Below are 56,899 nucleotides of genomic sequence, written 5' to 3'. Positions count from 1 at the left end.
TGAAGAGCTGGAACGTGCCGATCACCGAGAAGATCAGCGTGAGCAGCAGCGCGGGGCGCACGGCCGGGATCTTGATGCTCCACGCGGTCCGGACCGGGCCGGCGCCGTCGACGGACGCCGCGTCGTAGAGCTCCGCGGGGATCGCCCGCAGCGCGGCGTAGATGATGATCATGTTGTAGCCGACGAACTCCCACGTGACGATGTTCATGATCGAGAACAGCATCCAGTCGGAGGACAGGAACGGCGGCGCGGAGGCGCCGACCTTCTCGGCGATCTGCGCGGCGGGTCCGAAGTCGGGCCCGTAGAGGTAGCCCCACATGAGCGCGGCGACGACGCCGGGCACCGCGTACGGCACGAAGATGCCGAGCCGGATGAAGCGCTGCAGGTAGAGCACGCCCGCGTCGAGCAGGAGCGCGAACAGCAGCGCCATCCCCAGCATCACGGGCACCTGCACGAGCAGGAACACGGTCATCCGGCCGACGCCGGACAGGAACGACGGGTCCGCCAGGGCGCGGGTGTAGTTCTCGAGCCCGACGAAGGCCGTGCCGCCGACGAGCCGCTCGCGGAACAGGCTCAGGTAGCCCGCGTACACCAGCGGCGTGACGAGGAACAGCACGAAGATCAGCACGAACGGTGCGACGAGCAGGTAGGCGGTCGCGTTCTGCTTGCGGCGCATGGGCGACGCGTGGCGGCGCGGCCGGGGGGCCGCGACGGCGCGGGCGGGCGTGGCGAGGTCGGTCATGGTGTCTCCCGGGGTCGGCGAGGGGCGCCGGCCCCGCGGCGTGCGGAGCGCCGCGGGGCCGGGCCGTCCTCAGTCGGCGACGGTGAAGCCCTGCTGCTCGGCGTAGGTGACGAGCTCGTCCTGCCACGCCTGCATGGCCTCGACGAGGTCGCCCTTCTCCGCGATCGCCTTGCCGACGGTCTCCTCACCGGCGGAGTAGGCGTAGTCCATGAACGGCAGCCAGCCGAAGTCGGCCTCGACCGTCGCGGAGATCTCGGCGAACAGCTTGTTGACCTCCTGGCCGCCGTAGAACTCGGCCTGCTGGTCGGCGAACGCCGGGTCCTCGAGCACCTCGGTCGTGGTCGGGAAGAGGAACTGCTCGGTCGCCATCGTCATGGCCGAGTCCTTGTCGTGGTTGATCCACAGCGCGAGCTGCGACGCCGCGATCGGGTTGTCGGTGCTCGCGAGCACCGCGTCGGACGAGCCGCCCCAGTTGGCCGAGACGTTCGCGCCCTCCTCCCACTGCGGCATCGTCGCGGCCCGCCACAGGCCGGAGGTGTTCTCCGCGGTGCCCTGCAGGAAGACGGGCCCCCACGCGGCGGAGACCCACGACGCGTACTTGCCGTTGGCCAGGCCCTGGTACCAGGCGTCCGTGAAGTCCGGGTCGGTCGACACGGCGTCGGCGGCGACGAGGTCGCCCCAGTACTGCGCGACCTGCGTGGCCTCCTCGGAGGTCAGGTCGATCGTCACGGTCTCCTCGCCGTCGAAGCCGAAAGGGCGCGCGCCCGACTGCCACAGCAGCGCGGTGAACTGGCCCATGTCGTTGCCGGGCAGGTTCGTCAGGTAGACGTTGGGGTCCTTGGCGCGCAGGTCCGTCGCGGCCTGGGCGAACGCGTCCCACGTGGTCGGCACCTCGATGCCGTGCTGCGTGAGGATGTCGTCGCGGTAGAGCAGGCCCATCGGGCCGGAGTCCTGCGGGACGCCCCACACCTTCTCGCCGTCGGTGGACCTCACCTGCTCCCAGACCCACGGCACGTAGTCGTCGCCGATGTCCTGCGGCAGGTAGGGCGTGAGGTCGAGCAGGTTGTCGCCGAGCGCGAACGACTGCAGGTGCTGGAACTCGACCTGCGCGACGTCGGGGGCTCCCTCGCCCGCCTCCAGCGCGCTGCGCAGCTTCTGGTAGTGGTCCGCGCCCTGGCCGACGTTGACGACCTCGACGTCGATCTCCGGGTACTCCGCCTCGAAGAGCGCGACCTCCTTCTCGATGTCCGGGACCCAGGTCCAGAACGTGAGCGTGGTCGGCGTCTGCATCGCCTCGTCGATGTCGGCCTGGCTGACGGGGCCGGTGGCCGTGCCCTCGTCGTCGCCCCCGCCGCCGCTGCAGGCGGTGAGCGCGAGCGCCGCCACCGCGACGCCTGCGGTGAGTCCGGCGGCCTTGCGCCGCCACGTGATCGTCCTCGACATGCTCCACTCCTTCGTAGAGGTCGTGCTGCTCCGGTCGGTGCGTGCGCCCCGCCGCGATCGGGTGCGGGGTGCCCGGGCGGGCCGCGGGGCGGCCCTGGTGCGGGTGGGGGGTCACCGCCTCCCGCGGGGTGCTGCTGTCGTCTCCCGGACCACGAGCTCGACCGGGACGTGCTCGCGGCGGTCCTGCCGCCGCGGGTTCTCGATGGCGTCGACGAGGAGCCGGACGCCGAAGGACGCGAGCTGCGCGAGGTCCTGGCGGATCGTCGTCAGGGCGCGGGTGAGGTAGGCGGCCTCGGGGATGTCGTCGAACCCGACGACGGAGACGTCTCCGGGGACGTCGCGGCCCGCGTCGGCGAACGCGCGCAGCACGCCGATCGCCATGTGGTCGTTGGCGACGAACACCGCGCTCACGTCGGGGTCGGCGGCGAGCCGCTGCCCGAGGGCGTAGCCCGACGGTGCGCTCCAGTCGCCGTGCAGCGGCTCGGGCGCGGGGGCGCCGGCCCGCTCGAGGGCGTCGCGCCAGCCGTCGAGGCGCAGGCCCGCCGAGCGCCAGCCCGCGGGACCGGCGACGTGGTGCACGGTGCGGTGGCCCAGTCCCAGCAGGTGCTCGGTCGCGGCGCGGCCGCCGCCCGACTGGTCCGCGTCGACCATGATCTCGTTGCCCGAGATCCCGTAGCGGCCGGACAGGCTGAGGATCGGCAGGTCGCCGATCTGGCCCGGGTCGAGCTGGAAGACGCCGACGGGCTCGTTGACGGCGACGCCGTCGACCCCCTGGTCGACGAGGCCCTGCAGCGACTCGGTGATGCTCTCCGGGTCCCCTTCGAGCGTGTTGACGACCGACATCGCGTACCCGGCGGACCGGATCGCGTGCTCGATGCCGACCATGAGCGACGCGGGCCCGAAGTCGGTGGAGCCGACGGACAGCACGCCGATGGTGCGGCTGCGGCCCGAGACCAGCTGGCGGGCGGCGCGGTTGGGCCGGTAGCCGAGCTGCGCGGCGGCGGCGCGGACGCGCTCGCGGACCTCGGGGCGCACGTGCGGGTCGCCGTTGATGACGCGGGAGACCGTCTTCTGGGAGACCCCGGCGGCGCGGGCGACGTCCACCGCGACGACTGCGCGCTCCACGGCCACGAGGTGTCTCCTTCGGTCGGCTCTGTCCGATGACTACGTAGTCAAACCGTCGCCTGACTACGTAGTCAAGACACGGGAGGACACGAGTTGGTCTCGGCGACCGATGGCCGCGCTCCCATGTGTCACGGGCCGCCCGTGAGTGGCCACGGGCGGCCCGTCAGCGGTCAGGGAGTGCGGCGGCGGAGCGTCGTCGCACCCACCACGAGCGCCCCGACGATGAACAGCGCGACCACGCCGACGTCGCCGCGGACCTCCGTCCAGCCCGACCCCGCGGCGAGCTTCTGCATCGCGTCGAGCGCGTAGGTCAGCGGGAAGACGCGGGACAGCCACTCGAGCACCTGCGGCATCTCGTCGCGCGGCATGAGCAGGCCGCACGTGATGAGCTGCGGGAAGACGACCGCCGGCATGAGCTGGACGGCCTGGAACTCCGTGCGCGCGAGCGCCGACGCCCCCAGCCCGAGCGCCGAGCCGAGCACGGCGTCGAGCACCGCCACGAGCACGACGAGACCGAGCGGCCCCGCCACGTCCATCCCGCACACCCCGACCGCGAACCCCACGACGACCACGGCCTGCACCGTCGCCAGCACCGCGAACGCGATCGCGTAGCCCACGACGACGTCCGCCCGGCCGATCGGCATCGTCATGAGCCGCTCCAGCGTCCCGGACGTCCGCTCGCGCAGCGTCGCGACGCTCGTCACCAGGAACATCACCAGCAGCGGGAACAGGCCGACGAGCAGCGGGCCGAACTGGTCGAGCACCGGGGTGCCGTCGAACATCCACGCGATGAGGCCGAGCAGCAGGCACGGCAGCAGCAGCACGAGGGCGATCGTCCGGTGGTCGTGGCGCAGCTGGGTCAGGACGCGGGCGGCCGTCGCCGCCGTCAGCCGGGCGCTCATGCCGCGCTCCCGGTACCCGTCGCGTGCCGGCCCGCCGCGCCGGGTCCGCGTCCACCCGGGCCGCCGCCACCACCCGCCTCGGCCTCGTCGACCAGCGCGAGGAACGCGCCCTCGGCGTCCGCGGCACCCGTACGCGCCAGGAGCTCGGGGAGCGTCGCGTCGGCCAGCACCGCGCCCTGGCGCATGAGCACGAGCCGGTCGCAGCGCGCGGCCTCGTCCATGACGTGGCTCGACACGAGCAGGCTCGCGCCGCCGGCCGCGAGGCGGCCGAACAGGTCCCACAGGTCGCGACGCAGCACGGGGTCGAGGCCGACGGTCGGCTCGTCGAGCACCAGCAGCTCGGGGTGGGCCAGCAGCGCGATCGCGAGCGACACGCGGGACCGCTCACCGCCCGAGAGCGTGCCGATGCCCTGCCGCGCGTGCGCTCCGAGGTCGACCTCGTCGATCGCGCGGTCGACCTCCCGCTGCCCGAGGCCGAGGATCGCCGCCGCGTAGCGGAGGTTCTCGGTGACCGTGAGGTCGACGTAGACGCTGGGCGCCTGCGTGACGTAGCCGATCCGGGGGCGCAGCGCGGCCGAGCCGGCGGGCTCGCCGAGCACCCGGACCTCACCGGACGCGACCACCTGGGCTCCGACGACCGTGCGCATCAGGGTCGTCTTGCCGCTGCCGCTCGGTCCGAGCAGCCCGACGACCTGTCCGGCCGGCACCGTGAGGTCGAGCCCGTCGAGCACGGCCTGGCCGCCGCGCACGACCCGCAGGCCGCGGACGGTGATCGCCGGAACGTTATTCCCCATGTGAGGAATAATGCTCCTCGGGACCGCTCAGGGCAAGGACCTCACTGGCTCGACTCGACGAGCACCGCCCGGAACCGGTCGACGACGGCGGCGTCACCGTCCACCTCCAGCACCTCCAGCGTCCCCCGGCCCCACAGCCACCGGTCGAGGTCCCACGCCGTACCCGTCACCGTCGCCGCGGCACCCGCCTCGACGGCCGGGAGGTCGCGCGCGACGAGCTCCCCGGCGTCGAGGTCGTACGTCGCGCCCGTCCGCGGCGACGTGCCCGTGAACCGCCCGAGCGCGACCAGCCACGACCGTCCCGCGTCGCGCGCGACGACCCGCACCCGAGCGGCCGGGTCGGGCGTGAACGACGCCCAGTCCGGCAGGCCGCTCATCATGACCGCGAGCATCTCGTCGACCCCGTCCGCCGCGACCGCGACGTCCGGCGGCGTGACCGGGACGCCCGCCACCTGCTCGGCGTCGACCCGGTGCACGAGCACCTCGTGCGCCTGCCTGCGCAGCACCCACGCCACGTCGCCCCCGTGCGCCGACCACGACCAGCAGCGCTCCGACGGGCCGTGCGCCGCGAGTGCGTCGAGCAGCGTCGCCGAGGCTCCCCGCAGCCCCCCGACGAGCTCCTCCTCGGGCGGTCGCGGCGGCTCGACGACACCCGCCGGCGGGTCCCCGCCGAGGTCGACGACCGCGTCGGGCCCCGCGAGCGCCACGACCTGCGCCCAGAAGCCCTGCACCTCCCCCAGGTGGTGCGCGAGGTCGCCCGCGGACCAGTCCGGGCACGCGGGGACGCGGGCGTCGGGTGGTGCGGCGGCCAGCACGTCCGCGGCACGGGCGGACTCGGTGCGGATCACGTCGGAGAACGGCAGCGCGGCCGACGGCGTCGTCATGGCGCGACCGTAGCGGTCACCTCCCACGAGCGGGTGCCGCACGCCCCGGCGTCCCCCTACCGTGGGGCATGCTCCCCGCACCCGTCCGCCGCCACGGGCCCGCCGTCGCGCTCGCCGCCCTCCTCGGGTCCGCCGGGGTCCTGCACCTGCGCCGCCCCGCGCTGTTCCACCCCCTCGTCCCGCGTGCGCTCGGCGCACCCGGTCCGTGGGTGCTCGGCAGCGGCGTCGCGGAGCTGGCGTGCGCGGCGGCGCTCGTCGCGCCCGCGACGCGGCGGGCGGGCGGGATCGCGTCGGCCGCGCTGCTCGTCGCGGTCTTCCCCGGCAACGTCACCATGGCCGTCCGCTCGCACCCCGGCGCCGGGCACTGGTCGCGCAGCCCGTGGGTCGCGTGGGGGCGGCTGCCGCTGCAGGTGCCGCTCGTCGCCTGGGCCGTCGCCGTCAGCCGGGCCGCGGGACGTCTCGGCGGCCGATGACGACGGTCGCGCCCACCTCGTCGTCCCGCACGACCCACGGCACCAGGCCCGCCGCGGACATCGCCGCGGCCGTGGCCGGCGCCTGCCGCCCGCTCGTCTCGACGAGGAGGTGACCGCCGGGCCGCAACCAGCGCGGCGCGGCTGCGGCGACCCGGCGCTGCACGTCCAGCCCGTCCGGTCCGCCGTCGAGCGCGACGCGGGCCTCGTGGTCGCGCGCCTCGGGCGGCATGAGGCGGACCTCGTCGGTCGGGACGTACGGGGCGTTCGCGGTGAGGACGTCGACCCGGCCCTCCAGGTGCGAGGGCAACGGCGCGTCGACGTCGCCCAGGAGCGCCACGCCGCCCACCGGGTCGAGGTTCCGGCGCGCGACCTGCACCGCCGCAGGGTCCACGTCGACGGCCACCAGGACCGCGTCCACCAGCGACGACACCACCGCGAGCCCCACGGCCCCCGTCCCGCAGCACAGGTCGACGACCACCGCGCCGCGCGCCGGAGCGAGCGCGACCGCCTCGCGCACCAGCACCTCGGTGCGGCGACGCGGCACGAACACCGTCGGGGCGACCGCGACCCGCAGCCCGCAGAACTCCGCCCACCCGAGCACCTGCTCGAGCGGCTCGCCGGCGACGCGGCGCACGACCATCGTCTCGAGGCGGTCCGGGTCGTCCGTCGCACCGAGCAGGAGGGCCGCCTCGTCCTCGGCGAAGACGCATCCCGCGGCGCGCAACCGCGCGGCGAGGGCCACCGGGTCGGGCGACGGCACACCGGGGCTGCGCGCCTCCGGGGACGGCACGCCGGCAGCGCGGTCGTCGGGGGACGGCACGTCAGCGGTCGGCACGTCGGGAACCTACGCCCGCGCGACCCCCGTGCGCGACGGTTTCACGCGCCGCCTGGCAGCGGCCCGTCGAGGTACCGCTGCACGACCGGGCCGACGAGCGCGGCCAGCCGGTCCGCGTCGAGCGACGCCACGGGCTCGACCCGGAGCACGTGCCGCGTGACGAGCACCCCGACCACGTGCGACGCGACGAGCGACACCCGCAGCGCCGGGTCGGGGCCGGGCAGGACCCGCGCGACCTGCGAGAAGACCTCGCGGCCGACGTACCCCATGAGGGCCTGCGACGGCACCTCGCCCGAGCCGAAGCCGGAGAACACGGCCCGGAACGTGACGCCGCCGTCCGAGTCCCACACGCCCAGCACCGTGCGCAGCAGCCGCTCCCCCAGCCCGTCCAGGCCCCCGGCGACGAGGTCCGCCGCGGACTGCGCCGGGTCGACGCCCCGCGGGATCACCCCTGCCGCGAACAGCGCCGCCTTGTCGCCGAAGTAGTGCCGGACGAGCGCCGGGTCGACCCCGGCCCGCCGGGCCACCGACCGCACGCTCGCCGCCTCGTACCCCTTCTCGGCGAACTCCTCGCGGGCCGCGGCCGCGATCGCCCCGCGCGTGTCCTCCCCCGCCGGGCGCCGGCCGCGGGGCCGCACCGCGGCGGCAGGCTCGGGCGGACGCGACGTGGGCACGAGGTCAAGCCTAGGCACGGGGGCAGCGGCACGGGTGGTGCGCCTGCCGGGACCGGCTGCGACGCCCGCGCGGGACGGCGGGGGGCGGAGCGCCGGGAAGCCCGACCTCACCCGGTCACGAGCGCCGGCGGCCCCGTGTCAGACGCGGTCGGCGCCCGCACCGCCGCGGGCGGTCGTCACGAGCGCGTCGCCCGTGAGGCGGTACCCGGTCCAGTCGTCCATCGGGAACGCGCCGAGCGAGCGGTAGAACGCGATCGACGGGGCGTTCCAGTCGAGCACCGCCCAGTCCACCCGGGCGAAGCCGCGCTCGACGGCCGTCGCGGCGAGCCGGCACAGGAGCGCCTGCCCGTAGCCGTGACCGCGCTGGTCGGCGCGGACGTACAGGTCCTCGAGGTAGATGCCGTGGCGGCCGGTCCACGTCGAGAAGCTGAGGAACCACACCGCGATCCCGACCACGGCGCCGTCCCGCTCGACGACGTGCGCGAACACCGCCGGGGTCTCGCCGAACAGCGCGGCGGTCAGGTCCGCCTCGGTCGTCTCGACCGCGTCCGGCTCGCGCTCGTACTCCGCGAGCTCGCGGATGCACGCGAGGATGCCGGGCTCGTCACCGGGCCGGGCCGCGCGCAGCACGGCACCGCCCGCGAGGGTCGTCGTCACGGTCGCCGACGCTACCGCCGGCCCGCCCGTGCGCCCCGCGGGCGTCCGGCCCTCAGACCGCGCACTCGCAGACGAGGTTGTACTCGACGACCTGGTCGCCCTGCGCGGGGTCGGCCCAGGCCTCGGCGTCCTCCCGCGAGGCGAACTTCCGGCCCGCGAGCCGGCCGTTGGCCAGGAGCACGCTGAACTCGATGAGCGTCCGCGGGTCGTCCAGGTCGACCGTCGGGCTGGCCTGCGTCATGCGCGTCCTCCGCTCCTCGGGCGGGCTGGGATCCCGCTCCTCGATGTCAACAGGAGGGGCCCGCGCGGTGTTCCTGTCGTGGCCGTGCGGAGCGGCGACGGGCCGGGCGCGGGTGGACAGCACGGACGGGCCCGACCTCGTGGGTCGGACCCGTCCGTGGGCGTCGGCGGGACGCCGGGACCGGTGCGCGGTGCGGAGCCGCGCGCCGGAGGTCAGAGGCCCTGGGCGAGCCGCCAGTAGGCCTGGTTCCAGCGGACCTGCTCGCGGAAGCCGCGGCGGGTCGTGGACTCGTCGATGACGAGCAGCTCGGTGCGGGCGATCTCGGCGAAGTCCTCGAACACCTCGATGCCGACGGCCGTGGTGAGCACCGTGTGGTGCGCGCCGCCCGCCGTCAGCCACGCCTCGGCGGAGGTGCGGAAGTCGGGGCGGGGCTGCCAGACGGCGCGGGCCACGGGCAGGTTCGGCAGCGCAGCGGTCGGCGGGACGACGTCCACGACGTTCGCGGTGAGGCGGAACCGGTCGCGCATGTCCGCGAGCGAGACGACGACGCCGACGCCCGGGTCGGTGTCGAACACCAGGCGGACCGGGTCCTCCTTGCCGCCGATGCCGAGCGGGTGGATCTCGAGCTTCGGCTTCGACGTCGTGAGCGTCGGGCAGATCTCGAGCATGTGCGCACCGAGGATGCGCTCGTCGCCGGGCGTGAGGTCGTAGGTGTAGTCCTCCATGAGGGAGGCGCCACCGGGCAGGCCCTCGCCCATGACCTTCGCGGCCCGGACCAGGACGGCCGTCTTCCAGTCGCCCTCGGCGCCGAAGCCGTAGCCGTCGGCCATGAGGCGCTGCACCGCGAGGCCGGGGAGCTGCTTGAGCGCACCGAGGTCCTCGAAGTTGGTCGTGAACGCCTTCGCGCCGACCGACTCCAGGAAGGTGCGCAGCGCGATCTCCTGGCGCGCGCCGTACCGGAGCGACTCGTGCCGGTCCCCGCCGCGGCGCAGCTCGGGAACGACGTCGTACAGCTCCTCGTACTCGGCGACGAGCGCGTCGACCGCGGCGTCGTCGACCGCGTCCACCGCGGCGACGAGGTCGTTGACGCCCCACGTGTTGACCGAGACGCCGAACTTCAGCTCGGCCTCCGTCTTGTCACCCTCGGTGACGCCGACGTTGCGCATGTTGTCGCCGAACCGCGCGAGGCGCAGCTCGTGCGTCGCGGCCCAGCCGGCGGCCGCGCGGGCCCACGTGCCGACCGACTGCTGCACGGCCGGGTTCGACGCGTGGCCCACGACCGTCTTGCGGGCCGTGCCCAGGCGCGTCGCCATGTACCCGAACTCACGGTCGCCGTGGGCGGCCTGGTTGAGGTTCATGAAGTCCATGTCGATGGTGTCCCACGGCAGCTCCACGTCGGCCTGCGTGTGCAGGTGCAGGAGCGGCTTGCGCAGGGCGTCGAGGCCGGCGATCCACATCTTCGCCGGGGAGAACGTGTGCATCCAGACGACGACGCCGAGGACCTTGTCGTCGGAGTTCGCGTCGAGCGCGGCACGGCGGATCGCGGCGGAGTCCTTGAGGACCGGCTTCCAGACGACGGTCGCGGGCACGGCGTCGGAGTCCTGCAGGAGGCGCGCCACCTCCTGCGACTGCTCGGCCACCTGGCGCAGCGTCTCCTCGCCGTAGAGGTCCTGGCTCCCGGTGAAGAACCAGATCTCACGGTCGGCGTAGGGCTTGGTCATCGGGCGCTCTCCTGCTCGGTCTCGGTGGTGGTGTCGGTCGCGGCGGGGGCGGCGGTGCCCTGGCCGTACACGTTCTGGTAGCGGTCGTACAGCGAGTCGACGTGCTCCTGCGCGATCGGCAGGGGCTCGCCGAGCTGGCGGGAGATGTGCACGGTGCGCGCGACCTCCTCGACCATGACGGCCGCCTTGACGGCGCCCTTGGCGTCCTTGCCGATCGTGAAGGGCCCGTGGTTGCGCATGAGGACCGCAGGGCTGCGCGACTCGCGCAGCGTCTCGACGATCCCGCGCCCGATGGAGTCGTCGCCGATGAGCGCGAACGGGCCGATCGGGATGTCGCCGCCGAACTCGTCGGCCATCATCGTGAGCACGCACGGCACCGGCTCGGCGCGCGCGGCCCAGGCCGTCGCGTAGGTCGAGTGCGTGTGCACGACGCCGCCGACCTCGCTCATGTGCGTGTACACGTAGGCGTGCGCCGCGGTGTCCGACGAGGGGGCGCGCGTGCCGTCGACCAGGTTGCCGTCGAGGTCGCACACCACCATCGACTCGGGCGTCAGCTCGTCGTACGTCACGCCGGACGGCTTGATGACGAACAGGTCCTTGTCGCTGGGACCGGCCGGGTCGACGACGACGCGCTGCGACACGTTGCCGGCGGTCCAGACGACCAGGCCCCAGCGCGGCAGCTCGGCGTGCAGGCGCGCGACGACCTCGCGCGTGGTCGCGACGGCGGCGCGCACGTCGTCCGGGTAGGCGTCCAGGGCTGTCGTCATGCGGGTCTCGCTCCTGCTTCTCGTCGTGCGGGGTGGGGGTCGCGTGGGGGTGCCGCGGCCGGTCAGACGGCCGTGGTGGCGGCCTTCTCGACCGCGAGGCCGGCGACGTACCGCTCGAGGTACGCCGCGAAGCCGCGCACGTCGTCCGCGTCGGGCTCGACCACGTCGATCGACGCGTCGGCGAACACGCGCTCGGTCAGGTACGTGCCGAGGTCGGTCTCGCCGGCCGCGTCGAGGTAGGCGGCGAGCACCGCGATGCCCCACGCGCCGCCCTCGCTCGCGGTGTCGCCGACCGCGACGGGCGCGTCGACGGCCGCCGCGAGGAGCCGCTGCGCGACGCCCGCCGTGCGGAACAGCCCGCCGTGCGCGAACAGCGCGTCGACCTCGACGCCCTCCTCGGCGAGGATCCGCATGCCGAGGCTCAGCGTGCCGAACGCCCCGTACACCTGCGTGCGGACGAAGTTGGCGAGCGTGAGCCGGCTGTCCGGGGTGCGGACGAACAGCGGGCGTCCCTCGGCGAGGTCCGTGATCGGCTCACCCGACAGGTAGTTGTAGGCCAGCAGGCCGCCGCCGTCGGCGTCGCCCGTCAGCGCCTCGCGCAGCAGCACGCCGAACACCGTGTCGGCGTCGGCGTCGTGGCCGAGGGCGGTGGCGAACTGGTGGAACACGCCCGCCCACGCACCGAGCTCGCTCGCGCCGTTGTTGCAGTGCACCATCGCGACGAGGTCGCCCGCGGGCGTCGTCACGAGGTCGATCTCGGAGTGCACCCGCTCGAGCGCCTTCTCCAGCACGATCATCGCGAAGATGCTCGTCCCGACGCTCACGTTGCCCGTGCGCTGCGCGACCGCGTTGGTCGCGACCATGCCCGTGCCCGCGTCACCCTCGGGCGGGCAGAACGGCACGCCGGCCCGCAGCGTGCCCGACGGGTCGAGCAGCGCGGCACCCTCCTCGGTGAGGCGGCCCGCCTCCTGCCCGGCGACGAGCACCTCGGGCAGCACGTCGGCCAGGCGCAGGCCCGGGCGGCGCTCGGCGACGCGCTCGTCGAACCGGGCGACCATCGTGGCGTCGTAGTCACGCGTGGCCGGGTCGATCGGGAAGACGCCCGACGCGTCGCCGACGCCGAGCACCTTGCGGCCCGTGAGCTTCCAGTGCACGTAGCCGGCGAGCGTCGTGAGGAACGCGACCTGGGGGACGTGCGGCTCGTCGTCGAGGACGGCCTGGTAGAGGTGCGCGATCGACCAGCGCAGCGGGATGTTGTGGCCGAGCAGCTCGGTGAGCTCGGTCGCGGCGCGCTCCGTGCTCGTGTTGCGCCACGTGCGGAACGGGACGAGCAGCTCGCCGGCCCCGTCGAACGCGAGGTAGCCGTGCATCATCGCCGAGACCCCGAGCGCGCGGAACCTCGTCGGCTGCACGCCGTACCGCTCCTGCGTGTCGGCGAGCAGCGTCGCGTACGCCTCCTGCAGGCCCGACCACACCGCGTCGAGCGAGTACGTCCAGGTGCGGTCCACGAACTGGTTCTCCCAGGCGTGGCTGCCGCTCGCGACGGGGGTGCCGTCGGACGTGATGAGGCAGGCCTTGATGCGCGTCGACCCGAGCTCGATGCCGAGGGTCGTCTCGCCTGCGCTGATCGCGTCCCGGACCTGGGCGGTGTCGACCGTCATCGTCGCGGCTCCTTCGTCGCTGCGGGCGCTCCCGGCCGTCGGGCCGGGCGGGTGGGGATCGCCGGCGATCACCGGCGCAGAGCCAATGTTAGCGCTCACATCCGGTTCGCGGTCCACCCCGGAGGTCCTACGCGCGACCTCCCGCCGCCCATCCTCTCGCGACCTCGCGACCTCGTGCCGAGATCGCGAGTCCCACCTCACGATCTCGGCAGCAGATCGCGATCTCGCGCCCGCGGGGGGAGGGGGGGTGGGACACCCGGGGTGGGACGGGTGGGGTGGGGTGGGGGTCAGGGGCGGACGCTGCTGGCGCGGACGACGAGCTCCGCCGGGATGAGGCGGTGGCCCGGGTCGGCACCCGCCATCGCGGCATCCAGGGTGTCGATCGCGAGCACGCCGAGCGCCGTGAAGTCCTGCCGGACCGTGGTCAGCGGCGGGACGTAGTGCGCCGACCCGACCTCGTCGTCGAAGCCCACGAGCGCCACGTCCTCCGGCACCCGCACGCCCGCCTCCCAGAACGCGTGCAGCAGGCCCAGCGCGAGCTGGTCGTTCGCCGCGAACACCGCGTCCGGCAGCCCCTCACGGACCAGCCGCCGCCCGACCGCGTACCCGTCCGACGCCGCCCACCCGACCACCACCGGGTCGTCCGCGGGGACGCCCGCCGCCGCGCACTCGGCCCGCCAGCCCACGAGCCGGTCCTGCGCGTCGAACCAGTCCTGCGGGCCCGCGACGTGCAGCACGCCCGTGCGGCCCTCGCCGAGCAGGTGCGCCGTCGCGAGTCGCGCACCCTGCTGCTGGTCCACCCCGACCGCGTGCAGGTGCGGCACCGACGGGACGTCCGCCGCCGACGAGACGACGACCACCGGGACCGGCGAGTCCAGCGCGGCGAGGACGTCCACCGCCTGCACCGTCGGCGCGATGATCGCCACGCCGTCGACGCCCTGGCCGAGGAAGTGCTCGAACGCCCGGTGCATCGCGTCGCCGTCGAACTGCCGCATCGTCGCGACCGACACGAACCAGCCCGCGACGCGCGCCGCCTCCTCGACGCCGACCATCGTGCTCGTCGGGCCGTAGAGCGCCGTCGCCGGCGTGACGACGCCGACCGTGCCCGTGCGGCGCGTGACGAGCGCGCGGGCGGCGCTGTTGCGGCGGTAGCCGAGCTCGGCGATGGCCGCGAGCACCCGGTCGCGCGTCGCCGGGCGCACCGACGGGTGGTCGTTGAGGACCCGGGACACCGTCTGGTGCGACACGCCCGCGCGTGCGGCCACGTCGCTCATCGCCGGCGGCCGCGCCGTCGTGCCGTTGCGCGCGGCAGCGGGCCGGCTCGTCGCCGTCCCGTCCGCGCCGTGCTCGTCGCCCACCGGCCTCGCCCTGCCCGTCCCGCTCCTGGTCCCGCCGCCGACCGTACCGGTCCCGGGCGCCGCCGCCGTCACCGACCTGGACCAGGCCGGTCCCGCGCGTCGCCGCCCGCGGGCCGCGCACCGCTGCGCGCGTCGCGCCTGGTCCCGCCGGTGGCGTCAGCCGCCGTGCTGCGCGCCCAGCTGCCGGGAACGCTCCGCCGCGGCACGGGCCGCCGCGACCACGCCCGCCCGGACCGCGTGCGCGTCGAGCTCCGCGACCGCCGCGACCGTCGTGCCGCCCGGCGACGAGACGCGCTCGCGCAGCACGACGGGGTGCTCCCCCGACTGCGCCGCGAGCGCCGCCGCGCCCTCGACCGTCGCCACCGCCAGCCGCGAGGCCAGGTCACGGGTCAGACCCAGCAGCACGCCGGCCTCCGCCATCGCGTCGATCAGGTAGAACGCGTACGCCGGGCCGGACCCCGAGATCGCGGTGACCGCGTCCAGGTCCTTCTCCGCGACGCGCACGACGAGCCCCGTCGCCGCGAGCACCCGCTCGACGAGCGCCAGGTGGTCGTCGTCGGCGTGCCGGCCCGCGGCGATCGCGCTCGCGCCCTTGCCCACGACCGCCGGCGTGTTCGGCATGACCCGGACGACGGGCGTGCCGTCGGGCAGGCGCCCCTCGTAGAACGCGAGCGGCAGGCCCGCAGCGACCGAGACCACGAGCGTCCCCGCCCGCAGCACGGGCGCCACCTCGTCGAGCACCGCACCCACGACGTTCGGCTTCACCGCGACGAGGACGACGTCCGCCCGCTCGGCCGCCTGCGCGTTCGAGGAGCCCGTGCGCACGCCGTACCGGTCCGCGAGCTCCTCCGCCCGGGCCGACGCGTGCTCCGTGACCTCGACGCGGTCCGTGGCCCACCCGGCCGTGAGCAGCGACGAGAGCAACGCCTCGCCCATCACGCCACCGCCGAGCACCGCCACCCGCGGCGTGCCGTCCGCCGGTCCCGTCATCGTCGTCCTCCCTCGCGCGCCCCGCCGTGAGGGCGACGCGGCGAGCCTACTCAGCGCGGTCGCGCGACGGCGTCGCCGCCCGGCCGCGCGCCGACGGGCACCGCACCCCGCACCGTCCGGTCCACCCGCGTGGCTGTCCGGTCGCGGGCTCCGGCCGTCATGCGGCGGGCGGGACTGCCGTCCCCCTCGTCGTGGGTGCCGGCCCCGGGACACCGCCCGAGCATGGGGCGGGGGCGGGACAGCCGTCAGCCCTGATCGCGGGTGCCGGCCCCGGGGGCGCCGCCCGTGAACCCGGCCGGCGGGCCGCCCTGCAGGACGACCGGGCCGCGCTCGTCCTGCGTGCCGCCGAGGCCCGACAGGCCCGTGCTGCTCGACGACGAGCCGGGCTCGACCTGCTGCTGCAGGTCCGCGAGCACGACCTCGTCGCCCTCGACCAGCCCCGAGACGATCTCGGTGCGCTCCGCGCCCACCGCGCCGACCTCGACCTCCACCGTGCTCGGGGTCGCACCGTCGAGCACCTGGACGGACGTCGTGCCGTCGGCCGTGCGGACCGCCGACGTGGGGACCGTCAGGACGTCGTCGACGCCCGCGACCTGCACGTCGACCTGCGCCGATGCACCGTCGAACAGCCGCTGCGACGTCGCGTCCAGCGCCACGACGACCGTGTACGCCGGGTCGGACGTCGTCGAGACGTCGAGCACGCCGACGCTGCTCACCGTGCCCGGCAGGACCGCGTCCGTGCTGGGCGTCGTCACCGACGCCGCCTGACCGACCGCGACGAGGTCGACGTCGCCGAGTCCGACCGTCGTCGACACCGTGTACCCGTCCGTGCCGACGACCGTCACGACCGCCGTCGTCGACGAGGCCGTCACGGCGTCGCCCGGCGCGAGCGCGACCGCGGCGACCGTTCCCGTGATCGGGCTGGTGAGGGTGCCGAACGGCAGTGCGGCCTGCGCGACGGCGAGCTCCGCCTCCGCGGCGGCGACGGCGGCCTGGTCGGCGAGGATCGTCGCCGCCGACGCGGCCCCGCCGGATGACCCGTCGGTTGTCGGCGCGCCGGACGCGGCATCGGTCTCCCCCGCCGAGCTGCCGCTCGGGGAGACCGACGTGGTGGTGGTGCCGGTCGTGGTGCCGGTGCCTGCGGTCGCCGACGAGGAGCTCGTGGTCGTCGTCGACGAGGCGCCCGCCGTGCCCGCACCCGCCGACGCCCCGGGCGCGGCCGACGTGTCCGTCGTGACGGACGCGGCGGCGACGGCGTCCTGCAGCGCCGCGACGGCGGTGTCGAGGGCCGTCGCGAGCGCCGTGAGCGCCTGCTGCGCCGCGTCGGTCGCCTCCTGCGCGTCGAGCGTGCCGTCGATCGCCGCCCGGCAGGCGACGAGCGCGGCGCGGACGGCGGCGTCGTCGGCGGACGTCGCGTCGTCGGGGGACGTCGCGTCATCGGCGGACGTCGCGTCATCGGTGGACGTCGCGTCGTCGGTGGACGTCGCGTCGGCGGCGGACGTCGCGTCGTCGGTGGCGGTGGCCGTGGGCGTGACGTCGGTCGTGGCCGGGCGGGTGTCCACGGAGCCGTCGGCGGTGCCGGGCGCATCGGCGGTCGCCTCGCCGTCGCCGTCCTCGTCCACGAGGTCGAGGAAGGCCGCGCACGTGGAGCGCGACGCCTCGACGGCGGAGCTGCTCGTGGCCAGGGCGTCGTGCGCGGCGGCGGCCTGGGCGAGCAGGTCCCGCTGGGCGCGGCGGACGGCGGCGACGGCGGCCTGGACCGCGGGGTCGGGGTCCGACCCACCCGTGCCACCGGAGCCACCCGAGCCACCGGAACCACCCGTTCCGCCCGTTCCGCCCGAGCCACCTGTACCGCCCGTGCCGCTCCCCGACGCACCGGAGCCGGACGTCCCGGAGCCCGACGACAGGTCCCCGGACGTCCCGCCCGCCGACGCACCGGCCCCGGTCGACGACGTGCCGCTCGCGGTCGAGCCCGTGGACGACATGCCGGACGACGACTGCGAGGCGAGGTCCTCGTCGAGCTGGTCCTGCGCGTCGGCGAGCGCCTCCTGCGCGGCGTCGACGGCGTCCTGGAGCGAGGCGGCGTCGAGCGTCGCGAGGGTCGTGCCGGCGGTGACCTGCTGGCCCACGGCGACGTCGACGGTGGCGACGGTCCCGGCCACCGAGAACGCGACGTCGCGCCGCGTGGCCGACGAGACGGTCCCCACCGCGTCGACGGCCTGCTCGACGGCGGCCCTCTCGACGACGGCCGTGCGGTAGCGACCCGCGCCGTCGTCGGCGACCGCGAGGGCGACCCCGCCGCCGATCCCGCAGAGCACGACGGCACCCGCGGTCGCGAGCGCGACCGTGCGGCGGCGACGGCCGGGGCGCCGTGCCGCCGTGCGCCTGCCGGCCGGGGACGCGAGCGACGGGGCCGCGGCGTCGGCCCGCACGTCACGCATCGGTGCCCTCCTCGTCCTGGGTCCCGCCCTGACCGGGCGCGCCACCCGGGCCGCGCACGGCGAACCCGGACGTGCAGCCGTCGTCCGTCGGGTCGGTGACCTGGATCGCGGTGGCGGCGACCTCGCCGCTGTCGTCGGCCTCGCCGCGCACGGTCGCGCACCGCCCGGCGACGAGCGCGCTCGCGTCCGCGGCGGCCGTGCGCTGGTACGTCGTGGCGTCCGAGACGACGACCTGCCGGTCGCTCGTCGTGCCGTCCGCGGCGGTCACCCGCACGCTGAGCGTGCTGCCCGACACGGCGGTGACCTGCCCGCCGACGCCCGCGCCGAACGCGCGCACCTGCGGGGCGCCGTCGGGGCGCTCACCGCCAGCAGCCGGACCGTCCGTGGGGACACCCGACGGGAGGTCGGTCGGGGCACCGCCCGGCAGGTCGCCGGGCGCGCCGCCTCCCCCGGGACCGCCGGCCGTCGTGCACGTGCCGTCGTCCTGCGCGGCCGAGACCGTGACGCTCGTGGCCTCGACGGGGGCGTCCGACGCGTCGTCGGACGCGTCGGCGCCGGTCGAGGACGAGGGCGCCGCCACCGCGACGACGCACACGCCGACCGTCACGTCCGCGAGCGTCGCGGCCACGGTCTGGGTGATCGTCGTCGCGTCGGACCAGGTCACCGCGGTCTGCTCGTCGGTGCCGCGGACCTGCAGGAGCGCGTCGCCGACGGTCGCGATCTCCCCGACGACGCGCCCGCGGTCCTCGCTGCGCTGCGCGGGCGCGTCCGAGGCGGTCGCGTCGTCCGTGGCGGCGGGCTGCGCGGTGCTGCCCGCGCAGCCGGCGAGGGCGAGCACGAGGCCGACGGCGGGCAGCGCGAGCGCGCAGTCCCGGGGGCGCGTGCGGACCGCACCGTGCGGGCGTCGGGCGAGGGTGGGCGTCGAGGTCATGCGGGCTCCTCCGAGGCGGGTCGCCGGAGCGGCGACGGGTGGGTCGGCGGGTCGGGAGGCGGGTCGGGAGGCGGGTCGGGAGGCGGGTGGGCCGGCCGGAAGGTCGACGGGTGGGCCGGTCGGACGGCCGCGGCCGGGCCCGGTGTGCGGCCCGCGGCGCGCGACCGGGCGCGGGACGCCGGTCACTCGGCGCGCAGGGCGTCGATGGGCGCGAGCCGGGCGGCCCGCGTGGCGGGGTAGACCCCGAACACGAGGCCGATCGCGAGCGCGACGACGAGCGACCCCGCGACGGCGGCGCCGGACACCACGACGCTCGTGCCGAGCAGCCCGGGCAGGACCTGCGCACCGACGATGCCGAGCAGCGCGCCCGCGACACCTCCCGCGAGCCCGAGCACGCCCGCCTCGACGAGGAACTGCCGGCGGATCGCCCAGGGCGGCGCGCCGAGCGCCTTGCGCAGGCCGATCTCGCGCGTCCGCTCGGTGACGGACACGAGCATGATGTTCATGACGCCGATGCCGCCGACGAGCAGCGACAGCGCGGCGATGCCCGTCAGCAGCACGGTGAGCGTGCGGTAGACGGCGGTCGCGGTCGAGACGAGCGCGTCCTGGCTGTTCACCGTGAAGTCGGCGGAGTCCGCGTCGGCGATGCCGTGCAGGGCCAGCAGCGTCTGCTCGGTCTCCTGGTAGGCGGCTCCGAGCCGGTCGGCCGACGCGGCCTGCACGTAGATCGTCGACACGGCGTCGCGGTCCGTGCCGCCGACGAGCGTGTCCGCGGCGGTCGACATGGGCACCACCGCGACGTCGTCGAGGTCGCTGTCCCCGCTCGCGCCGGCGGCGGACAGGACCCCGACGACCTGCAGGTCCGTCCCGTCGACGGTCACCGTCTGCCCGACGACGCGCGTGGTGCCGAACAGCTCCTGCGCGGTCTCGGGGCCGAGGACGACGACGGCCGCACCCGACTCCTCGTCGGCGGTGGTGAAGAACGACCCGCTGGCGACCGTGCGGCCGCGCACGTCGAGCCACGAGGGCGTGGTCCCGACCAGCTGGGTCGACCAGTTGGTGTCGCCGGCCTCGAGCGAGGCGGTGGACGACTTCTCGGCGGCGACCGCGGCGACGTCGGGTGCGGTGACGTCGGAGTCGAGGGCCTCGGCGTCGGCGCGTGTGAGCGTCGTGCCCGTGCCGAACCCGCCCCGCATCCCCGACGCGTCCGTGCTGGAGCCGGGCCGCACGATGAGCAGGTCGCTGCCGAGCGCGCTGATCTGCTCGGACACGTCCTTCTGCGTGCCGAGACCCAGCCCGACCGTGAGGATGACCGCCGCGATGCCGATGAGGATGCCGAGCACCGTCAGGGTCGAGCGCATGACGTGCGTGCGGATCGCCGACCAGCCGGTGCGCAGGGTCTCGGTCCAGGTCATCGCGCACCTCCCCCGCGGACCAGGCCGTCGAGCACGCGCACGACCCGCTGCGCGCGTTGCGCGACGTCCTCCTCGTGCGTGATGAGGACGATCGTGCGGCCCTGCGCGTGCAGCTCGTCGAGCAGCGCGAGCACGTCGCGCGTCGACACGGAGTCGAGGTTGCCGGTGGGCTCGTCGGCGAGGAGCAGGTCCGGCTCGCCCACGAGGGCACGCGCGACGGCGACGCGCTGCTGCTGACCGCCCGAGAGCTCGCCGGGCCGGTTGTCGAGCCGGTCCCCCAGCCCGACGCGCTCCATCGCGGCGACCGCGCGGGCGCGCCGCTCGGGCGCGGGCACCTGCCCGTAGACGAGCGGCAGCTCGACGTTGCGCCACGCGGACAGCGACGGCAGCAGGTGGAACTGCTGGAAGACGAAGCCGATGCGGCGGTTGCGGATGTCCGCGAGGTCGGCCTCGTCGAGCTGCTCCACGTCCTCGCCCGCGAGTCGGTAGGTGCCGGACGTGGCGACGTCGAGGCAGCCGAGGATGTGCATGAGCGTCGACTTGCCCGACCCCGACGGCCCCATGACCGCCACGTACTCGCCCGCGTCGATGCGCAGGTCGACCCCGCGCAGCGCCTCGAACTCGACCGTGCCCGTCCGGTACGTCTTGCGGACGCCGGCGAGCTCGATGACGGGGTCGGCCGCCGCACCGCCCGCGCCTCGGGTGGCCGCCGCGAGCATCGCCTCAGCCATTGCGGCTCACCTGCCCGCCGCCCGGGAACGTCGCACCGTCGGGCGGGGCCATGCCGCCGCCCGGGAACCCCTGCATGACGTCACCCTCGCCCGGGACCGTCCCGCCCTGGTCGGTGCCGCCCTGCGTCGCCCGCGGGGTGAGCACCGCGAGGACGACCTCGTCGCCCTCGGCGAGGCCGTCGGTGATCTCGGTCATGCCGTCGGCCGTCTCACCGGTCGTCACCGGCGTCTCGGCCTGGGTGCCGTCGGCCGCGACCTTCGTCACGACGGTCGCGCCGTCGACCGTGCTGACGGCCATGCTCGGGACGGTGAGCACGTCGGTGCGGCGCTCGTAGATCACGCTGACGTCGGCCGAGACGCCGTCGTGCAGCCCGTCCTGGTCGCCCGTGACGGCGATAGTCACGGGGTAGGACGCCACGCCGGAGTCGCTCGTCGAGAGCAGGCCGATCGCGGAGACGGTGCCGAACACCGTGCCGTCGGCACCGTCGACGGTGAGCTCGGCCTGGTCGCCGGCCTCGAGCAGGGCGACGTCGGCGTCGGACACCCCGATCTCGACCTCCCACGCGTCGGTGCCGACGATCGTGAACGCGGCGGTCGAGCCGGACGTCGTGTCCCCCTGCGGCGCGGTCGCCCCCGAACCGCCCGAGCTGCTCGACCCGCCCGTCACGGCGTCGCCGACCTCGAGGTTCACGGCGGTCAGCAGCCCGTCCACCGGGGCGACGAGCGTGGCGTCCGCGAGCGCGGCCTGCGCGTCGTCGACCTCGGCCTGCGCGACCTCGACCTGCGCCTGCGCGGACGCGACCTGCGCGTCCGCGGTCGAGGTGCCGTCGTCGGCGTCCTGCGCGTCGTCGAGGCGCGCCTGCGCGGTGGCGAGCGTGGCCTGCGCCGCGAGCAGGTCGGCGTCGAGCCGCAGCGTGTCGACCGTCGCGAGCGTCTGGCCGGCCGTGACCGTCTGGCCCTGCGTGACGGCGACGCCCGTGACGGTGCCGCTCACCGCGAACGACACGTCCTCCTGCACGGCGGGCGTGAGGGTGCCGGTGCCGTCGACGGTCTTCTCCATGGTCGTGAGGCTCGCGGCGACCGTGCGGGTCGCGGGCTCCTCCGCGGCGGCGGTGGCGTCGCGGACGGCGAACCACCAGATCCCGGTGGCGAGGGCGCCGACGACGACCGCGCCGAGCACCGCGCGGACCCATCCCCGGGTCCGTCTCCAGACGCGCAGCATGCTTGTTCCTCCCGTGGGCGACACGACCGACGGTGACGCTAGGGACGGGGGCTGGCGGCCACCTGTCGCCGACCTGTGGCTGCGCTGTGCGGCGCCAGGGCCCGGCTGACCTCGGGCGACGCCGGTGAAACGCTTCGTCGTGCGAGCCGGGCCCTCGGTAGCGCCTGTCCGACCTGTTCCGTCCTGACTAAGTTTGGTAACTTGACGAAGTCTGTCCGCGTCCGTCCGGAGCCTCCGGTCGGCGCGGCCCCTGGAGGGCTCGGGCGCCGCTGCCCGGCCCGACCGTCACCTGGAGGTTCAATGACGAACCGCAGCCGTCCGCGCGGGCGCACGGCGGGCCACGTGCTCGCCGCCACCGCCGCGGCGCTGGCCCTGACCGGCCTGTCGGCGCTTCCCGCCCAGTCCGCACCGGCGCCCGCAGCGCCCGTCGCGGGGGCGCTGCCCACCGCACCCGCCGACGAGACCATCGCGATCGTCGACGCCGACGCGACCGCCGAGACCCGGTCGCTGCTCTCCTACCTCGACGGCGTGCGCGGCGAGGGCATCCTGTTCGGCCACCAGCACACGACGTCGTTCGGGCTCACCACCGGACCCACCGACGGCACGACCTCCGACGTCAAGAACGTCACGGGCGACTTTCCCGCGGTCTTCGGCTGGGACACGCTCATCATCGAGGGCAACGAGCGCCCCGGGCTCGCCGAGAACACGCGCGACGAGAACATCGCGCTGTTCGCCGACTACATCCGCAAGGCCGACGCGATCGGCGGCGTCAACACCGTGAGCGCGCACGTCGAGAACTTCGTCACCGGCGGCTCGTTCTACGACACCTCGGGCGACACGCTGCGCGCCGTGCTGCCGGGCGGCTCGCACCACGCCGAGCTCGTCGCCTACCTCGACGACATCGCGGAGCTCGCCGACGCGTCGCGCCGCGACGACGGCACGCTCATCCCGATCGTCTTCCGGCCGTGGCACGAGAACGCCGGCTCGTGGTTCTGGTGGGGCGCCGCGTACGGCTCACCCGGCGAGTACCAGGAGCTCTACCGGTTCACCGTGGAGTACCTGCGCGACGTCAAGGGCGTCTCCAACTTCCTCTACGCGTGGGGTCCGGGCGGCGGCTTCGGCGGCAACCGCGACGTCTACCTGCGCACCTACCCCGGCGACGCGTTCGTCGACGTGCTCGGCCTCGACACCTACGACAGCACCGGCTCGGACGCGTTCCTCGCCGGGCTCGTCGCCGACCTGCGGATGATCGCCGAGATCGCCGACGAGAAGGGCAAGGTGTCGGCGTTCACCGAGTTCGGCGTGAGCGGCGGCGTGGGCACGAACGGCTCGTCGCCCGCGCAGTGGTTCACCAAGGTGCTCGCCGCGATCAAGGCCGACCCCGTCGCGAGCCGCAACGCCTACATGGAGACGTGGGCCAACTTCGACGCCGGCCAGCACTTCGTCCCCGTGCCCGGCGACGCGCTGCTCGAGGACTTCCAGGCGTACGCCGCCGACCCGTTCACGCTGTTCGCGTCCGAGGTCACGGGCGCGTTCGACCGGACCGTCGCCGCAGCGCCCGCGCAGCCGGTCGTGCACATCGCCTCTCCGGCCGACGGCGCGCGCGTCGCGTCCGCCCCGACCACCGTGCGGGTGCGGGTCGGCGGCACCGACGTGCAGTCCGTGACCGTCGAGGTCGCCCAGGGCGGCACCGTCGTCGACACTCTGGACCTCGCGTACGACGGCGCCCTGTGGTGGACGGCCCCCTGGTCGCCGACCAGCGCGCAGCTCGACAACAGCACCTACACCGTCACCGCGACGGCGACGACCGCCGCCGGGACGCTCGACGTCACGAACGAGGTCGTCCTCGGGCCGAGGCCGACGTTCCCCGCGGGCGTCGTCGACGACTTCGAGGGCTACGGCGACGACACCGCGCTGCGTGCCGAGTACGTGACCTACGGCGCCAACACGATCTCGCTCGAGACGGGGTCCGTCGGGGGCGGCGCGAAGGCGCTGCGGCTCGACTACGACTTCGCGACGCAGACCTACACCGGCGTCGGCAAGCAGCTGTCCGGCGACTGGTCCGACTTCAACGAGCTCGCGATCTGGGTCGACCCCGACGGCTCGAACAACAGGATGGTCCTGCAGCTCAACGCCGGTGGTGTCGCCTACGAGGCGTACCCGTCGCTCGCGGGCGACGAGCCGCAGCTCGTGACGATCCCGTTCGTCGACTGGCGCCCGGCACCGTGGGACACCGCGCACGCCGACCGCCGCATCTCCGACGACGACCTGCGCGCGCTCACGTCGTTCAACGTCTACGTCAACAGCGCCGAGGGCGGTGCCGCGTCGGGCTCGCTCGTCGTCGACGACATCGCCGCCCACCCCGGCGTCGAGCCGCCGCCGCTGTTCTCCGACGTCCCGAAGGGCCACCCCTACGAGACGGAGATCCTGTGGCTGCACGCGCAGGGGCTCGACGACGGCTACGACGACGGCACCTTCCGGCCCGCCAGGCAGGTCAAGCGGCAGGACGTCGCGCGGCTGCTGCACGCCTACGAGAAGGCGGTCTTCACGCCGCCGACGACACCGTCGTTCCTCGACGTCCGCCGGAGCCACCCCGCCTACACCGCGATCGAGTGGCTCGTCGCCGAGGGGCTCGTGGACGACGGGCGCGTCTTCCTGCCGAGCGCCCCGCTCGACCGGGCCACCGCCGCCGAGCTGCTGTGGCGGCTCGCCGGGTCCCCCGAGCCCGAGGGGACGGAGGCGTTCCGCGACGTCCCCACGTGGCACCGGTACCGCACCGCGATCACGTGGGCGACCGAGGTGGGCGTCGTCGAGCCCGTGTCGGCGTCGACGTTCGGGGTGCTCAAGGCCGTGCAGCGGCAGGAGCTCGCGCGGTACCTGTACCGGTTCGACGCCCTCCCGTCGCCGCTCGAGCCCGTCGTGCTGTCGGACTTCGCCGACGGCGCGCAGGGCTGGGGGCCGCTCGACGCCGGTCCGGGCTCCGCGACCGCGTCCGGCGGCACGCTCACGATCGAGGCCGCCGCGCCCGACGGCGGGTGGTTCTCGTTCACCCCGTCCGTCGCCGACTGGACCGGGCGGACGGCGCTCGCCCTCGACGTGGTCTCCACCACCGGGTTCGACACCAAGGCGGCCCTGCAGGTCGGCTCGACCTGGCAGTGGTGCGAGACCGCGCAGGCCGGGTGGGTGTCCGGGCCGCGCACCGGAGACGACGCGCTCGTGCTCGACCTCACGACGTTGAGCGCGGGGTGCGGCGCCCAGCTCGCCGACGTCAAGCGCGTGAACCTCTACCTCAACGCAGGCACCCACGTGATCGACGACGTCGAGCTGCGCTGACGCCTGGACCGCACGCGCGGGGGCCGGTCACCCACGTGGTGGCCGGCCCCCGCCACGCGAGGGCGTCGGCTCGCCCGGGGCCCGGGCGGTGCGCCCGCCCGGGGGGCGCTCGGGTCAGGCGGGGGTGAGGAGGCCGTCGGTGACCAGGCCGCGGACCGAGGGCAGGACGTCGGCCGCGACGGCGTCGGCACCCACGTCGAGCAGCGCGCCCAGGGCACCGACGATCTGCCCGACCGTGAGCTCGCCGTCGCACACCCCCACGAACCCCGCGAGCGCCGTCCCCGCCTGCACCGTCCGCCCGAGGCCGCCGCCCTGCCGCAGCAGCACGACGCGGGGATCCGCGTCGCCGGGCGTCAGGTACCGCTCCTCCGTGACGTCGGGCGCGACCACGAGACGCGCGGCCGCGAGGTCGTCGTCGGACCGCGCGGCGAGCCAGTCGTGCGCCGCCAGCGCCGCGTCGACCACCGGGCCGAGCGGCTGCACGACCGTCCCGGTGACCTCCTCCAGCCGGCGCAGCGACGGCCGGCCGCCGTCGGGAGGACGGCGGAGCGTCACGATGCCGAACCCGATCGCCTCCACGTCGCGGCTCGCGAAGTCGTCGAGCCACGCCCCGTACCGCGTGGCCCAGGCGTCGCGGTCCCGGTCAGGCGTCGTGCCGCCGTCACGGATCCACGTCTCGGCGTACTGCGCGGGGTCCTGCAGCTCGCGCTGCACCACCCAGCCGTCGAGCCCCGACGCGTCGACCCACTGCCCGACGCGCTCGTCCCACGACTCGCCGCGCCGCACCTCCCAGTTGCCGAGCAGCTGCGCCACCCCGCCCGGCTCCAGGACGGCGCCCACGCCCTCGACGAGCTCGCGCACGATCGCGTCGCCCGCCCTCCCGCCGTCGCGGTACTCGTACGCGGGCACGTCCGCGCCGCGGGGCGTGATGACGAACGGCGGGTTGGACACGACGAGGTCGAACCGCTCCCCCGCGACCGGCTCGAGCATCGATCCCAGGCGCCACGTCGTCCGGTCCGCGACGCCCGCCAGGGCCGCGTTGAGCTGCGCGAACGCGAGCGCCCGCGCCGAGATGTCGGTCCCGACGACGGCGTGCGCGTGCCGGGTCGCGTGCAGCGCCTGCACGCCGCAGCCCGTGCCCAGGTCCAGCACGCGGCGTCGCGGCGAGCGGACCGTGACCTGCGCGAGCGTCGTCGACGCCCCGCCCACGCCCAGCACGTGGTCCGTGCGCAGCGCGGTGCCCGTCGCGAGCTCGCCCAGGTCCGACGCGACCCACCAGTCGATCTCCCCGCCGCCGTCGACCGCCGCGTACGGGCGCAGGTCGACGAGCGCGCGCACCTCGTCGTCGGCGTCCGCCCCCGTCGCGTCGACCAGCCCCAGGTCGTGCGCACCGCGGCAGCCGAGCCTCGGCAGGGCCGCGTCGAGCGCCGAGCGTCGGACCGGACGGCCCAGCAGGAACGCGCGCACGAGCGCCGCGAGCGGCTCGTCGGACCGCGCCGTCGCGCGCAGCGCCGGCACCGGCTCCTCGCGGTGCAGCGCCGCCGCCGCCACCGGTCCGAGCAGGTCCTCGACCGCCGCCACCGTGTACGGCACGGCGGACAGGTCCGCCCGGAGGGCGTCGAGGAGGTGCGGGTCGGTGCGCGGCAGGCTCATGCGTCGATTCTCCCGGCCGTCGCCGGTGCCCGCGCACGACAGGTGCGGCCGGGTGGGCGGCGACGTCAGACGGACGGTGGGCGGGCGACGTCAGACGGGCGGGGCGGCGGGCTCGACGTCGACGACCAGCGGCCGGTGGTCGCTCGCGCGCAGGACGAGGTCGTCGTCGTGCACCGCGGCCGACCGGACCGTGAGCGACGGGTCGACGAGCACGGCGTCGATGCGCAGGCTGGCGTCGACCGCGGGGTACGTGGGCGGGCCGTCGGGGCACGCGTCGACGAGGCCCTCGAGCAGCCGGTGCCACGCGGGCCCGTCCGGCGGCTCGTTGAGGTCGCCCAGGACCACGCGCGGTGCGGGCGGAGCGGCCGCGAGGTGCCGCAGCAGGAGCTCCAGGTGCTGCGCGCGCTCGTCCCGGACCAGCGACAGGTGCACGGCCGCGACGACGACCCCCTCGACCCGGGCGACCGCCGCGCCGCGACGCACCGTCCCCTCGCGCCACGGCAGGCGCAGCGCGTGGGCGTGGCTGACGTGCAGGCCCGGGGCGACGAGCAGGGCGGTGGTGCGCGAGCCGCGGCCGTTGACGACCACCCGCAGCCCCGCGCGCCGGGCGAACCGACGCACGCGCCACCGCCCGGGCAGCCCGCGCGGCGGCTCCTGCACCGCGAGCACGTCCGGGCGGGCCTGGCGCACGACCTGCGCGACCGCGCGGCCGTCGAGCTGCAGGCCCTTGACGTTGTACGTCATGAGTCGCATGCGGGTCAGCGCACCACGTCCGGCCCGTGGCCGCCACAGCGGGCGCCGTGCGCCGGCCGCAGAGGGCGCGGCCGTCCGGCGTCTGCCGCCACCGCCACCGCCGCGCTGGTCACCGGCCGAGCAGCCACGCCACCTCGCGCCGCAGCAGGGCACGGCGGTCGGGTGAGGAGTACGAGCGGACGTCGTGCCCGAGGGCGTCGTACACGACCCGCCCCGGCCCGGGCCCGACCCAGACGACGGGGTGCGCGCCCGTCCCGTCGTCGCCCGCCACGTCCGCGGCCAGCAGGACGCGCGACGCCGACGCGACCTCCAGGTCGGCGTACCGCTCGTCGGTCGCCGCGACCTCCGCGAGGCCGGCCGTGACGGGGTGGTGGGCATCGAGGACACGGAACGTCGCGGCGTCGAGCGGCGGGTGCCACGACACGCCCTCGACCCACCGACCACCGAGCGTCGCAGGCCAGCGCGGGTCGTCGCCGAACGTGTTCGCCGCCTGGTGCACCCCCAGCACGGGCACACCCGCCGCCACGAGCGCGGCCCGCCGGTCGTGGAAGCCCCGCCAGTCGTCGTCCTCGGCAGGGTCGAGCGGGCCGCGACCGCTGTTCACGACGAGCAGGTCGGGGCGGACGTCGTCGAGCGCGTCGGGGAAGGTGCTGCGCACCACGACGTCATGGCCGTCCGCGCGCAGGAGCGTCGCGATCGCGTCGGTCGTCGCCGCGTGGTCGTGCCACGGGTCGCCGTACCGCCCCCGCCCGGCCAGCACGAGCACGTTCGTCATCGTCGCCCTCCTCGTCGAGCCACCGGCACCGACCTGGTGGACATCCTGCGCCCTCGCAGCGTCACCAGGATCGGTGTCGCCGGCGACGGGAGCGCGTCGCCGTCACAGCGCGTGCACCGTGCGCGCGCCGTCCGGCCAGGTCACCACGACGCGGTCCGCGACGAGGTCCGCGGTCGGCGTGGCACCTTCCCCGGGGTTCGCGCCGTCGACCGGGGTCGTGCCGGCGGCCGGGGCGGTGCCGGCCGTGGGGCCGTCGCCGTCGGTGGGGGCCGGGCCGTCGGTGCGGACCGTGCCCTCGAGACCGACCGCGACGACCCACCAGCGGCCGGGGCGGGCGGGCACGGACAACCACGGGACGGCGGCGCGGGCGCCGAGAGGGCTCGCGTCGGACGCCTCGTGGACGCCCGCGCGGACGGCCTGCCCGGCGTCGTCGCCGGCGAGCGCGACCACCGTGCTCGTCAGGCCGTCGGCGACGACCCGCGCGGCGCCCGGGTGCGCGCCCCCGACCGCCGCTGCGCCCGCCACCGGCCACCCGCCGCAGCGCAGCGCGACGACGCGACGCTCCGCCGTGAGGTCCTCGACGCGCACGCACCGCACCTCCCATGCGCCGCGCACGAGCGACACGGTGCGCACCACGCCCGCCGGGACGGCAACACCCTGCAGGCCGGAGCCGTGCGCCTCGGCGGCCGGGTCGACGTCGACCCAGTGGGCGTGCGCGCGCGACGCGGCGACGCCGACGTCCACGGGCCGCGCCGCGGTGCCGGACCGCTCGACGCGCGCGCCGAGCAGGGTCATGCCCGTGCGGTGGGTCGCACGGCCGGCGTCGTCGAGGAGCACGACGGACTGGTCGAGCGGCGAGCGCCACGCGTCGGCGTCGAGCAGCGGCGCGGTCGCGGTGGAGTACCCGAGGCGCGCGTACAGCGGGGAGTCGCCGGTGTCGGCGCCGGGCTCGGCGTGGTCGGTGCCGTGGTTGACGACGCGCACGACGCCGTCGGCCACGGTCCCGGACACCACCCACCCCGGCGCGGTGACGGCGACGAACTGGTCGGCCCGCTCGACGGGCAGCGGCTCCTCGGGCGTCGTCCAGACGGGGTGGTCCGCGGGGAGCGCCAGCCCCAGCAGGCCCTTCGACGCCCAGTACGGCGACCCGGTGCCGGAGTACCGCTGCGCGAGCGGGCGCCACGGCCCGTGCCAGCCGAGCGTCAGGAGGTCGTCGTCGCCCGGCGCACCGCGCTCGACGAAGTGGCCGACGACCGACGACGCGGCACGCCGCAGCAGTCCCGGCGGCGTGCTGGGGACCCCGGCCAGCGCGCCCGCCCAGAACGGTGCGGCGGCGGCGAACCGGTAGGTCAGGCTGCGCCCCTGCACGAGGGGTCCGCCGTCCGCGCCGACGAGCCGGACCGCGTCCTGCAGGAAGCGGTCCAGGCGTGCGACGTCGGTGTCCCGGCGGTGCGCGGCGAGGTCGGCGGCGCCCTGCATCCGTGCCCACAGGACGGGGTAGAGGTGCAGCGCCCAGCCCACGTAGTGGTCGAACCCTCGGCCCGCTCCGTCGGAGTACCAGCCGTCGGCGTGGACGAACGACTCGTGCCGCGCGAGGTCCGCCTCGACGTCGTCCGCGGACCAGGGCCCGCCGACCGAGCGCAGGAAGGTCTCCACCACGACCCGGAACCACAGCCAGTTCGTGCGCGGGTAGTCCTCGTCACCGACGACGGGGGCGAGGTACTCGACGACGCGCTGCTGCACCCCGTCGTCGAGCCGGTCCCAGATCCACGGGCGGGTGAGGTCGAGGATGAGCGCGAGCGAGGCCGCCTCGACCTTCGCCTGCCCGTGCTCGTCGGGGCGGGTCCAGCGCTCGGGCGACGACGGGTCGGTCCCGGCGGCGAGGCCGGCCGCGTAGCGCTCCGCGAGCCCGAGGGGGTCCTCACCCCGCTCCCCGGCCAGCCGGAACCCGGCCAGCAGGAACGTGCGCGCGAAGCCCTCCAGCCCGTCGACGGCGGTCCCGTACCCCCCGGGCGCCCCGGGCAGCGTCACGAGCGCACCACCGGGCGAGCGGTACGGCCGCACCCCCAGCAGGAGCCGGTCCGCGAGAGCGGCCCAGTCCTCGCGGGTCCGGACCGCCGTCGGCGGGTTCGTGCGGGGCCCGACGCCGGTCACGCGAGGACCTCCAGCCGGGCACGGGTGACGGGGGCGATCGGGGGCAGACCGTGCACGTACCGCTCGAGCTCGTCGAGGGCCTGGTCGCTCATGCGCTGCGTCTCCGAGCCGAGCGACCCCGCGACGTGGGGCGTGAGCATGACGTTCGGCAGGTCGTGCAGGACCGACGTCGGCGGCAGCGGCTCCGGGTCGGTGACGTCGAGGACCGCGTCGAGGCGCCCCGCGGCGCACTCGGTCTCGAGGGCGGCGGTGTCGACGAGCGACCCCCGTGCGGTGTTGACGAGCGTCGCGCCGTCGCGCAGGAGGGCGAGCTGCGCCGCACCGAGGAGGTGGTGCGTGGCGGGCAGGGCGGGCGCGTGCAGGGAGACGACGTCGCTGCGGCGCAGCAGCTCGTCGAGGCTGACGTGCTCGGCGCCCGCCGCCGCGATGTCGGCCGGGTCCGCGACCGGGTCGGCGACCAGCACCGCAGCCGTCTCGAGCACACGGAGGAGCTCGACGACGCGGCGGCCGATCCGCGAGAAGCCGACGATCCCGACGGTCCGGCCGCGGTTGGACAGGTCGCCGAGCTCCCCGAACGACCAGTCGTCGCGCCGCGTGCGGGCCGTCGCTGCGAGGAACGGCGCGCGCTTGCCCGCGAAGATGATCGCGGCGAGCGTGAACTCGGCGACGGGCCGGGCGTTCGCGTCGGCGGCGGACGTGACGAGCAGGTCCCGCTCCCAGACGGCGTCGCTCACGAGGCCGCGCACCGAGCCCGCGCAGTGCAGGACCGCGCGCAGGCGCGGGGCGGCCGCGACGCGCTCGGGCGTCAGGGTCGGGGCGCCCCACGACGTCAGGAGCACCTCGGCCTCGGCGATCCGGCGTCGGGCCGGGGCGCTGTCGAGCTCGGACACGCACAGCGGCCGGCCGGTGCGGGCCAGGTGCTGCAGGCGCTCGCGCGCAGGTGCGGGGAACTGCAGGGCGAACGTGCCGGGGTCCATGACGAGCAGGGCCTCGGGACGGTGGGGCTGGGCCACGCGCGGCTCCTCCGGACGGTCCACGCGCGTCGCGCACGATCGCCGTCGATCGGTCGTTCCAGGTGCTGTTCGATCCAAACGCGCAGACTCGATCACGTCAACGCCGTCGGCGGGCGGGATACGATCAGTTTCGATCATCGAGAGAGGGCGCCATGTCCGAACCCAGCGAGGGCCCGGTCCGCAGCACCGCCCGTGCACCGCTGCCGTCGTCGCGCCGCGACGAGATCCTCGCGATCCTGCGGCACGAGGGCACCGTGCGCGTCACCGACCTCGCGGCGCGCCTCGACGTCACGCCCGTCACCGCACGCCGCGACGTCACGCGCCTCGCCGGCGAGGGGCTGGTCCACCGCGTCCACGGCGGGGTGACGCTCGACCGGCCCGACGACGCCGCGGGCGACGTCGGGCGTGCCGTGGAGCGGTCCCCGCACACGACGGCGACGGGCGGTCCGACGCTCGGTGTCGTCGTCCCGTCGCTCGACTACTACTGGCCCGGCGTGCTGCACGGCGCGCGCGACGCCGCCGTCCGCACCGGCGCCCGGCTCGTGCTGCGCGGCTCGACCTACGACGCGGCGGAGGACGCCCGGCAGGTGCGGTGGCTCGTCGAGCACGGCGGCGTCGACGGCCTGCTCGTCGCCCCCCACCTCGGCGACCCCGCCGCCCCCGGCCCTGGCACGGGCACGGGCCCCCGCACGGGCACGGGCACCGGCGACGCGACGGCCTCCGAGAGCGCGGCGCTGCTGGCGCTGCTGCTGGGTCAGCCGGCGCCGGTCGTGCTCCTCGAACGCACGGCGCCCGACGCCGCCGTCGAGTCGGTCGTCTCGGACCACGCCCTCGGCGCGCGCACGGCCGTTCACCACCTCGCCGGGCTCGGCCACCGCCGGGTCGGCCTGCTGTGCACCCCCGGAAGCCCCACGACCCCGCACGTCCGGCGCGGCTGGCTCGACGCGTGCACCGGTCTGGGCCTGCCGACCGACGGCACCCCCGCCGTCTCGGGCGCCGGGCCGCACGACCCCGACCGGCGTGCCGTGATCGACGCGCTCCTCGACGCGTGCGCCGCCTCCGGCACGACCGCGGTGCTCGTGCACTCCGACCCCGAGGCGATGGCGCTGGTGGACCGCTGCCAGGAGCGGGGCCTCCGCGTCCCGCAGGACCTGTCGGTCGTGGCCTACGACGACGAGGTGGCCGCGCTCGCGGCGCCGGCGCTCACCGCGGTGCGGCCCCCGCGGGGCGCGGTGGGTCGGGCTGCCGTCGAGCTGCTCGTGGCCCGCCTGCGCGACCCGGGGCGTCCGCGTCACCGCGTCGTGATCGAGCCGGAGCTCGTCGTCCGCGAGTCGACGGCACCTCCGCCGTCCTGACGCGCCCGCCGGGCGCGCGGCCGACGCCTCCCGAGCGCACCGCCCGCCGAGCCCGCAGCTCCCGCCCCCGTGCGCACCGTCCGCCCGGCCCTCGCACGACGACGCCGCCCGTCCGCGGCGGACCGGGGACGGGCGGCGTGACGTCGGCGTGTGCGCTCAGCCGGCCAGGGCGCGCTCCGCCTCGTGCGCGACGGACTCCTCGCGGTCGACCCGCGCGGCCCGCAGCCGGGACGCGATGACCGCGCCGAACGCGATGCCCGCGGCGACGACCGCGATCGCCAGCCGGACCGCGTGGTTGGCGTCGTCCCCGACGGAGATGACGACCACGGCCGGTGCGATGAGCACGGAGACGAGGTTCATCACCTTGATGAGCGGGTTGATCGCCGGGCCCGCGGTGTCCTTGAACGGGTCGCCGACGGTGTCGCCGATGACGGCGGCGGCGTGCGCGTCGGAGCCCTTGCCGCCGTAGTGCCCGTCCTCGACGATCTTCTTCGCGTTGTCCCACGTCCCGCCGGCGTTCGCGAGGAACACGGCCATGAGGACGCCGGTGCCGATCGCTCCCGCGAGGAACCCGGCGAGCGGGCCGACGCCGAGGCCGAACCCGACGGCGATGGGGGCGAACGCCGCGAGCAGGCCGGGGGTGGCGAGCTCGCGCAGCGAGTCCCGGGTGCAGATGTCGACGACCCGGCCGTACTCCGGCCGCGTCTCGCCCGTCATGATCCCGGGGTTGTCGCGGAACTGGCGGCGGACCTCGAAGACGATCGCCCCGGCCGCACGGGTCACGGCGTCGATCGCGAGACCCGAGAAGAGGAACACGGTCGCGCCGCCGAGGATCACGCCGACGAGCGTGACCGGGCTGATGATGTCGTAGGACAGCATCGCGGCGACGATGTCGTCGCCGACCGACCCGGAGATGTCGTTGAGCGCGATCCGCACGGCGTCCGCGTAGGACCCGAACAGCGCGGTCGCCGCGAGCACGGCGGTCGCGATCGCGATGCCCTTCGTGACGGCCTTGGTGGTGTTCCCGACGGCGTCGAGGTCGGTGAGGATCTGCGCACCCTCGGGCGTGACGTCGCCGGACATCTCGGCGATGCCCTGCGCGTTGTCGCTCACGGGCCCGAACGTGTCCATCGCGACGATCACGCCGACGGTCGTGAGGAGCCCGCAGCCGGCGAGCGCGATGAGGAACAGCGCGAGGGCGACGTTGCCCCCGGCGATGAGGAACACCGCGCAGATCGCGGCGGCGATGATGCCGGCGGTGTAGACCGCGGACTCGAACCCGACGCCGATGCCGGAGAGCACGACGGTCGCCGCGCCCGTGAGGGTCGTCTTCGCGACGTGCAGGGTCGGCTTGCTCGTCGTCCCCGTGAAGTAGCCGGTGACCCACAGGATGATGCCCGCGAGCACGACGCCGATGGCGACGGCCCCCGACGCGATGAGGCGCGGGTCGCCGTCGTGCGTCTCCAGCCCGGCCGTGCCGCCGGAGAAGTCGGAGAAGGACGACGGCAGGTAGGTGAACGCGGCGACGGCCGCGAGCGCCACGCCGACGAGCGCGGAGATGTAGAAGCCGCGGTTGATCGCGGTGAGGCCGCTCTCGTTGCCGCGGACGCGCGTGATCGCGACGCCGAGGGCCGCGACGAGCGCACCGACGGTCGTGACGACGAGGGGGAAGACGAGCCCGTGCTCGCCGAACGCCGCCTTGCCGAGGATGAGCGCGGCGACCAGGGTCACCGCGTACGACTCGAACAGGTCGGCCGCCATGCCGGCGCAGTCGCCCACGTTGTCGCCGACGTTGTCGGCGATGGTCGCGGCGTTGCGCGGGTCGTCCTCGGGGATGCCCTGCTCGACCTTGCCGACGAGGTCGGCGCCCACGTCGGCCGCCTTGGTGAAGATGCCGCCGCCGACGCGCATGAACATCGCGAGCAGCGCGGCACCGAACCCGAAGCCTTCGAGCACGCCGGGCGCCTCGCCGCGGTACAGCAGCACGACGGCGGCCGCACCGAGCAGGCCGAGCCCGACGACGCTCATGCCGACGACGCCGCCCGTGCGGAACGCGATGCGCGCGCCCTCGGCGCGTCCGCCCGGGAGCGACGCGGCGGCGGCGACCCGCAGGTTCGCGCGCGTGGCGAGCCACATGCCGAGGAACCCGATGGCGGCGGAGAACAGTGCGCCGACCAGGAAGAAGATCGACCGCCCGACCTTGACGCCGCTGTCTCCCGGCAGCAGGAACAGCAGGGCGCAGACGACGACCGCGAAGATGGCCAGGGTGCGGAACTGCCGGCTCAGGTACGCCGACGCCCCTTCCTGGACCGCGCGCGCGATCTCGCGCATGGACGCCGTGCCTTCACCGGCCGCCAGCACCTGCCGGCGCAGCACGGCTGCGACGATCAGGGCGGCGACGGCGACCGCCGCGATGACAGAGACGATCGTGAGGCTCGTCGAACCGAGCTCGACCATGCATCCTCCCCGGATGGTGCCCGGCACGCTCCCCCTGACCGTGCCTGCCCGCGGCCCCGTTGCCGCCGGACCCGCAGAGTCTAGCCAGGCGATGTGACCTGGATCGCACCGGGACGCGACGGGGGCGCGACGCGGGGGTGACGGCCGGCCGGTGGCGCGACGACCAACGCTCCGCCTCCCCGGTTCGTGCTTGTCCGTGACGGAGGACGACGACGCAGCCCGCGACGAGCCTGTCGCGGGCTGCGGTGCGCGGAGCGCGTCAGCCGAAGAACACCCGCAGGTCGGCGACGACGTCGAGCGGGACCTCGAGCGCGGCGTAGTGCCCGCCGCGCGGGTGCTCGGTCCAGTGCTCGATGCGGGCGTTGTCCCGCTCGGCGAGGCTGCGGATCGTCTGGAAGTCGTCCCTGAAGACGGCGACACCGAGGCGACCGGTGCTGACGACGGGCTCGACGCCCGACCGCTGCTCGGCGTAGTGGTACCGCGCCGCGGTCGCGTAGGTGTTCGTCAGCCAGTAGAGCGACGCCTGCGCGAGCACCTGCTCGGGCGTCACGAGCGAGGTGCCGTTGCCGAAGCTCTCGAACAGCTCGTGGTACGCCAGGGTCGCGACGGGCGAGTCGGCGAGGCCGGCGCCGACGGTCTGCGGGCGGGAGGCGTTCATCGCGTTGTACCCGCCGACGGACTGGAACCACTGCATGTGCGCCAGGGCCGCGTACTCCTTCGGCCCGAAGCCGTCCATCTCACCCGGCGCACCGGAGGGGAACGAGAAGAGCTGGAGGACGTGCGCGCCGCGGAAGCCCTCGGGGTCGAGGACCGCGAGCTCGCGCCCGACCATCGCGCCGCCGTCGCTGCCGTGGATCCCGTAGGAGTCGTAGCCGAGCCCGCGCATGAGGGTGTCGTAGGTGCGCGCGACGCGGGCCATGGTCCAGCCCGCCCCGACCAGCGGCGTCGAGAAGCCGAACCCGGGCATCGACGGGATGACGAGGTGGAACGCGTCCTGCGGCCGCCCGCCGTGCGCGACGGGGTCGACGAGCGGCTCGACCATGTCGAGGAAGTCGAGGACCGAACCGGGGTAGGTGTGCGCGAGGAGCAGCGGCGTGGCGTCGGCGTGCGCCGAGCGGACGTGCAGGAAGTGCAGCGGCTGGCCGTCGATCTCGGTGACGAAGCCGGGGTACGCGTTGACGCGCTCCTCGACCGCTCGCCAGTCGAACGTCGTCCAGCGCTGCACCATGTCCCGCAGGTAGGACTGCGGCGTGCCGTACTCCCAGGAGTCGTCGGGCGCGGCGGGGGCGAACCGGGTGCGGGCGAGCCGGTCGCGCAGGTCGTCCAGGTCGGCCTGCGGGACGTCGACGGCGAAGGGGCGGACGGTGAGCGGCGTGGTGGCGGTCATGGCGCTTCTCCCGGGTTCGTGAGCGGAGCGGTGCGTCCGGCTCGATGACCTCACGCTATGGGCGGTTCAGGAACGGTTCTTTCCGTTATGGTCGACGGGTCCCGCGCGTTCTCGACGCCCGTCCCGGAGGGCCGCATGGCCTCGACGTCCGCCCGTCTGCTCACGCTGCTCGGGCTGCTGCAGTCCCGCCCCGACTGGTCGGGCGGCGAGCTCGCCGACCGCCTGGGCGTCACCGACCGGACCGTGCGCAACGACGTCGCGCGGCTCCGCGAGCTCGGGTACCCCGTGGACGCCGTCCGCGGCCCCGGTGGCCGGTACCGGCTCGGCGCGGGCGCCCGGCTGCCCCCGCTGCTCCTCGACGACGCCGAGGCCGTCGCGGTGGCCGTCGGGCTGCGCCGCACCGCCGCGACCGCCGGGTTCGAGGAGCCCGCGCGGACCGCGCTGGCGAAGCTCGAGCAGGTCCTGCCCGACCGGCTGCGCCGTCGCCTCGCCGCGATCCGCGACGCGAGCGACAGCGGCCCGGAGAACACGGACTCCAACGTCGAGGACCCGCCCGTCGACGCCGGCACGCTCGCCGCGCTCGCCGACGCGATCCGCGACCACCACGGCCTGCGCGCGCACTACTGCGACGAGCCCGTCGAGATCGAGCCGTACCGCCTCGTCGCCTGGCAGCGGCGGTGGTTCCTCGTCGCCCGCGACCCCGCCACCGGCCGCTGGGCGCCCTACCGCGTCGACTGGCTGCACCTGCGCGCCCCGGGCGGCCGCCGCTTCGTGCCGGTGGCGTTCCCGGGCGACCCGACCGAGTTCACCGTCCGTGAGGTCGCGCGGACCGGGTGGGCCGTGCACGCACGCATCACGGTCGACGCGCCCGCCGACGAGGTGCTCGCGCGCATCAACCCGACCGTCGGCACGGTCGAGCCCCTGCCCGACGGGCGTTGCGTGCTCGTCACCGGAGGCGACAGCGTCGAGGTCGTCGCCGTCTGGATCGGCATGCTCGGGCTCGACTTCCACGTCGAGGAGCCGGCCGGCCTCGTCGAGCACCTGCGTGTGCTCGCCGCACGGTACGCGCGCGCCGTCCCAGGTCCCGACTGACGGCCGCCTGGGCGCCCCCGCCCGCACGCGCCCGGACGACGTACCCAACGTTCCGCACCCCGCCGACGTCCTGGACCATGACGACACAGGACGGGAGGGCCGATGGCGGCGTGGGAGCAGGTGCTCGACGACCTCGTGCAGGTGCGGGGGCACGCGCTCGTGCGGTACGCGACGCTGCTGACCGGCGACCGGCGCGAGGCGGAGGACCTCGTGCAGGAGGCGCTGGTCCGCTGCTTCGGGCAGACCAGGCCGCTGCGGGACGCGGTCGCCGCCGAGGCGTACGTGCGCCGCGCGGTGCTGTCGGTGTTCCTCGACGGGCACCGGCAGCGCTCGCGGTGGAGCGCGGTGCGGCACCTCGTCGCGCGGCACGACGTCGAGGAGTCGCCGGAGCAGGCGGCCGTCGAGCGCGCGAGCGTCGAGGCCGCGCTCGCGACGCTGGCGCCCCGGCTGCGCGCGACCGTCGTCCTGCGCTTCTACGACGACCTCACGGTCCCGGAGATCGCCCGCCGCCTCGGCCTCGCCGACGGCACCGTCAAGCGCTACCTGTCCGACGCGATCGACGCGCTCGAGCCGCTCCTCGGCCCGCTGCACGCCGCGCGCACCACCGACATCGAGCTCGTGAGCACCCGGGAGGGACGATGACCGACCTGTTCGCCACCTTGCACGACCGCGTGGACTCCGCCCCCGCCGGCGTGCCGCCGACGTTCGACCTCGTCACGGTCCGGAGCCGGGCGCGCCGACGGCGGGTCACGCTGCACGCCGCGCGCAGCGCCGTCGGGGTGGGCGCGGCGGGTGCGGTCGCCCTCGGCGGGCTGCAGCTGGCCGGTCGCGACTCGAGCGGGCTGCCGCCGGCACGGGCGGACGCGCCCACGGGGACGTGCGGGTCGGACGCCGCCGCGCTCGCAGGTGTGGGCGCCGACCACCACCTCGCCCTCGGGGCACGCAGCGGCGACGGCCTCGCGACGGGCTCGCCCGACGCGGCCGAGGACGGCGTGCCGCTCACGCGCGCCGTGGGCGAGTCCGTCGAGCTGTGGCTGGACACGTCGGGGACCGCGACGTCCACCGGACCCGTCGCGTCGGACGGCGTGCCGACCGTCGTCCGCGTCCTGCTGGTGCGCGACGGCAGGGTCGTCGGGACGTCGCGGCACACCGCCGCCCGCTCGACCGTCGCGCCGTACGGGGCACTGACGTCCGCACCGTTCGACGTCCCGCTGCGGACGTGCGACCAGCCCGGCCGTGCGGGCGGCGACCTGCTGCCGCCGGGCGACTACGCGGTCTACGTCGCGGCCGACGACGGCCCCCTCACCGCACCCGTGGAGTCGGCGGCGGGCCCGTGGACCGTGCGCGTCGCCGACCGGACTCCCGTCGCGGGCGTTCCCGCCGGTTTCCCCGACGACGTGCCGCTGGTGCCCGGGCGCCTCGTCGACGGCCGGCTGCTCGACGACGGCACCTGGTACGTCGAGGTCGCCGTCGCGGCCGACGACCGGCTGGAGGCCGCGGCGGCGCTGCTCGGCGCCCCCGACACGGGCGAGCCGACGGCCCTGGGTGACGACAACCGGTACGTGCAGACGGGCGACCGGTGGGTGCTCCTCGTGCGCTCCGAGGTCCGTGGCGAGGACACCGTCCTCTACCTCGTCAACCCGCCCCACTGACCCGCCGGCCGGTCGCGCGGTGGAGGGACCGTGCGGCCGGTCGACGTCACGCGTCCGCTCAGGCGACCGAGTCGTCCGCGAGCGCCGCCTCGAGGCTGGCGTGGACCGTGAACACGGGCAGCAGGGCGGTGATGCGGAACAGCTGCTCGACGCGTTCGGTCGAGATGACGAGCTGCAGCCGGCCGCCGAGCAGGCGGGCCTTCTTGAGCGTCCCCACCAGCACGCCAAGACCTGTGGAGTCCATGAACGTCACGCCGCCGAGGTCGACCACCAGGTCGGTGCGGTCCCGGTCGAGCAGCTGCAGGACGCACTCGCGCAGCGCGTCGGCCGTGGACACGTCGACCTCCCCGTCGACCTGCACCACGGTGCGCGCACCGACGTCCCTGCTGGTCACCCGCACCCGGTCCCCCGTCCCTCGTCGGAGATTCAAACACTCCCGGCGGCACGGGGACGAGGCGACGCGGCGTGGGGATCGTCACCCGGACGGACGTGTGCCCGAAGGGGCGGCCCGTCCCGGCCGGGGGGACTCGTCCCGGGTCGACTCCCGGGTCTACGCCCCGAGCACCGCGCCGGACGCGGCGAGCGCCTGCCGGTACGCGTCCGTCGTGCCGTCGGGGCGCACCTCCTGCAGGACGTGGTCCTCGACGCCGAGGTCCGCGAGGAGGGCCGCGACCTCCTCGACGTCGGTCGCCGTGAGCACGGTCGGGTCGACCGTCGTGCGGACCTGCACGTCCACGCCCGACTCCAGGACGAGCCCCAGCGACGCGAACGCCGCGTCCGCGCTCGTCGTGGGCCCGCCCGCGCGGGTGATCGCCCGGTACAGGTGTGCGGGAGCCTTGACGTCGAAGCCCACCCAGTCGACGTACGGGAGCAGCGCCTCGAGCCGCCGCGGGAAGGCGCCACCGGTGTGCAGGCCGACCGCGAAGCCCGCGTCCCGCACCTGCCGCGCCGCGTCGACGAGCCCGGCCTGGCGCGTCGGCTCGCCGCCCGAGAACACGACGCCGTCGAGCAGCCCGCGCCGGCGGTCCAGCAGGTCGCGCACGTCGGACCAGGGCACGACACCCGGGGTGCGCGGGTCGAGGATCGCGGCGTTGTGGCAGTACGTGCACCGCCACGGGCAGCCCTGGAGGAACGCGGTCGCCACCAGCCTGCCGGGCCAGTCGCACGACGACAGCGGCGTCAGGCCCGCGATCGCGAGCCCGTCCGCCGCCGTCGTGCGGTCCGTCATCAGGCGGGCTGCCCGGCGAGCGCCCGCTCCTGGAACGGCGTGCGCTCCGCGTGCTCGCCCTTCTTGCCGATGTTGAACGAGCTCACGGGCCGGTGGTAGCCCATGACGCGCGTCCACACCTCGCACGCGACCTCGCCGTGGCCCTCGTCGGCGCAGCGCGGGCACGTCGGGTGCTCGCCGGACAGGTAGCCGTGCCGCGCGCACACGGAGAACGTCGGCGTGACCGTGAGGTACGGCAGGCGGAACGTCGACAGCGACCGCCGGACCAGCTCGCGCGCGGCCTCGGGCGTCGACAGGCGCTCGCTCATGTACAGGTGCAGGACCGTCCCGCCCGTGTACCGCGTCTGCAGGTCGTCCTGCCGGGCCAGCGCCTCGAACGGGTCGTCCGTGAAGCCGACCGGGAGCTGCGAGGAGTTGGTGTAGTACGGGTGGTCGTCGGTGCCGGCCTGCAGGATGCCGTGGAACCGGCGGCGGTCCTCCTTGGCGAACCGGTACGTCGTGCCCTCGGCCGGCGTCGCCTCCAGGTTGTAGAGGTGCCCCGTCTCCTCCTGGTAGCGGACCATCCGCGCCCGGACGAAGTCGAGCACGCGCACCACGAGCCCGTGCCCGCGCGGGTCGGTGAGGTCGTAGGCGTCACCCGTGAAGTTGCGGACCATCTCGTTGAGGCCGTTGACGCCGATCGTCGAGAAGTGGTTGTCGAGCGTGCCGAGGTACCGCTTCGTGTACGGGAACAGGCCCTCGTCGATGTACTTCTGGATGACCGTCCGCTTGAGCTCCAGGGACGTGCGCGCCAGGTCCAGCAGCTCCGACAGCGCGTCGAACAGGCCGTGCTCGTCGCCCGGGTTGAGGAAGCCGAGGCGCGCGCAGTTGATCGTGACGACGCCGAGCGAGCCCGTCTGCTCCGCGGAGCCGAACAGGCCGTTGCCGCGCTTGAGCAGCTCGCGCAGGTCCAGCTGCAGGCGGCAGCACATCGAGCGCACGTCGCCCGGGTTCATCTCGGAGTTGAGGAAGTTCTGGAAGTACGGCAGCCCGTACTTCGCCGTCATCGCGAACAGCCGGTCCGCGTTCGGGCTCTCCCAGTCGAAGTCGTGCGTGATGTTGTACGTCGGGATCGGGAACGTGAAGACGCGCCCGCTCGCGTCGCCCTCCGTCATGACCTCGATGTACGCGCGGTTGATGAGGTCCATCTCGTGCTGCAGCTCGCCGTACGTGAAGTCGCACGGCTCGCCCGCGACGAACGGCACCTGGTCGCGCAGGTCCTGCGGGCACGTCCAGTCGAACGTGAGGTTCGTGAACGGCGTCTGCGTGCCCCAGCGCGAGGGGACGTTGAGGTTGTAGACGAGCTCCTGGACGCCCTGCCGCACCTGCTCGTACGTGAGGTGGTCGAGGCGCACGTAGGGCGCCATGTACGTGTCGAACGACGAGAACGCCTGCGCGCCCGCCCACTCGTTCTGCATCGTGCCGAGGAAGTTGACGATCTGGCCGATCGCCGAGCCGAAGTGCTTCGGCGGGAGCGCGTCGACCTTGCCGGGGACCCCGTTGAGGCCCTCCTGCAGCAGGGTCCGCAGGGACCAGCCCGCGCAGTAGCCCGACAGCATGTCGAGGTCGTGGATGTGCAGGTCGCCCTCGCGGTGGGCGCGGCCCACCTCGGGCGGGTACACGTGGCTCAGCCAGTAGTTCGCGACGACCTTGCCGGCGGTGTTGAGGATGAGGCCGCCCAGCGAGTAGCCCTGGTTCGCGTTGGCGTTGACGCGCCAGTCCTGGCGGTCCAGGTACTCGTCGATCGACGCCCCGACATCCACGACGACCTGCTCGGCCATGTGCGCTGCTCCCCTTCGTGCTGAGCGCCCTCGCCGCTGACCACCACATGTTGTGGCGCCCGGGTCCCCGGAGGGCCAGATGTGCCAGTTCTATGCCCGGCTCCCGGGCACCGGCGGGGACAAAGGTCCTTCGCACCGGGCCCTCGCCGGACGACGCGTGGCGAACTTCGCCCGGACGCGCGGCGTGTCGTTGCGCCCCGTCCCGGGACGGTCGGCGTGTCGCCCTCGCCCCACCGTCCGGGAGCGTCCCGGCGAAGGCCTCACCCGCGGACGAACCGGACGTGCTCGCCCGGACGCACCTGGCCCAGCAGGCCGAGCGCCGCGGACCGCACGACCGCGACGACCGGGTACCCGCCCGTCACCGGGTGGTCCACCCCGAACACGACCGGGCGACCGTCCGGCGGGACCTGCACCGCGCCCGGGACCAGCCCCGCCGGCGCGAGCTCCGCCCCCTCCCGGCGCGCGAGCCGCACGACCCGCGGACCGTCGAGCCGCACCGCGACGCGGTCCGAGTCCGGGCTCGCCGTGTACCCGTGCACCGCGCGGGCGCGCCCCGCGGACCCACCCCACAGCCGCGCCACGCCGTCGACGAACCAGTCCGCGTGCGGGCCCGGCACCACCGGCAGGACCACCTCCCGGGGCCACGGCCCCACCGGCGCCACGTCGACCGGCGGCCAGGCCTGCGGGGGCGGCCCCACCGGCAGCACGTCGCCCGCCGCCAGCGGCGACGGGCCGAGGCCCGCGAGCCGGTCCGTGGACCGCGACCCGAGCACCGGCTCGACGTCCAGCCCGCCCCGCACCGCGACGTACGTGCGCAGGCCCCGCGCCGGGGCGCCCAGCCGCAGCACCGCACCGTCGCGCGCCTCGAGCGGCGCGTGCGCACCCACCGGCACGTCGTCCAGCCACGCCGGGGCCGGCGCGCCCGCGAGCGCGAGCGTCGCTGCACCGCGCAGGCGCACCCCGAGGCCGCCCATGAGCACCTCGAGCCCCGCCGCACCCTCCGCGTTGCCGACCAGGCGGTTCGCCAGGCGCAGGGCGCCCGCGTCCGCCGCGCCGCAGCGCCCGACGCCGACGTGCGCCCACCCCGGGCGGCCCAGGTCCTGCACGAGCGTCTGCAGCCCCGGGTGCAGGACCTCGAGCTCCGCGGTCACCGTGCACGCCCCGCGGCGACGAACCGCACCCGGCGGCCCGGCACGAGCAGCGCCGGCGGAGTGCGTGCGACGTCGAACAGCACCGCGTCGCAGCGCCCGAGCAGCCGCCAGCCGCCCGGCGTCGCCGTGGGGTAGACCGCCGTGAACTCGTCCGCGACCGCCACCGCGCCCGCCGGCACGCGGGGGCGCGGCGAGTCCCGGCGCGGGACGCGCAGCGCCGGGTCGAGGCCGACCAGGTAGGCGAAGCCCGGCATGAACCCGCCGAACGCGACCGTGTACGTCGCGGCGGTGTGGCGGCGCACGACCTCCTCGGGCGTCAGCCCCGTCAGCGCGGCCACCTCCGCGAGGTCCTCGCCGTCGTACACGACGTCCAGCCGCACGACCTCGAGCCGGTCGGCGGCGTCCGGGTCGCGCGGCGCTCGACCGCGCGGCACGGTGACGGCCGTCGTGGAGGCCGGGGTGGAGGCCGGGGTGGTGGTCGTGGTCGTCCGCACGAGGGAGCCGACGTCGGCGGCGAGCGTGGCGAGGTCCGTGTGCGCGGCGACGCGCAGCAGCAGCGTCCGCGCGGCAGGGACCTGGTCGACCACCTCCGTCAGCGCGCCGCCCTCGCGCGCGGCGCGCACGGCGTCGTCGAGCGCACGGACCGCATCCAGGTCCCGTAGCTCCACCAGCAGGGCGTCGTCGCCGAACGGCACGATCCGCTCGGCACCCGTGACGTCGCCCGCGCGGCCCGGCGTGCCCACACCGCGCCCGCCGTCCGCCGTCGTCATGCCCCGATCCTGCCGTCTCGGCGCCACGGCGCCGAGGACCTCCGTCCTCCGACCGCCGCCCTGCACGGACCGCCACTGCATCACCCGACGCGTCCCGGGATCTCCTGACGCGTCCCGCGGTCGCACGGACGCGTCCGCGGCCGGGCGGGCGCGTCCCGGGGCTCGCAGACGCGTCGCACGCTCACACGAACGGTCGGACGTGCACGTCGGCGTCGTCGAGGGCGCGCCGGACCGCGGCCGCCAGGACCGTCGCACCCGGCGTGTCCGAGTGCACGCACACCGACTCCGCGTCGACGGGCACCACGGTCCCGTCGACGGCGACGACCTGCCGGTCCCGCACCATCGTGAGCACCCGCGCGACGACCGCCTCGGGATCGACGACGAGCGCCCCGTCCTGCGTCCGCGGCACGAGCGTGCCGTCGGGGCCGTAGCCGCGGTCGGCGAACGCCTCAGCGACCGTGCGCAGCCCGCGCTCGTGCGCGAGCGCGAGCGACACCGCGCCGGGGAGGCCCACGAGGGGGAACGGCGCGTCGTCGACGCTCGTGCCGGCGCCGCCGACCCACGCCGCGACCGCGTCCACGAGCGCCCGCGCCTGCTCCTCGTGATGCACGACCGCGTTGTACAGCGCGCCGTGCGGCTTCACGTACGCGACCCGGGTGCCGGCCTCGCGCGCCACGCGTCCGAGCGTCACCAGCTGCTCGGTCACGTCCGCACGCAGCACGTCGGCGGGCACGTCGAGGAACCGGCGTCCGAATCCCTCCCGGTCCCGGTAGGAGACCTGCGCCCCGACCGCCACGTCGCGCTCGGCAGCGGCCCGGCACACCGCCGCCATGACCCGCTCGTCCCCCGCGTGGAACCCGCACGCGACGTTCGCGCTCGTCACCGCGTCGAGGAGGGCCGACTCCGGCCCCGGCACGCCGGGCTCCCAGGCGTCGAGCCCCTCGCCGAGGTCGCAGTTGAAGTCGATCCGTGCGCGCATCCCCCCATCCTCGCGCGCCCGCCCGGGTCTCGACCGCCGGGCCGAGGAGCCGCCGCGGCGGTGCGAGGATTGCCGGGTGGTCGCGACCGGTGAGCTGCTCGACGCGCTGCTGGCCGGGGGCCGCCGGGCCGACCGGATGACGCACGTCCGGCACCTTCCCGCCCGCGCGGGAGTCCGCGCGCCGTGGCCGACGTGGGCGGACCCGGACGTCGTGCGCGCGTACCGCGCGACCGGCGTCTCGGAGCCGTGGCAGCACCAGGCGACGGCGGCGGACGCCGCCTGGTCGGGCCGGCACACCGTGCTCGCGACGTCCACCGGGTCCGGCAAGTCGCTCGCGTTCTGGCTGCCCGCGCTCACCGCCGCTCGCGGCGCCGTCGCGTCCGGGACGCTCGACCCGGGCCGCATCGAGTCGGTCGCCCGTCGCGCGACCACGCTGTACCTCTGCCCCACGAAGGCGCTCGCCGCCGGGCAACTGGCCGCGCTCGACACGCTGCTCGGAGCCGCAGCCCTCCGGGACGTCCGCGTCGCCACCTGCGACGGGGACACCGCCCTCGACGAGCGGCGGTGGGTGCAGGAGCACGCGGACCTCGTGCTGACCAACCCCGACTTCCTGCACTTCGCCCTCCTCCCGCAGCACCGCCGGTGGGCCCGGCTGCTCGGGTCGCTGCGCTACGTCGTGGTCGACGAGTGCCACGCGTTCCGCGGGGTGTTCGGGGCGCACGTCGGGCTGGTCCTGCGCCGGCTGCGGCGCGTGGCCCGGTCCTACGGCGCGTCGCCCGTGTTCCTGCTCGCGTCCGCGACGACCGCCGACCCGGCCGCGAGCGCCGCCCGCCTGGTCGGCGTGGACCCCGACGACGTCGTGGCGGTCACCGACGACGCGTCGCCCGCGGGCCGCAAGACGTTCGTGCTGTGGCAGCCGCCGCCGCTGCCGGGCGCCGACGCCCCGTGGACCGACCTGCTGCCCGACGAGGACCCGTGGGCGACGCCCGTCGCACCGCCCGCGGGCGCCGCCCGCCCCGACGGAGGCGGTCCCCCCGCTCCCGACGACGCCTGGGCCGTCGCCGACGACGCGTGGCACGCGCCCGCATCGGGCACGCTCCCGCCCGTCGGTCCGGGGCCCGACGCACCGGGCGCTGCGGGTTCCGGTCCGCTCGGGACGGGTGAGCGCGTCGTCGCCGACGCGCACGACGGGCCGCGGCGGACGGCGACCGCGGAGATCGCGGACCTCCTCACCGACCTCGTCGTGGCCGGCGCCCGCACGCTGGCGTTCACGCGGTCCCGGCGCGCCGCCGAGTCGGTCGCGTCGGCCACGCGCGACCACCTGCGCGACGTCGACCCGGACCTCGCGCGGGCGGTCTCGGCGTACCGCGGGGGCTACCTGCCCGAGGAGCGACGGGCGCTCGAGCGCGCGATCCGCACGGGCGAGCTGCGCGCGCTGGCCACGACGAACGCGCTCGAGCTCGGCATCGACATCTCCGGGCTCGACGCCGTCCTGGTCGCCGGCTGGCCCGGGACGCGCGTGTCGCTGTGGCAGCAGGCGGGCCGCGCCGGGCGCGCGGGGGCGGACGGTCTGGTGGCTCTCGTCGCGCGGGAGGACCCGCTCGACACGTTCCTCGTGCACCACCCGGAGTCGATCTTCGAGGCACCGGTCGAGGCGACCGTCTTCGACCCCGCGAACCCCTACGTGCTGGCGCCGCACCTGTGCGCCGCGGCCGCCGAGCTCCCGCTGCGCGCCGAGGAGCTCGACGCGTTCGGCCCCTCGACGTCCGAGCTGCTCGCGGAGCTGGTCGAGCGTGGGGCGCTGCGGCGTCGACCGTCCGGGTGGTACTGGACCCACGCGGAGCCGGCGACGCGCCTGACGGACCTGCGCGGTACCGGCGGCGACCCGGTGCGCGTCGTCGAGTCGGCGACCGGGCGCCTGCTCGGCACCGTGGACGCCGCATCGGCCGACGCGACCGTGCACGACGGCGCCGTCTACGTGCACCAGGGCGCGACCTTCGTCGTGGACGAGCTGCACCTGGACGACGGCGTCGCGCTCGTGACGCGGCGCGACGTCGACTACGGCACGTGGGCCCGCTGGGTGACGTCGACCGAGATCGTGTCCGTCGACGAGGAGGTGCCGTGGGGCCCGCTCACGTGGGGCTTCGGGGCGGTGGACGTCACGACGCAGGTGCTCGGCTACCAGCGCAAGCGGATCCCCGACCTGCAGGTGCTCGGCTCCAGCGAGCTCGACCTGCCCGCGCGGACGCTGCGGACGACCGCGGCCTGGTGGACGGCACCCGCCGCGGTCGTCGAGGCGGCCGGGGTGTCCGTCGAGGACCTGCCCGGCGCGCTGCACGCCGCCGAGCACGCCTCGATCGGGCTGCTGCCGCTGCTCGCCACGTGCGACCGGTGGGACCTGGGGGGCCTGTCCACGGCCCTGCACGCCGACACGGGCGAGGCCACGGTGTTCGTGCACGACGCGTACCCCGGCGGTGCGGGCTTCGCGGAGCACGGGTTCCGCACCGCCACGACGTGGCTGCGCGCGACGCGCGACGCCGTGGCCGCGTGCCCGTGCCCGACCGGCTGCCCGGCGTGCGTGCAGTCGCCCAAGTGCGGCAACGCCAACAACCCGCTCGACAAGGCCGCCGCCGTCCGGCTGCTCGACGCCGTCCTGGCGCACGCCCCCGAGACCCCTCCCGCAGCCTGACGCCTCCGAGCGTCCGGGCGGCGTGGCCGGCTCCGTGACCTCCTCCACGCCGACCACGTCGACGGCGCCGACCACGTCGACAGCGCCGACAGCGCCGTCTACGTCGACCTCGACGACCCCGACCTCCGCGCCGACTGCGTTGGCCGCGCCGACCGCGCTGACCGCGCTGACCGACCAGGCTCGGCTGTCGGCGATCTCCTGCGGGCAGGTCGTCGAGGCGCGTCGCGCGCCGATGCCGGACCCGCCCGCGCGCCGGCCACCAGCGCGCCGAGTGCCGTGTCGCGGGCGGTACTGACCCGCGCGACTCCACCCGTGCCGAGCGTGCACGAGACGAGCCGCGCGTGGTTGCGGGCGACCACCCGCGCAGCCGTGCCGCACGGGTCCGCCACGCCGCTGCGCCACGCCGTGGCGGCTGCGAGGGCCGCGAGGTCCGCTGCGGCCTGCGCCTCGACGTGCCGCGCCTGGCCGCCGGCGACCACACCGAGCGTCGCCGCGAGCACGAGCGCGACCGCCACGACGCCGAGCACGGCCACCGTCCCCGATCCGCGCTCCCGGTCCTCGCTCACGGCTCGACCCACGCGGTAGCGCTGGCGCTCACCCGCACCGGCCCGAGCACCCGGCCGCCGGGCGCGATGCCGGCGGAGACCGAGACGGTGACCCACTCGCCGTCCCGCACCACGACGACCTCGGACGTCCCGCCGGCGACCCGCCGCGCGGCAGCAGCGGGATCGGCATCCGGCCCTCCGAGGGCCGCCGCCCGCGCGCCCGCCCGAGCCGCGTCCGCGCACCTGGCCCGGGCCAGTCCCGCCGCCGAGACCGCCAGCACCAGGACCAGCAGCAGCACCACGGCGGGCAGGCCCACGGCGAGCTCGGCGGTGACGCTCCCCCGGTCCCCACGCGCCCCGTCGTCGGTCCCCCTCGCCGGTGCCCGTCGGCGCGTCACAGCGACAGCGCCTGGCGGACGATCCCCGTGAGCAGGGCCTTGACCTCCCCGCTCTTGAGGATCACGACCAGGAGCCCTGCGAAGCCCACCGCCGCGAGCGTCGCGATGGCGTACTCGGCCGTCGCCATGCCGGCGTCACCGGTAGCGACACGCAGCCGACGGATCGTCGACGCACCGCAGCGGCCACGGCCGGAGGACGCCGCACCGTCCGCACCCACGACGTCCCCGCCCACCACGTCCGCACCTACGACGTCCCCGCCCACCACGCCCGCACCTACGACGCCCCCGCGCACGACGCCCGCACCCACCCCGTCCGCGCCCGTCGCGGGCCGTGCGCCCCAGGGAAGCGTGGCCCGGCGCCTGCCTCCGACCCCCGGCGCGCCCTCGCGCGCGCGTGTGCCGACCTCTGCGTCGGCGGGGCGGTGCGGGCGCGTCGACGTCTCCCCCACGTGCTGCTGGCTGCTCATGTCGCTGCTCCTTCTGTCGGGTGCGCGCTCCATGCGCGCGCCCACACCGTCCCGCTCGTGGTGCGACGAGGACGGCGTCCGCACGTGGACCCGTGGACCAGTTCTCCGGTGGACGGGTTGTGGACGGCTCGACCGACGCACCGAGCCGCCCGGACGCACGAGCGATCCCGGGCGCGCCACGGGGACGCGCGACCGGACCCGCAGCGCGCCACGGGGACGCGCGCGCGTCGTGGCGTCCGCGGTCGACAGGAGTCCTGGACCAGGTCCTCACGTCGGGACGGCTCCGGCGGACGGACGAGCCCCGCGCGCGCCGAGACCGGACGGTCAGGGGCCGAAGAGACCGGCGGCGAGCGAGAGCACGACGGGCACGAGCCCGATGAGGACGAACGCGGGCAGGAAGCACGCCCCCAGCGGCAGGACGAGGTGCACGGAGAGCCGTGCGGCAGCGGTGCGCACGGCCCGTCGTCGCTCACGCCGGAGCCGGTCGGCGCGCGCCCGCAGTGCCGCGGCGGGCGACGCCCCGGAGCTCCACGCCCCCTCCAGCGCCCCGGCGACGGCCGTCACGGCCGGCGGGGCTCCGGCCCAGGCCGATGCCCAGGTGGCGCCGAGAAGCAGCGCCGCACCCGCACGTCGCAGCGCGGCACCCGTCCGCCCGCCGACCGCCTCGCCGACGACCGCGAGCGCCCGGGGCAGCGCCGCGCCCGTGGCCAGCGCGGCGCCGACGAGCTCGAGGACCAGGACCGCGTCGAGCTCCTGCGGCCCGGCGTCCTCGCTCGACGCACGCGGGGCGGCACGACGCCACACCCGCACGCCCGGAGGCGAACCGCCGAGCCCCGGCGCGCGGACCTCGCCGGCACGCCCGGGCGGGCGCCCCTCGGCAGGGTCGGACCGGGAGCTGCCCGCCGGTGAGCGCCGGTGCGCGGCGACGACGCGAAGCCGCCGCCGGGCCGCTCCCCCGCCGACCGCCCGTCCCAGCCCTCCGGCCACGACCGCTCCGAGCACGACGACGGGATCGGCCAGCAGCGTCGCTGCCGCGACGGTCGCGCTCACGAGCCCGGCCCGAGACGCCCCGCCCGCGCGGTCCGTGCCGTGAGCCGGCCCGTCCACGCGCGGCCGCCGAGCAGGAGGACCACACCCAGCGCGGCGCTCGCCGTGCCCAGCCCGCCGTCGAGGACCACGCCCACGGGGTTCGCGCCCAGCAGCATCCCGAGCAGCACACCCGCCACCGGCAGCAGCGTGAGCACCCGGGTCGTGGCCCGGGGACCGGCCAGGGCCGCGGCGACCTCCGTCTCGTGCTCCTCGTCGGCGGCGACGGCCCGCGCGACCTGCTCCAGGACGTCGGCGAGCGGTGCACCCAGCTCCGCGGCGAGCCGTCCCGCGGCGACCGCTGCCGCCGCTCGGCCCGCGGCACCGGGGCTCGTGCGGCCCGCTCCCCCCAGCAGCTGGTCGACGGTCGGCGCGTTCGACGGGACCGGGACGCCGAGGACCGCCGACCACGCGGCGCCGGGCACCTCGCCGGAACGGACCCGCGCGGCCACGTCATGGAGCGTCGAGGCGAGGTCGTCGCCGTGCCCGGGCCGCGCACGTCCGCGGTCTCGTCTCGCGACCCGCCGCGCGACGGGAGGGACGGCCGTGGCAGACCCCGCCGTCGAGCCGGCCCTGCGCGTCGGGGACGCCACCGAGCGTCCCGGCCGGCCCCGCGGGGCCGCGAGCACGACCAGCGCGCCAACGACCACCAGGACGAGGCTCACCGGACGGAGCCGTCCGGCACGGCGACGAGCGCGGGCGGACGGCCTGCGGCCGCATGCGACTCCGGTGCCAGGTCGAGCCGTGCCGCGAGCTGCGGCCACCCGGGCCCGGTCGTGACCGACCCGCCGGGGTCGGCGTGCAGGGCGCCGTCGACACGCAGGGCTCCGTCGGCGGCGCGCCGCACGACGCCCACCTCCGCGAGGTAGCGCGTCTCCCGGTCGGCACCCGCGCGGCGCAGGTGCAGGACCGCGTCGAGGGCGCTCGCCGCCTGGGCCGCGACCGCGTCGCGGCTCATCCCGGCGAGGGCGGCGAGCGCCTCGAGCCGGGCGGGGACGTCGGCGGCGGCGTTGGCGTGCACGGTCGCCCAGCCGCCGTCGTGGCCGGTGTTGAGCGCCGCGAGCACCTCCCGCACCTCGGCGCCGCGGCACTCGCCCAGCACGATGCGGTCGGGCCGCATGCGCAGCGCGTGGCGCACGAGGTCGGCGAGGTCGACCCTGCCTGCTCCCTCGACGTTCGCGCGCCGCGCGAGCAGCCGCACGACGTGCGGGTGGTCAGGTGCGAGCTCGCCCGACTCCTCGATGACGAGGACCCGCTCGTCGGGCGGCACGAGCGAGAGCAGCGCGGCGAGCAGCGTCGTCTTCCCCGAGCCGGTCGCGCCCGAGACGAGGACGTTGGCGCGGCGGGCGACGAGCGCCCGGACGACCGGCACGAGCACGGGAGCGAGCGTCCCGCCAGCGACCAGCTCGACGACGGACAGCGCACGCACGCGCACGGTCCGCAGGCTCAGCAGCGTGCACGCACCGGCCAGGGGCGGCAGGACGGCGTGCAGCCGCGTGCCGTCGGGGAGCTGCGCGTCGACGGTCGGCGACGCGTCATCGAGACGCTGGCCGCCCGCCGCGGCGAGGCGCACCGCGAGGGCACGGACGTCGGCGGGCGTGCCGAGCCGCACGTCGACGCGGTGCAGCCGGCCGGAACGCTCGACCCACACGTCCTGCGGGCCGTTGACGAGCACGTCGGTCACGGCCTCGTCGTCGAGCAGGGACTGCAGCGGACCGGCGCCCAGCAGCTCGTCGGACACGGCCCGCACGAGGTCGACGAGCGCCCCCGACCCGACGACCGCACCGCGTCGCCGCGCCGCCGCGTCCACCGCCTCCCGCACGGCGTCGGTACCGGGCGCCCCGCCCGGTCGGGCGTGCAGCAGCGCACGCACGTCGTCGAGGAAGGCCGCGTCGAGCAGACCGTCGGGTCGAGGGCCGCGGGCGCCGGTCACGCGAGCCCACGCGCGAGCCGGCGCGCCGCCCGGGCGAGCGGACCCGTCGCCGGGAGCCCGGTGCGCTCGACCCCTGCGGCGAGCCGGCGATCGGCCGGCAGGACCGCCCGGACCGGCAGCCCGACCGCCTCGGCGAGCTCCGCGACGCCCAGCCCTCCGGGGGCCGGGCCGCGCACGACGAGGCCCACGTCGGTGCCGGGGTCGCGCCACGACTCGCGCAGCGCCAGCGCACCCGCGGTCGCGCGCAGGTCCCGCGGCGTCACGACGAGCACCGTGTCGCACACGGCGGCGACCGACTCCCCCGCCACGACCGCCGAGCGGTCGAGGTCGAGCACGAGGACGCCTGCCGCCCGGGACAGCGCGTGCAGCACGTCGGCGACGACGGCTGCCTCGGGCGGCACGGGCCGCGACCGGTCCGCGCTGAGGACGGCGCACGAGCCCCACCGCGGCAGGAGCGCGAGCAGGTCGTCGCCGTCGACGTCGCCCCGCGCGGAGGCGAGGTCGGGCCAGCGCACGCCGTCGACGCCCTCGAGCCCGACGAGCACGTCCAGCCCCGCGCACCCGCGGTCGAGGTCGACGAGGACGGTCGCCGTGGTGGCGGACAGCACGCGCGCGAGGGCTGCGGCGAGGCTCGACGCGCCTGCTCCCCCGCGTGCGCCGACCACGCCGACGACGTGCGCCCGCTCGACCACGACCGGCTCGGGCCGGAGCACGACGGGAGGCCACCGGGTGGGGACGCCTGAGGCTCCTGCGAACCGGTCGTCGCCGGTCGTGACCGCGGCGCCCTCGCCCCGGCCGGCACGAGGGTCGACGTGCTGGGGGTCGCCGCGGCCGCGACGGGGCACGGTGTCCGTGCGGGGGGCGGCTGCTCGCATGGTCGTCCTCTCGTCGGCCGGTGCCGGGCCGTCCGGGCGACCCACGACGGCAGCGTCCCCGACGGCGTCCGCGGCGCGGCCGGACCAGGACCGGCCCGGGGATGGCCGACACGTGCGGAGGGGCTGTGGACGGCTCGTGAGCGTGCCCGCGGGCCCCTGCCCCGGTGTCGGCACCGCCCACTAGGCTCGCCGCGACCAGCACGGACACCGGCACCGAGCGCTCTTCCGGCCGGTGACGACGGGCACCGCGCGCGGCGCAGCCCGACGACGCACCACCGCACGACCCGCACCACGCACGACCCGCACCACGCCCAGGACCAGACCGACGAGCCGCGGAGAGCGATGGACGAGAACCCGACCCCCGGTCGCGGGACCCCACCGCGCCCCGCCCGCGACGGCGGACGTGCGGCGGCGTTCTTCGACCTCGACAAGACGATCATCGCCACGTCGTCGGCGACGGCGTTCTCGCGGCCGTTCATGGCAGGCGGACTGCTGACCCGCCGCTCGGTGCTGCGGACCGCGTACGCGCAGTTCCTGTACCTGGTGGGCGGCGCGGACGAGGCCCAGACGGAGCGCCTGCGCGCCCAGCTGTCGCGGATGGTGACGGGGTGGGACGTCGCGCAGGTGTCGGCGATCGTCGCCGAGACCCTGCACGAGTCGATCGACCCCACGGTGTACGCGGAGGCGGTCGCGCTCATCGAGGCGCACCACGAGGCGGGCCGCGACGTGGTCGTGGTCTCGGCGTCGGGCAGCGAGATCGTCGAGCCGATCGCGGCGGTCCTGGGTGCGGACCACGTGATCGCGACCCGCATGGCGGTCGCCGACGGCAGGTTCACGGGCGGCATCGACTTCTACGCCTACGGCGAGAACAAGGCGACCGCGATCCGGGCGCTCGCGGAGCAGCAGGGCTACGACCTGGACGCGAGCTTCGCGTACTCCGACTCGATCACGGACGCACCCATGCTCGCGGCGGTCGGCCACGGCTTCGCCGTGAACCCGGACCGCGCGCTGCGCCGGCTCGCGACGGAGCGCGGCTGGGAGTCGCTGTCGTTCAGCCGGCCGGTGTCGCTGTTCGCGATCGGCCGCCCGCCGACCCGGGTGCTCGTCGCGGCGTCGGTCGTCGTGCTGGCGGCGTGCGGCGTCGCGCTGTGGTGGGCGCGCCGACGCGCACGGACCGACTGACCGCACGGGCTCGGGCAGCGACGCGCACCGCACGAGCAGCGTCCGGTCTCCCCTCGGCCCCCGCACCGCACGAGCAGCGCCGGGCCACCCGTCCGCCCGCGCACCGCACCAGGAGCGCGCGGGGTCAGCACTGCGCGGGCCGCGCGGTGCTGGACCACGTCGGCAGGTCCACATGCCGGTCGCGCGTCCCGCCATGTGGCGGCGACGGGTCGGTGTGCTGCGCCGTCACCGCGCGCAGTTCCCATCGGCCGCTCGCTGCGGTACGACAGTCCTACAACTGGATCGCCGTGAGGGCACCCACGCGCAGGAGCGCCCACCTCTGGGCAGGTCGACCGGGCTCGTCCCGTCGCGACTGGACAGGTGCACGCTTGATCACCCTCCCGGCCTCCGTTCGGCAACGGCGCCTCTCGGGGCGCCGTCGTCGTGCCAGGACAGCCCGCCGCACCGGCAACGACGCCGGGGCGGCGCGGCCCAGCCACCCGGACCCCGCGGCAGCGGGCTCTCGACGCACGCCGGCGGCCCTGGTCACGCGGACGGCAGCCGCCCCGCCAGCACGCCGTCGGCCACCACCCGCGCCTCGTCGACGCCGCTCACGACGGCTTCCGCGCACGCGCGCAGCCATGCCGCGACGCCGTCGGGCGTGCCGGTCGCGAACTGCGCGGCGGCCCCCAGGTACGGCTGCGGCGCGACAGCCCACGCGACGTCGGCGACGACCGACCCGGTGGGGTCGAGCCCGCGCGCGGTCGCGACGAGGCGGGCGACCGCCCGCGCGACGACGCCGTTGCCGGCCGCGAAGGGGCGCAGCGTCAGGAGCTCGCCGTGCACGACGGCCGCGACGACCAGCGCCGGGGCCGTGCTGCCGGCGACGGTCCGGCCGAGCAGGTCGATCCGGGCGGCGACCTGCGCCCCGTCGGGCGCCGGGCCGAGACCGGTGAGGTCCTGCGGTGCGCCGGACCGGACGCGCCCGAGCAGGTCGTCGTCGAGCCAGCCGCCGCCGGCTGCGGCGTGCACCCGCGCGAGGAGCTGCCCGAGCGGCGGGAGCGCGGCGGCCCCTCGTGCGCCGAGGTCGGGCATGAGCCGCTCGACCACGGCGGTCGCGCGGACGGCCCCGAGCACGCGCGCGACCTGCGGGTCGGGCGCCCCGGCGGGCGCGGTCGCCAGCCCGCGCACGACGTCGAGCGGGAGCCGTGCACCGTCGACGGCGGCGCTCGCCCGTGCGGACCGCAGACCGGCCTCCGCCCGGACCTCCCGCCAGCGCCTGCGGTAGGCCTCGTGCCAGCGCAGCTGCTCGCACGCGTCGCGCGCGCGTGCGACGGCGTCGGCGACGCCGGGCAGGTCGGCGAGCGGGGCGAGCGGGTCGGCGGGCACCGGGCCACCCTACGAGCGCGCGGGAGACCCCGGACGCGCCCGCCGGTCGGGCGGACCGGGTCGCGCCACGCGGCCCGGGAGACGACGCCGCCCGGCGCCGGGCCGGTCGCGGCCCACGTCGCGGGCGCGCCACGGCACCCCGCGGGCCACAATGAGCCGCATGGCCTCGCCGAGCGTCTCGTCGTCCATCACCGCCCGGCTCCAGGTGCAGGCGCGCCCGACCGCCGTCAGCGAGCTGACCACAGCCATCGAACGCGCGGGCGGGATCGTCACCGCGCTCGACGTGACGGCGTCGGCGCACGAGCAGATGACGGTCGACGTCACGTGCGCGACGCGCGGCGAGCAGCACGCGGCGGACATCGTCGACGCGCTGCGCGACCTGCACGGCGTCGTCGTCGACCGGGTGAGCGACCGGACGTTCCTGCTGCACCTCGGCGGCAAGCTGTCGATCGAGTCGAAGGTGCCGCTGCGCAACCGCGACGACCTGTCGATGGCGTACACGCCGGGCGTGGCACGCGTGTGCGAGGCGATCGCGGCGCACCCGGAGGACGCGCGGCGCCTGACGATCAAGCGGAACACGATCGCGGTCGTCACGGACGGCACGGCGGTCCTGGGCCTGGGGAACATCGGCCCGCTCGCGGCGCTGCCGGTGATGGAGGGCAAGGCGGTGCTGTTCAAGCGGTTCGCGGGGATCGACGCGTTCCCGCTGGTGCTGGACACGACGGACGTCGACCAGATCGTGGAGACGGTCGTGGCGATCGCGCCGGCGTTCGCGGG

The 56,899-nt window shown here is 76.0% G+C and carries 50 protein-coding genes (2 of these 50 only partly in view); 9 read left to right on the top strand and 41 right to left on the bottom strand.

Annotated features, from left to right (window positions below):
* The 6 genes from CELF_RS04450 to CELF_RS04425 form a co-directional block, all read right to left on the bottom strand.
* Positions 1-742, bottom strand: the 5' portion of a protein-coding gene (locus tag CELF_RS04450; protein ID WP_013770050.1) for a carbohydrate ABC transporter permease. It extends 209 nt beyond the left edge of the window; 742 of the gene's 951 nt are visible here — the first part of the coding sequence; it begins with the start codon at positions 740-742; its stop codon lies beyond the left edge, outside the window.
* Between the two features lie 69 nt (positions 743-811).
* Positions 812-2,185: an extracellular solute-binding protein gene (locus tag CELF_RS04445; protein WP_013770049.1), complete on the bottom strand. Its 1,374-nt coding sequence runs from the start codon at positions 2,183-2,185 to the stop codon at positions 812-814.
* Between the two features lie 111 nt (positions 2,186-2,296).
* Complete coding sequence (locus CELF_RS04440) at positions 2,297-3,316, bottom strand: LacI family DNA-binding transcriptional regulator (protein ID WP_013770048.1); 1,020 nt, start codon at positions 3,314-3,316, stop codon at positions 2,297-2,299.
* Positions 3,317-3,480: 164 nt separating this feature from the next.
* On the bottom strand, positions 3,481-4,212 hold the full coding sequence (locus CELF_RS04435) for an ABC transporter permease (RefSeq protein ID WP_013770047.1): 732 nt from the start codon (positions 4,210-4,212) through the stop codon (positions 3,481-3,483).
* Positions 4,209-5,006 carry an ABC transporter ATP-binding protein gene (locus tag CELF_RS04430; protein ID WP_013770046.1) on the bottom strand — a complete coding sequence of 266 codons (798 nt, stop codon included), beginning with the start codon at positions 5,004-5,006 and terminating at the stop codon, positions 4,209-4,211. Before CELF_RS04430 ends, CELF_RS04435 begins: the two co-directional genes overlap by 4 nt.
* A gap of 41 nt (positions 5,007-5,047) precedes the next feature.
* Positions 5,048-5,890: a maleylpyruvate isomerase N-terminal domain-containing protein gene (locus CELF_RS04425; protein ID WP_041553342.1), complete on the bottom strand. Its 843-nt coding sequence runs from the start codon at positions 5,888-5,890 to the stop codon at positions 5,048-5,050.
* A gap of 68 nt (positions 5,891-5,958) precedes the next feature.
* On the opposite strand from CELF_RS04425, the gene CELF_RS04420 reads away from it, so the two are divergent.
* Entirely contained in the window at positions 5,959-6,363 is a 405-nt protein-coding gene (locus tag CELF_RS04420) for a DoxX family protein (protein ID WP_013770044.1), read from the top strand.
* Here the strand turns inward: CELF_RS04420 and CELF_RS04415 are convergent.
* The 14 genes from CELF_RS04415 to CELF_RS04345 all read right to left on the bottom strand — a co-directional run bounded on the left by CELF_RS04415 (position 6,329) and on the right by CELF_RS04345 (position 22,007).
* Positions 6,329-7,198 carry a putative protein N(5)-glutamine methyltransferase gene (locus CELF_RS04415; RefSeq protein ID WP_013770043.1) on the bottom strand — a complete coding sequence of 290 codons (870 nt, stop codon included), beginning with the start codon at positions 7,196-7,198 and terminating at the stop codon, positions 6,329-6,331. The genes CELF_RS04420 and CELF_RS04415 overlap by 35 nt on opposite strands.
* Positions 7,199-7,239: 41 nt before the next feature.
* Entirely contained in the window at positions 7,240-7,872 is a 633-nt protein-coding gene (locus tag CELF_RS04410) for a TetR/AcrR family transcriptional regulator (RefSeq protein WP_013770042.1), read from the bottom strand.
* 138 nt (positions 7,873-8,010) lie between these two features.
* A complete protein-coding gene (locus CELF_RS04405) occupies positions 8,011-8,529 on the bottom strand; it encodes a GNAT family N-acetyltransferase (RefSeq protein ID WP_013770041.1) in 519 nt (172 codons plus the stop codon).
* 52 nt (positions 8,530-8,581) lie between these two features.
* Positions 8,582-8,770 (bottom strand): hypothetical protein, encoded by a 189-nt coding sequence (locus CELF_RS04400; protein ID WP_013770040.1) that lies wholly within the window; start codon positions 8,768-8,770, stop codon positions 8,582-8,584.
* A 212-nt stretch (positions 8,771-8,982) separates the two neighbouring features.
* Entirely contained in the window at positions 8,983-10,491 is a 1,509-nt protein-coding gene (araA, locus tag CELF_RS04395; RefSeq protein WP_013770039.1) for an L-arabinose isomerase, read from the bottom strand.
* Positions 10,488-11,258, bottom strand: coding sequence for an L-ribulose-5-phosphate 4-epimerase (locus tag CELF_RS04390; RefSeq protein ID WP_013770038.1), 771 nt, complete (start codon positions 11,256-11,258; stop codon positions 10,488-10,490). Before CELF_RS04390 ends, araA begins: the two co-directional genes overlap by 4 nt.
* A 62-nt stretch (positions 11,259-11,320) precedes the next feature.
* Entirely contained in the window at positions 11,321-12,919 is a 1,599-nt protein-coding gene (locus CELF_RS04385; protein WP_013770037.1) for a xylulokinase, read from the bottom strand.
* Positions 12,920-13,206: 287 nt separating this feature from the next.
* Positions 13,207-14,277, bottom strand: a complete 1,071-nt coding sequence (locus tag CELF_RS04380) for a LacI family DNA-binding transcriptional regulator (RefSeq protein ID WP_013770036.1) — start codon at positions 14,275-14,277, stop codon at positions 13,207-13,209.
* A gap of 156 nt (positions 14,278-14,433) precedes the next feature.
* Positions 14,434-15,267 (bottom strand): pyrroline-5-carboxylate reductase, encoded by an 834-nt coding sequence (proC, locus tag CELF_RS04375; protein ID WP_013770035.1) that lies wholly within the window; start codon positions 15,265-15,267, stop codon positions 14,434-14,436.
* 245 nt (positions 15,268-15,512) lie between these two features.
* On the bottom strand, positions 15,513-17,708 hold the full coding sequence (locus CELF_RS19395; protein ID WP_013770034.1) for an efflux RND transporter periplasmic adaptor subunit: 2,196 nt from the start codon (positions 17,706-17,708) through the stop codon (positions 15,513-15,515).
* Positions 17,701-18,639, bottom strand: coding sequence for a hypothetical protein (locus CELF_RS04360; protein ID WP_013770033.1), 939 nt, complete (start codon positions 18,637-18,639; stop codon positions 17,701-17,703). The genes CELF_RS19395 and CELF_RS04360 overlap by 8 nt, the downstream gene beginning before the upstream one ends.
* A 182-nt stretch (positions 18,640-18,821) precedes the next feature.
* A complete protein-coding gene (locus CELF_RS04355; protein ID WP_013770032.1) occupies positions 18,822-20,054 on the bottom strand; it encodes an ABC transporter permease in 1,233 nt (410 codons plus the stop codon).
* Complete coding sequence (locus tag CELF_RS04350; RefSeq protein ID WP_013770031.1) at positions 20,051-20,785, bottom strand: ABC transporter ATP-binding protein; 735 nt, start codon at positions 20,783-20,785, stop codon at positions 20,051-20,053. Before CELF_RS04350 ends, CELF_RS04355 begins: the two co-directional genes overlap by 4 nt.
* Positions 20,778-22,007, bottom strand: coding sequence for an efflux RND transporter periplasmic adaptor subunit (locus tag CELF_RS04345; RefSeq protein ID WP_013770030.1), 1,230 nt, complete (start codon positions 22,005-22,007; stop codon positions 20,778-20,780). The genes CELF_RS04350 and CELF_RS04345 overlap by 8 nt, the downstream gene beginning before the upstream one ends.
* A gap of 300 nt (positions 22,008-22,307) precedes the next feature.
* Between CELF_RS04345 and CELF_RS04340 the strand changes: the two genes are divergently transcribed.
* Positions 22,308-25,340 carry a glycosyl hydrolase gene (locus CELF_RS04340; protein ID WP_013770029.1) on the top strand — a complete coding sequence of 1,011 codons (3,033 nt, stop codon included), beginning with the start codon at positions 22,308-22,310 and terminating at the stop codon, positions 25,338-25,340.
* A gap of 114 nt (positions 25,341-25,454) precedes the next feature.
* On the opposite strand, the gene CELF_RS04335 is transcribed toward CELF_RS04340, so the two are convergent.
* The 5 genes from CELF_RS04335 to CELF_RS04315 form a co-directional block, all read right to left on the bottom strand.
* Positions 25,455-26,993 carry a DUF7059 domain-containing protein gene (locus CELF_RS04335; RefSeq protein WP_013770028.1) on the bottom strand — a complete coding sequence of 513 codons (1,539 nt, stop codon included), beginning with the start codon at positions 26,991-26,993 and terminating at the stop codon, positions 25,455-25,457.
* 90 nt (positions 26,994-27,083) lie between these two features.
* Positions 27,084-27,746, bottom strand: coding sequence for an endonuclease/exonuclease/phosphatase family protein (locus CELF_RS04330; RefSeq protein WP_013770027.1), 663 nt, complete (start codon positions 27,744-27,746; stop codon positions 27,084-27,086).
* 109 nt (positions 27,747-27,855) lie between these two features.
* Positions 27,856-28,521, bottom strand: a complete 666-nt coding sequence (locus CELF_RS04325; RefSeq protein WP_013770026.1) for a ThuA domain-containing protein — start codon at positions 28,519-28,521, stop codon at positions 27,856-27,858.
* Positions 28,522-28,623: 102 nt separating this feature from the next.
* Entirely contained in the window at positions 28,624-30,675 is a 2,052-nt protein-coding gene (locus CELF_RS04320) for a DUF2264 domain-containing protein (RefSeq protein ID WP_013770025.1), read from the bottom strand.
* Positions 30,672-31,688: a hydroxyacid dehydrogenase gene (locus CELF_RS04315; protein ID WP_013770024.1), complete on the bottom strand. Its 1,017-nt coding sequence runs from the start codon at positions 31,686-31,688 to the stop codon at positions 30,672-30,674. Before CELF_RS04315 ends, CELF_RS04320 begins: the two co-directional genes overlap by 4 nt.
* A 152-nt stretch (positions 31,689-31,840) precedes the next feature.
* Between CELF_RS04315 and CELF_RS04310 the strand changes: the two genes are divergently transcribed.
* Complete coding sequence (locus CELF_RS04310; RefSeq protein WP_013770023.1) at positions 31,841-33,043, top strand: substrate-binding domain-containing protein; 1,203 nt, start codon at positions 31,841-31,843, stop codon at positions 33,041-33,043.
* Positions 33,044-33,199: 156 nt separating this feature from the next.
* Here CELF_RS04310 and CELF_RS04305 read toward each other — a convergent pair whose 3' ends face one another.
* Together CELF_RS04305 and CELF_RS04300 are read right to left on the bottom strand one after the other, a co-directional pair.
* Positions 33,200-35,500 (bottom strand): sodium-translocating pyrophosphatase, encoded by a 2,301-nt coding sequence (locus tag CELF_RS04305; protein WP_013770022.1) that lies wholly within the window; start codon positions 35,498-35,500, stop codon positions 33,200-33,202.
* A gap of 259 nt (positions 35,501-35,759) precedes the next feature.
* Positions 35,760-36,887, bottom strand: a complete 1,128-nt coding sequence (locus CELF_RS04300) for an epoxide hydrolase family protein (protein ID WP_013770021.1) — start codon at positions 36,885-36,887, stop codon at positions 35,760-35,762.
* 135 nt (positions 36,888-37,022) lie between these two features.
* Between CELF_RS04300 and CELF_RS04295 the strand changes: the two genes are divergently transcribed.
* From CELF_RS04295 to CELF_RS04285, 3 genes are all read left to right on the top strand, one after another.
* Positions 37,023-37,979 carry a helix-turn-helix transcriptional regulator gene (locus tag CELF_RS04295; RefSeq protein ID WP_013770020.1) on the top strand — a complete coding sequence of 319 codons (957 nt, stop codon included), beginning with the start codon at positions 37,023-37,025 and terminating at the stop codon, positions 37,977-37,979.
* Positions 37,980-38,081: 102 nt separating this feature from the next.
* Positions 38,082-38,621 (top strand): RNA polymerase sigma factor, encoded by a 540-nt coding sequence (locus CELF_RS04290; protein ID WP_013770019.1) that lies wholly within the window; start codon positions 38,082-38,084, stop codon positions 38,619-38,621.
* A complete protein-coding gene (locus CELF_RS04285; RefSeq protein WP_013770018.1) occupies positions 38,618-39,631 on the top strand; it encodes a hypothetical protein in 1,014 nt (337 codons plus the stop codon). Before CELF_RS04290 ends, CELF_RS04285 begins: the two co-directional genes overlap by 4 nt.
* Before the next feature lie 58 nt (positions 39,632-39,689).
* Here the strand turns inward: CELF_RS04285 and CELF_RS04280 are convergent, their stop codons facing one another.
* The 6 genes from CELF_RS04280 to CELF_RS04255 form a co-directional block, all read right to left on the bottom strand.
* The gene (locus CELF_RS04280; protein ID WP_269471693.1) at positions 39,690-40,025 is read right to left on the bottom strand and encodes an STAS domain-containing protein; all 336 of its coding nucleotides are present in this window, start codon (positions 40,023-40,025) and stop codon (positions 39,690-39,692) included.
* A 156-nt stretch (positions 40,026-40,181) separates the two neighbouring features.
* Positions 40,182-40,859 carry an anaerobic ribonucleoside-triphosphate reductase activating protein gene (locus CELF_RS04275; protein WP_013770016.1) on the bottom strand — a complete coding sequence of 226 codons (678 nt, stop codon included), beginning with the start codon at positions 40,857-40,859 and terminating at the stop codon, positions 40,182-40,184.
* On the bottom strand, positions 40,859-42,679 hold the full coding sequence (locus CELF_RS04270) for a ribonucleoside triphosphate reductase (RefSeq protein WP_013770015.1): 1,821 nt from the start codon (positions 42,677-42,679) through the stop codon (positions 40,859-40,861). Before CELF_RS04270 ends, CELF_RS04275 begins: the two co-directional genes overlap by 1 nt.
* Positions 42,680-42,939: 260 nt before the next feature.
* Entirely contained in the window at positions 42,940-43,830 is an 891-nt protein-coding gene (locus CELF_RS04265; protein ID WP_013770014.1) for a 5-oxoprolinase subunit C family protein, read from the bottom strand.
* Positions 43,827-44,600 (bottom strand): 5-oxoprolinase subunit B family protein, encoded by a 774-nt coding sequence (locus CELF_RS04260; RefSeq protein ID WP_013770013.1) that lies wholly within the window; start codon positions 44,598-44,600, stop codon positions 43,827-43,829. The genes CELF_RS04265 and CELF_RS04260 overlap by 4 nt, the downstream gene beginning before the upstream one ends.
* A 181-nt stretch (positions 44,601-44,781) precedes the next feature.
* Complete coding sequence (locus CELF_RS04255; RefSeq protein WP_013770012.1) at positions 44,782-45,579, bottom strand: LamB/YcsF family protein; 798 nt, start codon at positions 45,577-45,579, stop codon at positions 44,782-44,784.
* 136 nt (positions 45,580-45,715) lie between these two features.
* Here CELF_RS04255 and CELF_RS04250 point away from each other — a divergent pair, with 136 nt between their 5' ends.
* Complete coding sequence (locus CELF_RS04250) at positions 45,716-48,268, top strand: DEAD/DEAH box helicase (RefSeq protein WP_083835779.1); 2,553 nt, start codon at positions 45,716-45,718, stop codon at positions 48,266-48,268.
* A 98-nt stretch (positions 48,269-48,366) separates the two neighbouring features.
* Here the strand turns inward: CELF_RS04250 and CELF_RS04245 are convergent, their stop codons facing one another.
* The 7 genes from CELF_RS04245 to ssd all read right to left on the bottom strand — a co-directional run bounded on the left by CELF_RS04245 (position 48,367) and on the right by ssd (position 53,410).
* Positions 48,367-48,834, bottom strand: a complete 468-nt coding sequence (locus CELF_RS04245; RefSeq protein WP_269471692.1) for an Rv3654c family TadE-like protein — start codon at positions 48,832-48,834, stop codon at positions 48,367-48,369.
* Positions 48,831-49,211 carry a TadE family type IV pilus minor pilin gene (locus CELF_RS04240; RefSeq protein WP_126297668.1) on the bottom strand — a complete coding sequence of 127 codons (381 nt, stop codon included), beginning with the start codon at positions 49,209-49,211 and terminating at the stop codon, positions 48,831-48,833. Before CELF_RS04240 ends, CELF_RS04245 begins: the two co-directional genes overlap by 4 nt.
* Positions 49,208-49,678 (bottom strand): DUF4244 domain-containing protein, encoded by a 471-nt coding sequence (locus CELF_RS20910; RefSeq protein ID WP_013770009.1) that lies wholly within the window; start codon positions 49,676-49,678, stop codon positions 49,208-49,210. The genes CELF_RS04240 and CELF_RS20910 overlap by 4 nt, the downstream gene beginning before the upstream one ends.
* Before the next feature lie 324 nt (positions 49,679-50,002).
* Positions 50,003-50,728 (bottom strand): type II secretion system F family protein, encoded by a 726-nt coding sequence (locus tag CELF_RS19890; protein ID WP_013770008.1) that lies wholly within the window; start codon positions 50,726-50,728, stop codon positions 50,003-50,005.
* On the bottom strand, positions 50,725-51,216 hold the full coding sequence (locus CELF_RS04225; protein ID WP_013770007.1) for a type II secretion system F family protein: 492 nt from the start codon (positions 51,214-51,216) through the stop codon (positions 50,725-50,727). The genes CELF_RS19890 and CELF_RS04225 overlap by 4 nt, the downstream gene beginning before the upstream one ends.
* 209 nt (positions 51,217-51,425) lie before the next feature.
* Positions 51,426-52,697, bottom strand: a complete 1,272-nt coding sequence (locus CELF_RS04220) for a TadA family conjugal transfer-associated ATPase (RefSeq protein WP_013770006.1) — start codon at positions 52,695-52,697, stop codon at positions 51,426-51,428.
* Positions 52,694-53,410, bottom strand: a complete 717-nt coding sequence (gene ssd / locus CELF_RS04215) for a septum site-determining protein Ssd (protein ID WP_232014299.1) — start codon at positions 53,408-53,410, stop codon at positions 52,694-52,696. Before ssd ends, CELF_RS04220 begins: the two co-directional genes overlap by 4 nt.
* Before the next feature lie 504 nt (positions 53,411-53,914).
* On the opposite strand from ssd, the gene CELF_RS04210 reads away from it, so the two are divergent.
* Positions 53,915-54,754 (top strand): HAD family hydrolase, encoded by an 840-nt coding sequence (locus CELF_RS04210; protein ID WP_013770004.1) that lies wholly within the window; start codon positions 53,915-53,917, stop codon positions 54,752-54,754.
* 525 nt (positions 54,755-55,279) lie between these two features.
* Here CELF_RS04210 and CELF_RS04205 read toward each other — a convergent pair.
* Positions 55,280-56,122: a Fic family protein gene (locus CELF_RS04205; protein WP_013770003.1), complete on the bottom strand. Its 843-nt coding sequence runs from the start codon at positions 56,120-56,122 to the stop codon at positions 55,280-55,282.
* A gap of 160 nt (positions 56,123-56,282) precedes the next feature.
* On the opposite strand from CELF_RS04205, the gene CELF_RS04200 reads away from it, so the two are divergent.
* Positions 56,283-56,899: the 5' end (the start) of an NAD-dependent malic enzyme gene (locus CELF_RS04200; RefSeq protein WP_013770002.1), read on the top strand. It continues 784 nt past the right edge of the window; only the first 617 of its 1,401 coding nucleotides appear in the window; it begins with the start codon at positions 56,283-56,285; its stop codon lies off the right edge, out of view.

The sequence above is a fragment of the Cellulomonas fimi ATCC 484 genome, assembly GCF_000212695.1.
In the GTDB taxonomy this organism is placed as follows: Bacteria; Actinomycetota; Actinomycetes; order Actinomycetales; family Cellulomonadaceae; genus Cellulomonas; species Cellulomonas fimi.
Note: the sequence above shows the minus strand (reverse complement) of the source record. Positions and strands in the feature narration are given on the sequence as shown.

What these genes read in the sequence shown, in the direction of transcription:
- CELF_RS04445 (WP_013770049.1), bottom strand. Translation starts at nt 2,185, where the DNA reads ATGTCGAGGACGATCACGTGGCGGCGCAAGGCCGCCGGACTCACCGCA.
- CELF_RS04435 (WP_013770047.1), bottom strand. Translation starts at nt 4,212, where the DNA reads ATGAGCGCCCGGCTGACGGCGGCGACGGCCGCCCGCGTCCTGACCCAG.
- CELF_RS04430 (WP_013770046.1), bottom strand. Translation starts at nt 5,006, where the DNA reads ATGGGGAATAACGTTCCGGCGATCACCGTCCGCGGCCTGCGGGTCGTG.
- CELF_RS04425 (WP_041553342.1), bottom strand. Translation starts at nt 5,890, where the DNA reads ATGACGACGCCGTCGGCCGCGCTGCCGTTCTCCGACGTGATCCGCACC.
- CELF_RS04420 (WP_013770044.1), top strand. Translation starts at nt 5,959, where the DNA reads ATGCTCCCCGCACCCGTCCGCCGCCACGGGCCCGCCGTCGCGCTCGCC.
- CELF_RS04400 (WP_013770040.1), bottom strand. Translation starts at nt 8,770, where the DNA reads ATGACGCAGGCCAGCCCGACGGTCGACCTGGACGACCCGCGGACGCTC.
- araA (WP_013770039.1), bottom strand. Translation starts at nt 10,491, where the DNA reads ATGACCAAGCCCTACGCCGACCGTGAGATCTGGTTCTTCACCGGGAGC.
- CELF_RS04390 (WP_013770038.1), bottom strand. Translation starts at nt 11,258, where the DNA reads ATGACGACAGCCCTGGACGCCTACCCGGACGACGTGCGCGCCGCCGTC.
- CELF_RS04385 (WP_013770037.1), bottom strand. Translation starts at nt 12,919, where the DNA reads ATGACGGTCGACACCGCCCAGGTCCGGGACGCGATCAGCGCAGGCGAG.
- proC (WP_013770035.1), bottom strand. Translation starts at nt 15,267, where the DNA reads ATGACGGGACCGGCGGACGGCACGCCGCGGGTGGCGGTGCTCGGCGGT.
- CELF_RS19395 (WP_013770034.1), bottom strand. Translation starts at nt 17,708, where the DNA reads ATGCGTGACGTGCGGGCCGACGCCGCGGCCCCGTCGCTCGCGTCCCCG.
- CELF_RS04360 (WP_013770033.1), bottom strand. Translation starts at nt 18,639, where the DNA reads ATGACCTCGACGCCCACCCTCGCCCGACGCCCGCACGGTGCGGTCCGC.
- CELF_RS04355 (WP_013770032.1), bottom strand. Translation starts at nt 20,054, where the DNA reads ATGACCTGGACCGAGACCCTGCGCACCGGCTGGTCGGCGATCCGCACG.
- CELF_RS04350 (WP_013770031.1), bottom strand. Translation starts at nt 20,785, where the DNA reads ATGGCTGAGGCGATGCTCGCGGCGGCCACCCGAGGCGCGGGCGGTGCG.
- CELF_RS04345 (WP_013770030.1), bottom strand. Translation starts at nt 22,007, where the DNA reads ATGCTGCGCGTCTGGAGACGGACCCGGGGATGGGTCCGCGCGGTGCTC.
- CELF_RS04340 (WP_013770029.1), top strand. Translation starts at nt 22,308, where the DNA reads ATGACGAACCGCAGCCGTCCGCGCGGGCGCACGGCGGGCCACGTGCTC.
- CELF_RS04335 (WP_013770028.1), bottom strand. Translation starts at nt 26,993, where the DNA reads ATGAGCCTGCCGCGCACCGACCCGCACCTCCTCGACGCCCTCCGGGCG.
- CELF_RS04330 (WP_013770027.1), bottom strand. Translation starts at nt 27,746, where the DNA reads ATGCGACTCATGACGTACAACGTCAAGGGCCTGCAGCTCGACGGCCGC.
- CELF_RS04325 (WP_013770026.1), bottom strand. Translation starts at nt 28,521, where the DNA reads ATGACGAACGTGCTCGTGCTGGCCGGGCGGGGGCGGTACGGCGACCCG.
- CELF_RS04310 (WP_013770023.1), top strand. Translation starts at nt 31,841, where the DNA reads ATGTCCGAACCCAGCGAGGGCCCGGTCCGCAGCACCGCCCGTGCACCG.
- CELF_RS04305 (WP_013770022.1), bottom strand. Translation starts at nt 35,500, where the DNA reads ATGGTCGAGCTCGGTTCGACGAGCCTCACGATCGTCTCTGTCATCGCG.
- CELF_RS04300 (WP_013770021.1), bottom strand. Translation starts at nt 36,887, where the DNA reads ATGACCGCCACCACGCCGCTCACCGTCCGCCCCTTCGCCGTCGACGTC.
- CELF_RS04295 (WP_013770020.1), top strand. Translation starts at nt 37,023, where the DNA reads ATGGCCTCGACGTCCGCCCGTCTGCTCACGCTGCTCGGGCTGCTGCAG.
- CELF_RS04290 (WP_013770019.1), top strand. Translation starts at nt 38,082, where the DNA reads ATGGCGGCGTGGGAGCAGGTGCTCGACGACCTCGTGCAGGTGCGGGGG.
- CELF_RS04285 (WP_013770018.1), top strand. Translation starts at nt 38,618, where the DNA reads ATGACCGACCTGTTCGCCACCTTGCACGACCGCGTGGACTCCGCCCCC.
- CELF_RS04275 (WP_013770016.1), bottom strand. Translation starts at nt 40,859, where the DNA reads ATGACGGACCGCACGACGGCGGCGGACGGGCTCGCGATCGCGGGCCTG.
- CELF_RS04270 (WP_013770015.1), bottom strand. Translation starts at nt 42,679, where the DNA reads ATGGCCGAGCAGGTCGTCGTGGATGTCGGGGCGTCGATCGACGAGTAC.
- CELF_RS04260 (WP_013770013.1), bottom strand. Translation starts at nt 44,600, where the DNA reads ATGACGACGGCGGACGGCGGGCGCGGTGTGGGCACGCCGGGCCGCGCG.
- CELF_RS04255 (WP_013770012.1), bottom strand. Translation starts at nt 45,579, where the DNA reads ATGCGCGCACGGATCGACTTCAACTGCGACCTCGGCGAGGGGCTCGAC.
- CELF_RS04250 (WP_083835779.1), top strand. Translation starts at nt 45,716, where the DNA reads ATGACGCACGTCCGGCACCTTCCCGCCCGCGCGGGAGTCCGCGCGCCG.
- CELF_RS20910 (WP_013770009.1), bottom strand. Translation starts at nt 49,678, where the DNA reads ATGAGCAGCCAGCAGCACGTGGGGGAGACGTCGACGCGCCCGCACCGC.
- CELF_RS04210 (WP_013770004.1), top strand. Translation starts at nt 53,915, where the DNA reads ATGGACGAGAACCCGACCCCCGGTCGCGGGACCCCACCGCGCCCCGCC.